At 72.9% G+C, this 55,128-nt stretch carries 51 protein-coding genes and 2 pseudogenes (2 of these 53 running past the window's edge); 26 read left to right on the top strand and 27 right to left on the bottom strand.

All coding sequences use genetic code 11. From position 1 onward, the window contains the following. Positions 1-417: the end of a DNA polymerase Y family protein gene (locus ACFPZJ_RS29010; RefSeq protein ID WP_381027550.1), read on the top strand. 558 nt of this gene lie to the left of the window's left edge; only the last 417 of its 975 coding nucleotides appear in the window; its start codon lies beyond the left edge, outside the window; its stop codon occupies positions 415-417. A 42-nt stretch (positions 418-459) separates the two neighbouring features. Here ACFPZJ_RS29010 and ACFPZJ_RS29005 read toward each other — a convergent pair whose 3' ends face one another. Then, the gene (locus tag ACFPZJ_RS29005; RefSeq protein WP_381027713.1) at positions 460-834 is read right to left on the bottom strand and encodes a cupin domain-containing protein; all 375 of its coding nucleotides are present in this window, start codon (positions 832-834) and stop codon (positions 460-462) included. An 80-nt stretch (positions 835-914) separates the two neighbouring features. Here ACFPZJ_RS29005 and ACFPZJ_RS29000 point away from each other — a divergent pair, with 80 nt between their 5' ends. Then, on the top strand, positions 915-1,361 hold the full coding sequence (locus ACFPZJ_RS29000; protein WP_381027548.1) for a MarR family winged helix-turn-helix transcriptional regulator: 447 nt from the start codon (positions 915-917) through the stop codon (positions 1,359-1,361). Between the two features lie 102 nt (positions 1,362-1,463). Here ACFPZJ_RS29000 and ACFPZJ_RS28995 read toward each other — a convergent pair whose 3' ends face one another. Beyond that, on the bottom strand, positions 1,464-2,519 hold the full coding sequence (locus tag ACFPZJ_RS28995) for a lytic polysaccharide monooxygenase auxiliary activity family 9 protein (protein WP_381027545.1): 1,056 nt from the start codon (positions 2,517-2,519) through the stop codon (positions 1,464-1,466). A 256-nt stretch (positions 2,520-2,775) separates the two neighbouring features. Here ACFPZJ_RS28995 and ACFPZJ_RS28990 point away from each other — a divergent pair, with 256 nt between their 5' ends. Then, complete coding sequence (locus tag ACFPZJ_RS28990; RefSeq protein ID WP_381027542.1) at positions 2,776-3,225, top strand: GNAT family N-acetyltransferase; 450 nt, start codon at positions 2,776-2,778, stop codon at positions 3,223-3,225. 14 nt (positions 3,226-3,239) lie between these two features. Here ACFPZJ_RS28990 and ACFPZJ_RS28985 read toward each other — a convergent pair whose 3' ends face one another. Beyond that, positions 3,240-3,374: a hypothetical protein gene (locus ACFPZJ_RS28985; RefSeq protein WP_381027540.1), complete on the bottom strand. Its 135-nt coding sequence runs from the start codon at positions 3,372-3,374 to the stop codon at positions 3,240-3,242. Between the two features lie 138 nt (positions 3,375-3,512). Here ACFPZJ_RS28985 and ACFPZJ_RS28980 point away from each other — a divergent pair, with 138 nt between their 5' ends. Beyond that, positions 3,513-4,121, top strand: a complete 609-nt coding sequence (locus ACFPZJ_RS28980) for a class I SAM-dependent methyltransferase (RefSeq protein ID WP_381027537.1) — start codon at positions 3,513-3,515, stop codon at positions 4,119-4,121. Here the strand turns inward: ACFPZJ_RS28980 and ACFPZJ_RS28975 are convergent. Both ACFPZJ_RS28975 and ACFPZJ_RS28970 read right to left on the bottom strand, forming a co-directional pair. Beyond that, positions 4,118-4,474: a ribonuclease FAU-1 family protein gene (locus tag ACFPZJ_RS28975; RefSeq protein ID WP_381027710.1), complete on the bottom strand. Its 357-nt coding sequence runs from the start codon at positions 4,472-4,474 to the stop codon at positions 4,118-4,120. The genes ACFPZJ_RS28980 and ACFPZJ_RS28975 overlap by 4 nt on opposite strands. Before the next feature lie 129 nt (positions 4,475-4,603). Then, a pseudogene (locus tag ACFPZJ_RS28970) lies at positions 4,604-5,521 on the bottom strand (GNAT family N-acetyltransferase); the annotation flags it as partial. 71 nt (positions 5,522-5,592) lie between these two features. Between ACFPZJ_RS28970 and ACFPZJ_RS28965 the strand changes: the two are divergent. Then, positions 5,593-5,961, top strand: coding sequence for a GntR family transcriptional regulator (locus ACFPZJ_RS28965; RefSeq protein WP_381027534.1), 369 nt, complete (start codon positions 5,593-5,595; stop codon positions 5,959-5,961). A gap of 538 nt (positions 5,962-6,499) precedes the next feature. Here the strand turns inward: ACFPZJ_RS28965 and ACFPZJ_RS28960 are convergent. From ACFPZJ_RS28960 to ACFPZJ_RS28935, 6 genes are all read right to left on the bottom strand, one after another. Beyond that, a complete protein-coding gene (locus ACFPZJ_RS28960) occupies positions 6,500-7,270 on the bottom strand; it encodes a DUF72 domain-containing protein (protein WP_381027532.1) in 771 nt (256 codons plus the stop codon). A gap of 29 nt (positions 7,271-7,299) precedes the next feature. Then, positions 7,300-8,394 carry a DUF5925 domain-containing protein gene (locus ACFPZJ_RS28955; RefSeq protein WP_381027530.1) on the bottom strand — a complete coding sequence of 365 codons (1,095 nt, stop codon included), beginning with the start codon at positions 8,392-8,394 and terminating at the stop codon, positions 7,300-7,302. Positions 8,395-8,461: 67 nt separating this feature from the next. Then, entirely contained in the window at positions 8,462-9,259 is a 798-nt protein-coding gene (locus ACFPZJ_RS28950; protein WP_381027528.1) for a polysaccharide deacetylase family protein, read from the bottom strand. Continuing rightward, positions 9,252-10,439 (bottom strand): glycosyltransferase family 2 protein, encoded by a 1,188-nt coding sequence (locus tag ACFPZJ_RS28945; protein ID WP_381027525.1) that lies wholly within the window; start codon positions 10,437-10,439, stop codon positions 9,252-9,254. Before ACFPZJ_RS28945 ends, ACFPZJ_RS28950 begins: the two co-directional genes overlap by 8 nt. Continuing rightward, entirely contained in the window at positions 10,436-11,272 is an 837-nt protein-coding gene (locus ACFPZJ_RS28940) for a glycosyltransferase family 2 protein (protein WP_381027522.1), read from the bottom strand. The genes ACFPZJ_RS28945 and ACFPZJ_RS28940 overlap by 4 nt, the downstream gene beginning before the upstream one ends. A gap of 625 nt (positions 11,273-11,897) precedes the next feature. Continuing rightward, positions 11,898-13,103, bottom strand: coding sequence for a S8 family peptidase (locus tag ACFPZJ_RS28935; RefSeq protein WP_381027521.1), 1,206 nt, complete (start codon positions 13,101-13,103; stop codon positions 11,898-11,900). Positions 13,104-13,417: 314 nt separating this feature from the next. Between ACFPZJ_RS28935 and ACFPZJ_RS28930 the strand changes: the two genes are divergently transcribed. Further along, on the top strand, positions 13,418-14,224 hold the full coding sequence (locus ACFPZJ_RS28930; RefSeq protein ID WP_381027518.1) for an SGNH/GDSL hydrolase family protein: 807 nt from the start codon (positions 13,418-13,420) through the stop codon (positions 14,222-14,224). 4 nt (positions 14,225-14,228) lie between these two features. On the opposite strand, the pseudogene ACFPZJ_RS28925 reads toward ACFPZJ_RS28930, so the two are convergent. From ACFPZJ_RS28925 to ACFPZJ_RS28910, 4 genes and pseudogenes are all read right to left on the bottom strand, one after another. Then, positions 14,229-15,899: pseudogene (locus tag ACFPZJ_RS28925) on the bottom strand (serine/threonine-protein kinase). Between the two features lie 63 nt (positions 15,900-15,962). Next, the gene (locus ACFPZJ_RS28920; RefSeq protein WP_381027515.1) at positions 15,963-17,612 is read right to left on the bottom strand and encodes a nickel transporter; all 1,650 of its coding nucleotides are present in this window, start codon (positions 17,610-17,612) and stop codon (positions 15,963-15,965) included. After that, complete coding sequence (locus tag ACFPZJ_RS28915) at positions 17,609-19,354, bottom strand: tetratricopeptide repeat protein (protein WP_381027512.1); 1,746 nt, start codon at positions 19,352-19,354, stop codon at positions 17,609-17,611. The genes ACFPZJ_RS28920 and ACFPZJ_RS28915 overlap by 4 nt, the downstream gene beginning before the upstream one ends. 99 nt (positions 19,355-19,453) lie before the next feature. Continuing rightward, positions 19,454-20,986, bottom strand: a complete 1,533-nt coding sequence (locus tag ACFPZJ_RS28910; protein WP_381027510.1) for a DUF4331 domain-containing protein — start codon at positions 20,984-20,986, stop codon at positions 19,454-19,456. 221 nt (positions 20,987-21,207) lie between these two features. Between ACFPZJ_RS28910 and ACFPZJ_RS28905 the strand changes: the two genes are divergently transcribed. The 4 genes from ACFPZJ_RS28905 (at position 21,208) to ACFPZJ_RS28890 (ending at position 23,458) form a co-directional block, all read left to right on the top strand. Beyond that, on the top strand, positions 21,208-21,801 hold the full coding sequence (locus tag ACFPZJ_RS28905; RefSeq protein ID WP_381027508.1) for a sigma-70 family RNA polymerase sigma factor: 594 nt from the start codon (positions 21,208-21,210) through the stop codon (positions 21,799-21,801). Next, on the top strand, positions 21,798-22,610 hold the full coding sequence (locus ACFPZJ_RS28900) for an anti-sigma factor (protein WP_381027505.1): 813 nt from the start codon (positions 21,798-21,800) through the stop codon (positions 22,608-22,610). The genes ACFPZJ_RS28905 and ACFPZJ_RS28900 overlap by 4 nt, the downstream gene beginning before the upstream one ends. A gap of 126 nt (positions 22,611-22,736) precedes the next feature. Next, positions 22,737-23,006, top strand: a complete 270-nt coding sequence (locus ACFPZJ_RS28895; protein WP_381027502.1) for a hypothetical protein — start codon at positions 22,737-22,739, stop codon at positions 23,004-23,006. Positions 23,007-23,332: 326 nt separating this feature from the next. Beyond that, positions 23,333-23,458 (top strand): hypothetical protein, encoded by a 126-nt coding sequence (locus ACFPZJ_RS28890; protein WP_381027500.1) that lies wholly within the window; start codon positions 23,333-23,335, stop codon positions 23,456-23,458. Between the two features lie 38 nt (positions 23,459-23,496). Here the strand turns inward: ACFPZJ_RS28890 and ACFPZJ_RS28885 are convergent, their stop codons facing one another. From ACFPZJ_RS28885 to hmgA, 3 genes are read right to left on the bottom strand one after another with little or no spacing between them, the layout of a single operon-like run. After that, positions 23,497-24,651 carry a type ISP restriction/modification enzyme gene (locus ACFPZJ_RS28885; protein ID WP_381027498.1) on the bottom strand — a complete coding sequence of 385 codons (1,155 nt, stop codon included), beginning with the start codon at positions 24,649-24,651 and terminating at the stop codon, positions 23,497-23,499. Between the two features lie 26 nt (positions 24,652-24,677). Next, positions 24,678-25,427 (bottom strand): GntR family transcriptional regulator, encoded by a 750-nt coding sequence (locus tag ACFPZJ_RS28880; RefSeq protein WP_381027495.1) that lies wholly within the window; start codon positions 25,425-25,427, stop codon positions 24,678-24,680. Positions 25,428-25,455: 28 nt separating this feature from the next. Then, complete coding sequence (gene hmgA / locus ACFPZJ_RS28875; protein WP_381027493.1) at positions 25,456-26,784, bottom strand: homogentisate 1,2-dioxygenase; 1,329 nt, start codon at positions 26,782-26,784, stop codon at positions 25,456-25,458. A 149-nt stretch (positions 26,785-26,933) separates the two neighbouring features. On the opposite strand from hmgA, the gene ACFPZJ_RS28870 reads away from it, so the two are divergent. From ACFPZJ_RS28870 to ACFPZJ_RS28855, 4 genes are all read left to right on the top strand, one after another. Beyond that, positions 26,934-27,548, top strand: coding sequence for a TetR/AcrR family transcriptional regulator (locus tag ACFPZJ_RS28870; RefSeq protein ID WP_381027707.1), 615 nt, complete (start codon positions 26,934-26,936; stop codon positions 27,546-27,548). 127 nt (positions 27,549-27,675) lie between these two features. Further along, on the top strand, positions 27,676-29,928 hold the full coding sequence (locus ACFPZJ_RS28865; RefSeq protein ID WP_381027490.1) for a molybdopterin oxidoreductase family protein: 2,253 nt from the start codon (positions 27,676-27,678) through the stop codon (positions 29,926-29,928). A 99-nt stretch (positions 29,929-30,027) separates the two neighbouring features. Continuing rightward, a complete protein-coding gene (locus tag ACFPZJ_RS28860) occupies positions 30,028-31,497 on the top strand; it encodes a CitMHS family transporter (protein ID WP_381027488.1) in 1,470 nt (489 codons plus the stop codon). Between the two features lie 23 nt (positions 31,498-31,520). Then, complete coding sequence (locus ACFPZJ_RS28855; RefSeq protein ID WP_381027485.1) at positions 31,521-32,750, top strand: MFS transporter; 1,230 nt, start codon at positions 31,521-31,523, stop codon at positions 32,748-32,750. 38 nt (positions 32,751-32,788) lie between these two features. Here the strand turns inward: ACFPZJ_RS28855 and ACFPZJ_RS28850 are convergent, their stop codons facing one another. Then, a complete protein-coding gene (locus tag ACFPZJ_RS28850) occupies positions 32,789-33,232 on the bottom strand; it encodes a DUF7144 family membrane protein (protein WP_381027482.1) in 444 nt (147 codons plus the stop codon). Between the two features lie 172 nt (positions 33,233-33,404). On the opposite strand from ACFPZJ_RS28850, the gene ACFPZJ_RS28845 reads away from it, so the two are divergent. The 6 genes from ACFPZJ_RS28845 to ACFPZJ_RS28820 all read left to right on the top strand — a co-directional run bounded on the left by ACFPZJ_RS28845 (position 33,405) and on the right by ACFPZJ_RS28820 (position 40,666). Then, positions 33,405-33,926: a hypothetical protein gene (locus ACFPZJ_RS28845; RefSeq protein ID WP_381027480.1), complete on the top strand. Its 522-nt coding sequence runs from the start codon at positions 33,405-33,407 to the stop codon at positions 33,924-33,926. A 524-nt stretch (positions 33,927-34,450) separates the two neighbouring features. Next, on the top strand, positions 34,451-34,984 hold the full coding sequence (locus ACFPZJ_RS28840; protein WP_381027477.1) for a potassium channel family protein: 534 nt from the start codon (positions 34,451-34,453) through the stop codon (positions 34,982-34,984). A gap of 167 nt (positions 34,985-35,151) precedes the next feature. Next, complete coding sequence (locus ACFPZJ_RS28835) at positions 35,152-36,492, top strand: ABC transporter ATP-binding protein (RefSeq protein ID WP_381027474.1); 1,341 nt, start codon at positions 35,152-35,154, stop codon at positions 36,490-36,492. A gap of 136 nt (positions 36,493-36,628) precedes the next feature. Beyond that, positions 36,629-38,017, top strand: a complete 1,389-nt coding sequence (locus ACFPZJ_RS28830; RefSeq protein ID WP_381027471.1) for an aldehyde dehydrogenase family protein — start codon at positions 36,629-36,631, stop codon at positions 38,015-38,017. A gap of 17 nt (positions 38,018-38,034) precedes the next feature. Then, positions 38,035-39,120 (top strand): Zn-dependent alcohol dehydrogenase, encoded by a 1,086-nt coding sequence (locus tag ACFPZJ_RS28825; protein ID WP_381027468.1) that lies wholly within the window; start codon positions 38,035-38,037, stop codon positions 39,118-39,120. Positions 39,121-39,310: 190 nt separating this feature from the next. Beyond that, positions 39,311-40,666: an MFS transporter gene (locus tag ACFPZJ_RS28820; protein WP_381027466.1), complete on the top strand. Its 1,356-nt coding sequence runs from the start codon at positions 39,311-39,313 to the stop codon at positions 40,664-40,666. Here ACFPZJ_RS28820 and ACFPZJ_RS28815 read toward each other — a convergent pair. The 3 genes from ACFPZJ_RS28815 to ACFPZJ_RS28805 all read right to left on the bottom strand — a co-directional run bounded on the left by ACFPZJ_RS28815 (position 40,655) and on the right by ACFPZJ_RS28805 (position 43,281). Then, positions 40,655-41,605 carry a DMT family transporter gene (locus ACFPZJ_RS28815; protein WP_381027704.1) on the bottom strand — a complete coding sequence of 317 codons (951 nt, stop codon included), beginning with the start codon at positions 41,603-41,605 and terminating at the stop codon, positions 40,655-40,657. The genes ACFPZJ_RS28820 and ACFPZJ_RS28815 overlap by 12 nt on opposite strands. A gap of 172 nt (positions 41,606-41,777) precedes the next feature. Next, the gene (locus tag ACFPZJ_RS28810) at positions 41,778-42,500 is read right to left on the bottom strand and encodes an ArsR/SmtB family transcription factor (protein WP_381027702.1); all 723 of its coding nucleotides are present in this window, start codon (positions 42,498-42,500) and stop codon (positions 41,778-41,780) included. Between the two features lie 139 nt (positions 42,501-42,639). After that, positions 42,640-43,281, bottom strand: a complete 642-nt coding sequence (locus ACFPZJ_RS28805; protein WP_381027464.1) for a TetR/AcrR family transcriptional regulator — start codon at positions 43,279-43,281, stop codon at positions 42,640-42,642. A 75-nt stretch (positions 43,282-43,356) separates the two neighbouring features. Between ACFPZJ_RS28805 and ACFPZJ_RS28800 the strand changes: the two genes are divergently transcribed. The 3 genes from ACFPZJ_RS28800 (at position 43,357) to ACFPZJ_RS28790 (ending at position 45,616) form a co-directional block, all read left to right on the top strand. Then, a complete protein-coding gene (locus tag ACFPZJ_RS28800) occupies positions 43,357-44,508 on the top strand; it encodes an acyl-CoA dehydrogenase family protein (RefSeq protein ID WP_381027461.1) in 1,152 nt (383 codons plus the stop codon). An 87-nt stretch (positions 44,509-44,595) separates the two neighbouring features. Then, entirely contained in the window at positions 44,596-44,883 is a 288-nt protein-coding gene (locus ACFPZJ_RS28795; protein ID WP_381027459.1) for a YiaA/YiaB family inner membrane protein, read from the top strand. 88 nt (positions 44,884-44,971) lie between these two features. Beyond that, positions 44,972-45,616 (top strand): TetR/AcrR family transcriptional regulator, encoded by a 645-nt coding sequence (locus ACFPZJ_RS28790; RefSeq protein WP_381027457.1) that lies wholly within the window; start codon positions 44,972-44,974, stop codon positions 45,614-45,616. On the opposite strand, the gene ACFPZJ_RS28785 is transcribed toward ACFPZJ_RS28790, so the two are convergent. Then, positions 45,607-46,068 carry a MaoC family dehydratase gene (locus ACFPZJ_RS28785; RefSeq protein ID WP_381027454.1) on the bottom strand — a complete coding sequence of 154 codons (462 nt, stop codon included), beginning with the start codon at positions 46,066-46,068 and terminating at the stop codon, positions 45,607-45,609. The two genes, ACFPZJ_RS28790 and ACFPZJ_RS28785, sit on opposite strands and share 10 nt — an antisense overlap. A gap of 118 nt (positions 46,069-46,186) precedes the next feature. Between ACFPZJ_RS28785 and soxR the strand changes: the two genes are divergently transcribed. Continuing rightward, on the top strand, positions 46,187-46,702 hold the full coding sequence (soxR, locus tag ACFPZJ_RS28780) for a redox-sensitive transcriptional activator SoxR (protein ID WP_381027451.1): 516 nt from the start codon (positions 46,187-46,189) through the stop codon (positions 46,700-46,702). 391 nt (positions 46,703-47,093) lie between these two features. Here the strand turns inward: soxR and ACFPZJ_RS28775 are convergent, their stop codons facing one another. Both ACFPZJ_RS28775 and ACFPZJ_RS28770 read right to left on the bottom strand, forming a co-directional pair. Continuing rightward, positions 47,094-47,846: a 3-keto-5-aminohexanoate cleavage protein gene (locus ACFPZJ_RS28775; protein WP_381027448.1), complete on the bottom strand. Its 753-nt coding sequence runs from the start codon at positions 47,844-47,846 to the stop codon at positions 47,094-47,096. 98 nt (positions 47,847-47,944) lie between these two features. Next, positions 47,945-48,547: a hypothetical protein gene (locus ACFPZJ_RS28770; RefSeq protein WP_381027446.1), complete on the bottom strand. Its 603-nt coding sequence runs from the start codon at positions 48,545-48,547 to the stop codon at positions 47,945-47,947. A gap of 264 nt (positions 48,548-48,811) precedes the next feature. Between ACFPZJ_RS28770 and ACFPZJ_RS28765 the strand changes: the two genes are divergently transcribed. Next, on the top strand, positions 48,812-51,607 hold the full coding sequence (locus ACFPZJ_RS28765) for a penicillin acylase family protein (RefSeq protein ID WP_381027443.1): 2,796 nt from the start codon (positions 48,812-48,814) through the stop codon (positions 51,605-51,607). A gap of 389 nt (positions 51,608-51,996) precedes the next feature. Here ACFPZJ_RS28765 and ACFPZJ_RS28760 read toward each other — a convergent pair whose 3' ends face one another. Together ACFPZJ_RS28760 and ACFPZJ_RS28755 are read right to left on the bottom strand one after the other, a co-directional pair. Further along, positions 51,997-53,313, bottom strand: coding sequence for a serine-threonine protein kinase (locus ACFPZJ_RS28760; protein ID WP_381027440.1), 1,317 nt, complete (start codon positions 53,311-53,313; stop codon positions 51,997-51,999). Positions 53,314-53,439: 126 nt separating this feature from the next. Then, positions 53,440-54,690 (bottom strand): exo-beta-N-acetylmuramidase NamZ family protein, encoded by a 1,251-nt coding sequence (locus ACFPZJ_RS28755; protein WP_381027438.1) that lies wholly within the window; start codon positions 54,688-54,690, stop codon positions 53,440-53,442. Between the two features lie 174 nt (positions 54,691-54,864). Between ACFPZJ_RS28755 and ACFPZJ_RS28750 the strand changes: the two genes are divergently transcribed. Further along, positions 54,865-55,128 carry the 5' end (the start) of an SDR family oxidoreductase gene (locus tag ACFPZJ_RS28750; RefSeq protein WP_381027436.1) on the top strand. It continues 510 nt past the right edge of the window, so the window shows 264 of its 774 coding nt (coding positions 1-264); the start codon lies at positions 54,865-54,867; its stop codon lies off the right edge, out of view.

Raw genomic sequence — 55,128 nt, 5'->3', positions numbered from 1 at the left:
CGGTTCGACCGCGATGAACTGGACCCGGACCGGCACCGCCGCGCCCTGCTCTCCGGCACCGAGGAACTGGGCGCCCGGCTGCGCGCCCTGGACAAGGTCTGCCGCACGCTCACCCTCACCGTGCGCTACGCCGACCGCTCGGCCACCACCCGCAGCCGCACCCTGCGGGAGCCGACCGCGCACTCGGCGGACCTGACCAGGGCCGCGTACGGCATGTACGAGGCGCTCGGCCTGCAACGCGCCCGGGTCCGCGCGATCACCCTGCGCGCCGAGGGCCTCGCCCCGGCCGAACAGGCCTCACACCAGCTCACCTTGGACCCCGCCGACGAGAAGGCGCGTCGGGTCGAGGAGGTCGCGGACCGGGCGCGGGCTAAGTTCGGGCCGCGCGCGGTGATACCGGGGTCGCTGGCCGCGTGACCGCACTCCCGGCGGCGGGCCGTACTCGTGTCCTCCGGTTTGTCAGTTGGCCCACGGCGGAGCGATGCGCGTGCCGTCGGCCAGCGCCGCCTCCAGGCCGACGGAGGTGGTCACCCACGTCAGGGCGGTCCGGTCGGCCGGGTTCTCGACGGCCAGGGCGGCGCCGGCGCGGATGATCACGGTGTCGCCCGCGGTGACGCGGTGGGTGACACCGTCGAGCGTGACGAGCAGCTCGCCGTCGAGCAGATGGAGGATCTCCTCCTTGGTCACGGTGTGCGCGGGCGCCCGGGTGCCGGCGGGTATCTCGCCGCGCCAGGCGCACAGCTCCCTGCTGCCGGACAGCGGGGTGGCGTACGAGACGAAACGGACGCCGTGGATCTCGTGGACGACGGCTTCGGAGGGGCGGACGACGGGCATGACGGCCTCCAGGTAGTCAAGTAGCTTGACCATATGGTCAAGCTACTTGACCGTTCCGTCAAGGGTGTTTCAATGCAGGCGTGCAGAACTCCGAGGCCCTGTCCCTGTCCGCCGCCCTCCTCGCCGTCGCCGGCGAACTGACCCAGCGCATCCACGACGGGGTGACCGCCCGCGGTTTCGAGGGGCTGCGGCCCGCGCACGGTTTCGCCTTCGCCCGGCTCGCACCCCACGGCGCGACGGTCACCGACCTCGCCGCGCACCTCGGGGTGACCAAGCAGGCGGCCAGTCAGCTCGTCGACGAACTCGTCCGCAAGGGATACGCCGAGCGGCGACCGCACCCGCAGGACGCGCGGGCCCGGCTGGTCGTCCTGACCGAGCGGGGCCGGGCCTGCACCCGGGCCGCGGAGGAGGCGGCGGCGGAGGCCGTGGCGGCGTGGACCGGAGTGCTGGGGGAGGGGGACGTGCGCATGCTGCGCGAGCGGCTGCTGCGCATCGCTCCCCGGGGGCCCGTCCGTCCCAGCTGGTGACGGACCCCGACCACCACCGTCCGCCGACGCTGAGACGGTGGAGGGTTCGGTCGTGGTGCGGGGCCTGTCCGGCCTGAGCCGCCGGGCAGGCCCCGAGTCCGTTCAGCGGCCGTGTCGTGTGCCGCCGGCCGCGCGGCGCCGGACCGACAGGAACAGGGCCGCGGAGCCGAGCGCCAAGGCGGCCGCGCCGCCGACCGCGAGGTACGGCGTGCCGCTGTCACCGCCGGTCTCGGCGAGGTTCTGCGCGGCGCCGGCCGCCTTGGGCTGGCCGGCCTGCGGGCGGCTGGCACCCCCGGGCTCGGCGTCGCTCCGCGGTTCGGTGACGCTCTTCGGTTCGGCGGCGCCCTCCGGCCGGCCGGCGTCTCGGCCGGAGGACGCGACCGGCTTCGCCGACGTACGGGCGTCGTCGTCGCCGTGACCGTGGTGCTCGATCGTCGACTCGTCGCTGCCGTCCTCGATCTGCTCCTCGGTGGGCGCGGAGGCGGCCGGGGCGGGGGAAGCACCGCCTCCCGCGCTGTCACCGCCGCCGAACGTGACGTCCGAGCAGGAGTAGAACGCCTCGGGGCTGTCCGAGCGCTGCCAGACCGCGTACAGCAGGTGCCGGCCGGAACGCTCGGGCAGGGTGCCGGTGAAGGTGTAGAAGCCGCCCGACGCCGCCGGGTCGGTGGCCGTCGCCACCGGACGCGCCACATCCAGGTCGTCCCAGGCCGGCGGCTTGGCCGGGTCGTAGCCGGGCTTGGTGAGATACACCGTGAAGGTGCCCTTGTGCGGGGCCGTCACGCGGTACTTGAAGGTGTACGAGCCGCTCCGCACGCTCGTCGCCGGCCAGTCGGCGCGGGCCAGGTCGAGCCCCTTGAACTGCTCGTTGCCCGCGCTGCACAGCTTGCCGTCCGCAATGAGCTCCTGGTGGCGGCCGTTCGCGTCGCCGATGCGGATGCCGTTCCAGTCGTAGAGCGCCTGTGTGCCGCCGGTCGCGACCGCCGCCCGGCACGCGGCCGACCTCGGGCTCTCCGGGCCCTCGGCGTAGCACTGCGAGACCCGGCTGACCGGGTCGCCCATCGAGCCGTGCGCGGCCGCCGGCGCGGCGGTCAGCGCGGTGACGGCGAGCGGGGTGATGCCGAGGGCGGCGACGGCGGAGGCCTTGCGGCGTGCGGGCATGCGGGAACTCCTCGAGACGGTTCGTGAAGCGGGTGTCCGGCGACGGACTCCGGGGCACCGGCCACGGACACCGGAATCCCTGGGACGGGCACCGGCGACGGGCACCGGGACCGGCACCGGGCGCGGATCCCGTGGGGTGATCCGAAGCTAGCCCCAAGAAACCGTGGAATCGCCTGCCGGCGGCGGGTCGGGGAGATCCTTAGGGTCGTCTTAAGGGAGTGCTCAGGCTGCGCTCAGGTAGGTACCGTGCGGGGGCATGACGGACCAGGAGATCAGGCCGGCGCTCTCCGCGGAGGTGCCGGTGGTCAGGGACGTGATCGACGCGGCCTTCCGGCCCTACGTCGAGCGCATCGGGCGGGTGCCGCAGCCGATGGAGGCCGACCACGCGGCCGACGTGGCCGCGGGCAAGGTGTTCGTGACGGGCGACCCCGTGATCGGTCTGGTCGTCGTCGAGGCGCGTGAGGACCATCTGTTCCTCGACACCGTCGCCGTCCACCCCCGTGCGCACGGCAGGGGAGTGGGGCGGCGGCTGCTGGAGTTCGTGGACGCACACGCGCGTGCGCTGGGGCTGCCCGAGATCAGGCTCTGCACGAACGCGCTGATGTGGGAGAACCAGAAGATCTATCCCAGGTTCGGCTACGAGGTCGTGGAGCGTCGCGTGGACGGCCCGTACGACCGTGTGCACTACCGCAAGCGGCTGGACTGAGCCACCGCACCGCGTCAGCTCTCCGGCCACCAGGTGCGCGCGATGTCCTCGCGGACCTCCGGGCGCCCGATGGGGCGCTCGTCGGCTTTCTCACGGACCCGGCGGGCATCCGTCTTCTTCAGGAGCTTCTGCACGGTGACTCGGCGCATGACTGCCTCCTCGCGGGTCCACCGGGTTCCGTGTTCTCACGGAGGTAGACCTTTCGCAGGAGAGTTCCTCATCGCCCCAGTGCTGTCAGTGGCGGCTGTCACGATTCGACTGTCAGTGGCGGCTGTCACCCTGGGGCCATGACGAACGACCGGGCACTCGACTGGGACGCGCAGGCCGCCGCCTTCGACGACGAGCCGGACCACGGGCTGCGTGACGCGGACGTGCGCCGGGCCTGGGCCGACCGGCTGCGCTCCTGGCTGCCGGCGCGGCCGGGCGACGTCCTCGACGTCGGCTGCGGCACCGGCAGCCTGTCGCTCCTGGCGGCCGAACAGGGACATCGTGTGACCGGCGTCGATCTCGCCCCGAACATGGTGGCCCGGGCCCGGGAGAAACTGGCTGGGCGTGACGCGGTGTTCCTGATCGGCGACGCCGCGGCGCCGCCGGTCGGCAAGGAGCGCTTCGACGTCGTCCTCGTGCGGCACGTCCTGTGGACGCTGCCCGACCCCGCCCGCGTCCTGCGGCACTGGCGCGGGCTGCTGCGTCCAGCAGGGCGGCTGGTGCTGGTCGAGGGCGTGTGGGGGACGGTCAGCCCCGTCGGCATACCGGCGGACCGGCTCACCGCCCTGCTCGCTCCGGTCGCCGGACGGCTGCGCGTGGAGCGGCTGTCCGACGACCCGCGGCTGTGGGGCAGGGAGGTGGACGACGAGCGGTACGCGGTGGTCCTGGTGCCGGAAGGCCCGGCCTAGGCCAGCAGCGCGCCGAAGCCGTTCTCGTGAGCCAGTGCCTCCAGTTCGTCGAGCGCCGCCACCGCGGCGGCCGCCGCGTCCGGCTCCGTCCGGGCCAGGCCGCTGGCGGCGAACTCGTCCTCGTCCAGGCGCCGTACGTCCGTGCCGTCCGCCGAGCGCCACAGGTCCAAATCAAGGTCCTCGACGGTCAGTCGGGCGCCGGAGCGCACGGCCGGGCGCGTGATGTCGCAGTACCAGCCCTTGACGGCGCCCGAGGCGGCGCGGACCTCCTTCACGGCGTACCAGCGGTCGCGCCAGTAGTACTCCGTGAAGACGTCCCCGGGCTCGAAGCGGACGAAGCCGAAGTCGCGCACGCCGTCACCCGCCCACGCCGCGCGCACGGCGATGCGGGTGCCGTCGTCGGCGAGCAGCCGGGCCGGGTAACAGATCTTCGTCCGGCCCGCCTTGACGAGGACGACGTCCAGGAGGTCCCTCTGGTCAGGGAGTTCGCGGACATAGCGCACCTCCGTCCCGCAGACCTCGTACCCGAACCACTTGTTGACGGCGATCATCGGTTCGTTGCCGGTGTCGTTTCCCGTGAACGCCTCCGTGTACCCCGCGGCGCGGGCCCGGTGCAGGGAGTCGTTCTTGGCGAGCTTGGCCAGGCCCCGGCCGCGGTGGGCGCGGGCCGTGCCGGTCATGGCGGTGGCGTACCGGGCGCCGTCCGTGTGGGCCGCGCTGAAGGCGGCCGGGCGGCCGTCGACCACCGCGACCGAGGTCAGGCCGAGGTCGAGAAGAGGGTGCTTCCAGGTCTCCTCGATCCACGCCTCGTAGTCGGTGAACTCGGCCGCGATGTCGCTCGGTTCGTCCGACGAGGCCTCCGCGTCCAGCTCGAACATCGGGCGCGGATCGTCCGCGAAGTCGGCAGCCGTCCGCAGTTCGACGCCGGGCGGCGGGTCCTGGCGGGGCGGCAGGCCGCCGGCCAGGTCCAGGCGCTGGAAGTAAGCGGAGCGGCTGGCCCGGTAGCCGTGCCGCTCGGCGAAGGCGCGGTTGTCCGGCTCGTCCATGACCCAGGCGAACAGCTTGGTGGCACCCAGCCCCGCCAGCCGCTCCTCGGCGGTGCGCACCAGCAGCGAACCGGCGCCGCGCCGCATCCGGTCCGGGCGTACGTAGATGTTGAGGAAGCCCTGGCCGGGCTCGGGGCTGTCGTGGGCGAGGCCGATCTGCGCCGTGCCGACGATCTCGCCGTCCTCCTCGACGAGGAGCTGCGCGAAGTGGGAGTCCGGGTGGGCGTGCGTGAGGTGGTGCAGCACCGACTCGGGGGTGGACAGCACGAAGGGAACGGCGAGGCGGCGCACATGGGAGAAGCCCTCTGCGTCGGCTGGGACGTCGGGACGCAGGTCGCGCACGATCATGGTCATGGAGTCCCACGCTACGCGGGGCATGCCTTTGGTTGCCTCCCATTTTCCGGCGGGTACGGGACAATCGCCCCGTGACCTTGAAGATCCACATCGACGACAGCGCACCGCCGTACGAGCAGGTGCGGGCACAGATCTCCGAGCAGGCTCGGGCGGGGACGCTGCCGGTGGGGTACCGGCTGCCGACCGTGCGGGGGCTGGCCGAGTCGCTGGGCCTTGCCGCGAACACCGTCGCCAAGGCGTACCGGGCGCTGGAGGCGGACGGGGTGATCGAGACGCGGGGGCGCAACGGGACGTTCGTGGCCGCCGCCGGCTCGGCGGCGGAGCGGGAGCTGGCGTCGGCCGCGCAGGTCTACGCCGAGCGGGCTCGTCGGCTGGGACTCACCCAGGACGACGCGCTGGCGGCGGCGCGGGATGCCCTGCGGGCGGCCTACGGGGAGTAGTCCGGCCGCGCCGGGCTGGGTGAGCGCCGTCGGGCGGCCTGGGGAGGGAGCCGTCCGACGGTGCCGGGAGGACACGTCAGAGGGCCTGGCCTGCCGGACGGATGGGCCCGGCCGCGTGGGAAGTCGTGTCGGACGCGGGAGCTGCGGTCGGACGGGTTCCGGTGGTGTGGGAAGTGCCTGGCGGGGAGCGAGTGTCTGTGGGCCCGGCCCGTTGGACGGATGCGCCCGGTGGATGTGGGAAGTGCGTGGCGCTGAGCGAGTGTCAGTGGGCCCGACCTGCCCGACGGACGGGCCCGGTGGTGTGGGAACGGAGAGTGAGCCGGCCGCACACGGGGTCGGACGTGCCCGGCGATGTGGAAAGTGCGTGACGCCGAGCGAGCGTCAGTGGGCCCGCCCCGGCCGACGGATGCGCCCGGCCGCGCGGGAACGGCGTGTCAGCGGGTCGGGCATCTGGAGGGACTCGCCCGGCGGTGCGGAAAGGGAGCGTCGGCGGGTGTGCGCACGGTCGGACCGAGCCTGGCCGCGTGGGACCGCGGGGTCAGACGGGTGCCGGGTGGTCCGGTGTCCGGGTGGCCTGGAGGCCGGCTGTCCTCGCCAGCCTCGCGAACGCCACCGCGTCCCTCACCGCCGCCCCGCCCGGGTCGTTGTTGAAGTACGTGTACACGTCCTCGCCGGCGGACCAGGTGGCGGCGATGCGGCGGAGCCACGACTCCAGCGACCGCCGGCCGTAGCGCGGCCACGGCTGGGCGCGGCCCTGGTGGAAGCGGACGTAGCCCCAGTCGGTGGTGCGCCACAGCGGGGTCACGGGGCGGGCCAGGACGTCGGCCCAGCACAGGGCGGCGCCCCGGGAGACGAGGACCGCGCGGACCTCGGACGTCCACCAGGAGTCGTGGCGCGGCTCGACCGCGACCCGGACCGACGGCGGGAAGCAGGCCAGGCAGGCGTCCAGCAGAGCCGGGTCGGCGCGGAGGGTGGGCGGGAGCTGGAGGAGGACGGGGCCCAGCCGTTCGCCGAGGCCCGCCGCGTGGCTCATCAGGCGGTGCACCGGCTCCTCAGGCTCCCGCAGCCGCTTGATGTGGGTCAGGTAGCGGCTCGCCTTCACCGCGACCACGAAGTCGGCGGGCACGCGCTCCCGCCAGGCCTCGAAGGTCTCCCGGGCCGGCAGCCGGTAGAAGGCGTTGTTGATCTCCACCGTGGCGAAGCCCGCCGCGTACCGCTGCAGCCAGAGCCGCGTCGGCAGCCCGGACGGGTACAGGACGTCGCGCCAGTCCTTGTACTGCCACCCGGACGTCCCGACGAACAGGGTCATACGACCATCAAAGCACCGCTGCCGGGCTCCTACAGGTACAGCCCCGCGTCCGTACCGCCCCGCGGCTCCGGCAGTGCCGTCGGCGACGTGCCCCGGCGCAGCGCGTACAGCTCGGCGAGCGTGGCCCCGTCCCGGCCGATGCCGTCCTCCCGGCCCAGCCAGTTCACCGCCTCCGTACGGGTGAGCGGCCCCACCTCGATGCGGGCCAGGCAGCGGCCGGGGCGGACGACGGCCGGGTGCAGGCGCTCCAGGTCCTCGTTGGTGGTGACCCCGACCAGGACGTTGCGGCCCTGGCCGAGCAGGCCGTCGGTCAGGTTCAGCAGTCGCGACAGCGCCTGGCCCGCCGTGTGCTTGGCCTCGCCGCGGATCAGCTCGTCGCAGTCCTCCAGCAGCAGCAGCCGCCAGCGGCCCTTGCCGGTCGGGTCGTCCTCGCCGATCGCGATGTCCATCAGGTACCCGACGTCGGAGAACAGCCGCTCGGGGTCCAGGACGCAGTCCACCTGGCACCAGTCGCGCCAGGAGCGGGCCAGGGTGCGCAGCGCCGATGTCTTGCCGGTGCCGGGCGGGCCGTGCAGCAGGAGCAGCCGGCCCGCGATGTCCTCCGGGGTCGTCTTCATCAGACGGCCCATCGCGTCCGCCACCGGCGCGGTGTAGTTGGCCCGCACCTCGTCCCAGGTGCCCGCCGCGATCTGGCGGGTCGTGCGGTGCGGGCCCCGCCGCGGCGACACGTACCAGAAGCCCATCGTCACGTTCTCCGGCTGCGGCTCGGGCTCGTCCGCCGCGCCGTCCGTCGCCTGGTCGAGGACCTTCTTGGCCAGTTCGGCGCTGGTCGCGGTCACCGTGACGTCGGCGCCCCGGTTCCAGCGGGAGACCAGCAGGGTCCAGTCGTCGCCCTCCGCCAGGGTGGCGCTGCGGTCGTCGTCCCGGGCCACGCGCAGCACGCGGGCGCCGGGCGGCAGCAGCGTCGCCCCCGACCGGACGCGGTCGATGTTGACAGCGTGCGAGTACGGCTGCTCGCCCGTCGCGAAGCGGCCGAGGAACAGCGCGTCGACGACGTCGGACGGGGAGTCGCTGTCGTCGACGTGGAGCCGGATCGGCAGAGCGTCGTGTGGGTTCGCAGACATGCCGCCCATGATCCGGCACGCGGGCGCCGCGTGCACCCCGTTTCCGAGGGTGCGCGCGGCGCCCGGCTCACAGCGCGCCGACCGCCGTCCGGGCGGCCTGCCGGGCCCTGCGCACGACCGCGTATCCCTTGGTCAGGGCACGGTCCCGGGCGAAGGTCCGGGCGAGCGCACGGCCCTGCACCACCCGCTCGAACTCGTCGATGCCGGTGCCCCGCCGCACGGTGACGCGCCGCAGGGCGTACGGTCCCTGCCGGCGCCGCGCCAGGCCGTTGCCGACGGCGAGCGCCTGGGCGTACCCGGTCTCGCGCACCGCCTGCCGCACCCGGCGGCTGGAGTAGCCGTACGGGTAGGCGAAGGAGGCGGGTACGGTGCCCAGTTGGTCGCCGAGGATCTCCTTGCAGTGGATCAGCTCGGACCTCAGCGCCGCGTCGGACAGCTGGTCGAGCTGCGGGTGGCTGTGGCTGTGCCCGCCGATCTCGACGCCGGAGTCCGCCAGTTCGCGGACCTGGTCCCAGTCCAGCATGGTGTCCGGGGCGCCCCCGGTGTCGTACGGGCCCCGGAGCCAGCCGGTGGTGACGAAGAGCGTGGCCGGGAAGCCGTACTTGGCGAGGGCGGTCAGGGCGTGCCGGTGCACACCCTCGTACCCGTCGTCGAAGGTGATCAGCACGGGCCGTTCGGGCAGTGTCCGACCGGACCGCCAGCCCGCCGCCAGCGCGGCGGTGTCGACCGGTGTGAACCCCAGCTCCGCGAGCACCGCCATCTGCTCGACGAACGCCTCCGGTGTCACGGACAGGGGCCGGGTGGCGTCGTTGGGATCGACCGCGACGGCGTGGTACATGAGGATCGGCACGGCGGCGTCAACCACGGCTGCCCTCCTCGCTCCCCTCCGCGGAGCTCCTCACCGTGGCGCTCCCCACAGCATCGCTCCGCGCCCGGCCCGCCGCCGGGGAGCCCCGTCCCTCGGGCGGTGGGGCGCAGCCGTGCTCCGTGGCCGCCGCAGCGGAGCCCCGTCCCTCGATCCCCGCCACGGTGAACGTCGCGCCGCCGCGGCGGGCCCGTGCGCTGCCCACCACATAGCCGCCCGCCGCCGTGAGCACCCCGGCGACGATCGCGGCCGCGCGGGCCGCGCCGCCCGGCCGGGCGAGCAGGGCGTCGCGCAGGCCGCGCGCCACCCCGGCCGGCAGGACGCGGGTGGTGTAGCGGCGCTCGGACTCCAGGCCCTTGTCGGCGCCGACACTCCTGGCCACCAGCGCCTTCGACAGACCCTCCGCGTACGTCCGCGTGCGGAAGTACCGGAAGTGCTCGCGCACCTCGGGCACCCGGTGGTGGATCACCGCACGGTCGTCGATCAGCAGCACCGCGTCGGGCCGGGCACGGCTGAGGCGGATGCACAGCTCCGTCTCCTCGCAGCCCAGCGGGCGTTTGTCGCCGTCCCGTCCGATGCCGGTGGCGAAGCCGCCCGCCGCGTCGAAGGCGCTGCGACGGAACGAAGCGTTCCCGCCGAGCACGTTGCGGACCCGCACCCGGCCGCGCGGCAGACCCCGGTACGTGCAGCCCACCACCCAGTCGAACTCCTCCGGGAACCAGGCGGGCCGGCGGCCCGACGCCCAGACCGGCTCCGTACGGCCGCCGACCGCCATGACGCGAGGGTCGGCGTACGCCTCGGCGAAGTGCCGCAGCCAGTCGCGCTCGGCCACCGCGTCGTCGTCGAGGAAGGCGACGACCTCGCCGCGCGCGGCCGCGATCCCGGTGTTGCGGCCGGCGGACAGACCGCGCGGGCCCGCGTTGGCGAGCACCCGCACGCGCCCCGCCGCCGCGCGTTCCCCGTGCTCCTTGGGTTCCCCGTACTCCTTGTACTCCTTGTACTCCTTGGTCAGACGGTCCAGGAGGGGCTCGTTGTGGTCGACGACCAGCAGCGTCTCCAGGGCCGGCCGCGACTGCGCCCGCACCGAGGAGACCGCCGCGAGGATGTCCTCCCAGCGGTCCTCGGTGTACACGCAGATCACGACGGAGATCTCCGGAGCGGAGCTCGCGGCGTCGCTCAAGACACTTCTCCCCGGACCGTGTCCAGCATCGGCGAGTGGTGCGCGCGGCGGCGCAGCGCGCGCCGGTTGGAGCGCTCCTTGAGGATCACGTTGAGCACCCGGAACCCGTCCCGCACGGCCCGCAGATTGCTGGTGCCGTGGATGCGGAGGTACTCGTGGCTCGGGATCTCCTGCACCTTCAGCCCGGCCTTGACCACCCGGATGTTCATCAGCGTCTCGACCTCGAAGCCGGTGCAGTCGAGGTCGATCTTGTCCAGGCAGTGCCGCCAGAAGGCGTTGTACCCGTAGCACAGGTCGGTGTAGCGGGCGCCGAACTTGCGGTTGACGACCGTGCACAGGGCCCAGTTGCCGAGCTTGCGGATGAAAGTCATGTCGTCCGTGCCGCCGCCGTTGGCGAAGCGGGAGCCCTTGGCGAAGTCCGCGCCGGAGACCAGGGCGGAGACGTACGACACGATCTCGTTGCCGTCCGCCGAGCCGTCCGCGTCGACCATCACGATGATGTCGCCGGTGCACGCCTGGAACCCGGTGATCAGGGCGTCGCCCTTGCCCTTGCCGCGCTGCTCGACGACCTTGACGTCGGGCCACAGCTCACGGGCCACCTGGACGGTGTCGTCGGTGGAGTTGCCGTCGACCAGGACCACTTCGTGGATCCAGTCGGGCAGGGTCTTGAAGACGTACGGAAGGTTCTCCGCCTCGTTCATGGCCGGGATGACCACGCTCACCGGCGGCGCGATGGCCAGGTGTGAGGAGACGGGCCGGTATGTTCCGGCGGTGGACGGACCGGCGGGCGACGGACCCCGGTCCGTGGTCGCCGGCTGCAGAACTGAGCTCATGAGTCTGGTCCCTCTCGTCCGGTGGACCGCCCGCCCCTGGGCGGCCCGGCTCTTCGTCCGGTTCGAAAGGGGGGTTGTTCTCGCCCGGGCACGCCGACGGGAACGTCGGACGGGCCGGGTGAGCTGGCAAAGCTGGCCGGGCCGCGAAAGAACGGCAGCCGACCGCGCGGCACGGCTCGGTCACGGTTGCTGTCACCGAGCACGGCACCCCCCTACCGCGCCCCGCGCCGGTTCGTCGCGGTCCTTGAGCCCTCCCCTAGAGCCGCGTACTGACGGACCGATGCGGGTGAGATGTATGACGGTATTGACGATTGAACCCGTATGGCAAGACCTGGAACGAGTCTCACGTTTTTGTTGGTTTGGCCGTTGCGTGCACCTCTCGGGTCACCGGCACGGCGTGGAAGACGGGCCCGGGAACACGTCCGGTTCCGGAAGCCCTGACACGGATGGCATGCATGGCCGACTTTGCCCCCCGAAGCGCCGGATGCCGGGCTTCAATGTCGCGCAGCGGGCCGGGGGCGTCAAGGGCCGGACGGCCCCGGCACCGGAAGTCGTCCGGAATTAAACAGGTGTTCCCCGGAGGTGAACACACCTCCGGGGAACGGGAGTTGGAACGTGGAAGCGACTACGGAACGAGCTTCAGCAGCCGGTTCGGGGAACCGGTGCCCGCGCTGGTGACCTTGCCGGTGGTGGCGCCGTTCACCAGGGCCGAGGCGACCTGGGCCGGGGTCGACGAGGTGTGGCCCGCGAGGTAGACCGCCGCCGCGCCGGCGACGTGCGGGGTCGCCATCGACGTGCCGGAGATGGTGTTGGTCGCGGTGTCGCTGGTGTGCCAGCCCGCCGTGATGGAGGAGCCGGGCGCGAAGATGTCCAGGGCCGAGCCGTAGTTCGAGTAGCTCGCCTTGGCGTCCGTGCTGGTGGTCGCGCCGACCGTGATGGCCTCGGAGACCCGGGCCGGGGAGGACGAGGAGGCGGTGGTGCTGCTGTTGCCCGCCGCGACGGCGTAGGTCACGCCGCTGGCTATGGAGTTGCGGACCGCCGTGTCGAGCGCGGTGGAGGCCCCGCCGCCGAGCGACATGTTGGCGACCGAGGGCCCGGAGTGGTTCTTGGTCACCCAGTCGATGCCGGCGATCACGCCCGCCGTGGTGCCGGAGCCGCTGTTGTTCAGCACCCGGACGGCCACGATCTTCGCCTTCTTGGCGACGCCGTACGTCGAGCCCGCGACCGTCGTGGCCACGTGGGTGCCGTGGCCGTTGCCGTCGGAGGCGGTGGTGTCGCCGTCGACGGCGTCGTAACCGTAGGTGGCCCGGCCGCTGATCTGCTGGTGCGTGATGCGGACGCCGGTGTCGATGACGTAGACCGTCACGCCGCTGCCCGCGCTGTCCGGGTAGGTGTAGGTGCCGGAGAGCGGGAGCGAGGTCTGGTCGATGCGGTCCAGACCCCAGGGGGCGTTGGACTGGGTCGCGGCGAGCTGGACGCGCTGGTTCTGCTCGACGGAGGCCACCGCCGGGTCGGCGGCGAGCCGCCTGGCCTCGGTGGCGGAGAGGATGGCGGAGTAGCCGTTCAGCGCCTTGCCGAACGTCTTCTTCACCGTGCCGCCGTACTCCTCGACGAGGTCCTTGCCCGCGGCTGAGGACGCCTTCAGGCCCGCGCTCTTCTTGAGCGTGACGATGTAGCTGTCCTTGACGGCCGTCGGGGAGTCCGCGGCGAGCACCTTGCCCTCGGCGGGGGCGGCCTGGGCGGGGAGAGCCGTGAGCCCGCCCACGAGGGCGGCGGTCGCGACGGAGGTGAGGGCGGCGAACCGCAGTCTCTTGCTACGCAGTTGTGCCATTACGAGGGAGTCCTCCTCTAGGCGGCGCACGCCTGGGTGGGGCGCGCGACTGTGGGGGATGTGCGCGGGCTCGCGCACACGACCGGGAGCGTCGCGTTCCGCTCCGGGCCGGAGTAAAGCGTGAGCCGACTACGGGCGTAGAGCAAGGGAGTTGAGCTGTTGTCAACAAATCTGTCATGCCCATGAAACAAAACGAGCGATGAACGAGGTGTGTCGATCCCGAAAAGGGCGAAGAGTCTTGGCATGGACACTTCCCGTCAACACGCGTAGTTGCTACGACGGTTGGAGCAGAGATCCTGCTAAAGGGAGGTTCCATGAGACGTTCCCGACTTGTCCTCTTCCTGAGCTCCCTGCTCCTCACCGCCGGTACCGCCCTCACCGGGGCAGCAACCGCGCAGGCATCCCAACTCACCGAAGCCGGCGGCTACGTGGCGCTCGGCGACTCCTACTCCTCCGGCGTCGGCGCCGGCAGCTACGACAGCTCCAGCGGCGACTGCAAGCGCAGCACGAAGGCCTTTCCGTACCTCTGGGCCGCCGCACACTCACCCTCGTCGTTCGCGTTCACCGCCTGCTCCGGCGCTCGAACGGGTGATGTTCTCGCCGGTCAGCTCGGTCCGCTCAACTCCACGACCGGCCTGGTCTCCGTCACCGTGGGCGGCAACGACGCGGGGTTCGCCGACGTCATGACGACCTGTGTGCTCCAGTCCGACAGCGCCTGCATCTCCCGGATCAACACGGCCAAGGCCTACGTCGACTCGACGCTGCCCGGCAAGCTCGACAGCGTCTACTCGGCGATCCGCTCCAAGGCACCGAACGCCCGCGTCGTCGTCCTCGGCTACCCCCGCTTCTACAAGCTCGGCACCAGCTGCCTCGGCCTGTCGGAGACCAAGCGGAAGGCCATCAATGACGCCGCCGACCACCTCGACACCGCCATCGCCAAACGCGCCGCCGGCCACGGCTTCACCTTCGGCGACGTGCGCTCCACCTTCACCGGCCACGAGATCTGCTCCGGCAGCTCCTGGCTGCACAGCGTCAACTGGCTCAACGTCGGCGAGTCCTACCACCCGACGGCAGCGGGTCAGTCGGGCGGCTATCTGCCGGTCCTGAACAGCAACGCCTGATCGCTCAGCCGGAGTCCGTACCGGAACCCGAGCCGGTACCGGAACCAGAACCGGCACCGGAATCCGTTCCGGCGTCCGTACCGGACTCCGTTCCGGAGGGAGAAGGGGAGACCCCGCCCGGCGGGGTCTCCGTCTCGCACGTCACCGAGAACGGCACCGAGTCGGATGTGGTGCCCACCGGCTCCCGCACCTCCACACCGATCTCGTTCTCGAACGTCCCTGTCTCCGAGTACGTCGTCACGATCACCGTGTCCTGCTTCGTACGGCCGCCGCCCTCCGGGAAGTCGAGCGTCTTCCACTCCGGATCGGCCACCGAGCCGTCCTCCGCCACCCAGCGGTAGCTCACCGCGGCCGGCAGCCGCCCGACCGTGAACGTCGCCGTGAAGGCGGGGGCCTGCTCGCCCGGCGGCGGACAGGCGCCGGAGTACTCGGTGTGCGCGCCCGCCACCGTCACCCGGACCGACTGCGGCGGGGGAGTGCTCTTCCTGCTGCTCGGCGTCGGGGAGGGGGTGGGAGTGCCGCTGTCCCGGGTGGGCCTGCCGGTCTCGGTGGGCGAACTCACCCCGGCGCCCCGGTCGGTGTTCCCGGAACCGTCGCCGTCCCCTCGGTTCAGCAGCACGTACGTCAGCCCGCCCACCGCCAGGGCCAGGGCGGCCACGCCCGCCACCAGCACCACGGCGGCACGGCGGTCGCGGTCCGGCCGGGTGGCCGTCGTCGTCGCGGTGGGCCCGGGCGGCGTGGGCACTCCCGTGACCGGCATGGGCGCAGCGGACGACGGCCGCGGGTGCGGGTGTGCCGCGATGGTCGGCGGGTACGGCACCGCCCGCACGGTGTCCGCCCGGGGCGTGCCGCCCGCACCGATGATCCGCAGCTCCCGCTCGGCCCGCTCGGCGGGCAGCCGCTCGGCCGGATCCTTGCGCAGCAGCCCCTCGATGACCGGGGTGAGCGGTCAGGCCCGGCGCGGCGGCGGCAACTCCTCGTCCACGATCGCCCGCAGGGTGCTCAGCGGGGTGTCCTGACGGAAGGGGGAGCTGCCCTCCACCGCCGCGTACAGCAGCACCCCGAGCGACCACAGGTCCGACTCGGGGCCCGGTGTGCGGCCGAGCGCCCGCTCCGGGGCGAGGAACTCCGGCGACCCGACGACCTCCCCGGTCATGGTCAGCGCGGAACTGCCCTCGACCGTGGCGATCCCGAAGTCGGTGAGGACGATCCGGCCGTCGTTCGCGATGAGGACGTTGCCCGGCTTCACGTCCCGGTGCAGTACCCCGGCCGAGTGCGCGGCGCGCAGCGCGGCGAGCACCTCCGCGCCGATGTGCGCGGCGCGCTGCGGCGGCATCGGGCCCTCGGCCTCCAGAACCTCGGCCAGGGACAGGCCGCGCACCAGCTCCATGACGATCCAGGGCCGGCCGCCGTCGGTGGCGACGTCGTAGACCGTCACCACGTTGCGGTCGGCGACCCGGGCCGCCGCCCACGCCTCCCGTTGCAGACGGGCGTACAACCGCTCCACGTCGGAGGCGGGCAGACCGGCCGGGGCACGTACCTCCTTGACGGCGACCTCGCGGTGCAGCAGCTCGTCGCGGGCGCGCCACACCGTTCCCATGCCGCCCTCGCCCAGTGGGGACAGCAGTCGGTAGCGGCCGACGATCACACGCTCACGGCCCGGATCTTCGGACACGGGCGTCCCCCCTTCGCGGCCGGGCGGAATCCTCTGTTTTCGCCGTTTCTTTACGAAAGTAGCTCAGCCGAGTGCGGATGCCGCCCCCTTGAACACCAATCCGGCCCCGAGTGCCACGACGACGAACGCCGAACCCAGCGGCGCGGTCCGGCGCACCAGCGCCGCCATCGGCCCGGCCGTCCAGCGGGGCCGCCGGTCCAGCAGCCGGCTTACGCCGCTGCCCGCCTTGACGACGGCGTATCCGGCCGCGGTGAGCGTCAGGGCCAGCCCGGCGCCGTACGCGACGACGAGCAGCAGACCGAACCACGCCTGGCCGAGCGCCGCGGCCCCGACGAGCACCACCACGGCGGAGGGGCTGGGCACCAGCCCTCCGGCGAAGCCGAGCAGGATCGTGCCGCGGACGGTGGGGGCGGTGGGGTGGGTGTGGGTGAAGCCGCCGTGGGTGTGCTCGACGGCGTGCGGGTGGGGATGGGGGTGGGAGTGGTGGTTTTCGTGACCGCGGTCGTGATCGTGGTCGTGGTTATGCGTTCTGCCCTGGTCGCTGTCGCTGTCGCTGTGGCTGTGGCTGTGGCTGTGGTCGGGCGCGGGGGCGTGGTCATGGCCGTGCGGGTGGTCGTGGCCGGGGGCGTGATCGTGCGGGTGGCCGTGATGGTGGCCGTGATCGTGCGTGTGTCCCCTGTTGCGCAGGGCCCGTCGTACGAGGCTCGCGCCCGCCAGTGTCACCAGGACGCCGCTCGTGATCCCGAGCCAGGAGATCACCGAGGGGGCCGCCGCCGAACCCGCCGTCACCAGGAGGCCGAGCGCGATCACGCCCAAGGTGTGGGTGACCGTCACCGACGCGGCCAGCGGCAGGACGTCCTTCATCCGGGCCCTGCCGCCCCGGGCGGCGGCCGTCGCGGCCATGATGGTCTTGCCGTGGCCCGGGGCGAGCGCGTGCATCGCGCCGAGGACGACGGCGATGAGCAGGGCGAGCGCGGCGAATCCGGCGGTCAGGTCGTGCCGTGCCACCAGGTCGTCCAGCGCCCGCGTCCAGCGGTCGGCGGCGCGCGGCAGGACGGAGGCGGCGGGAGCGTCGGTCTCCTCCTCGTCGCCGGCCAGGGCCGGGCCGCCGGGCCGCACGCGCAGGGAGGCGCTCGCGGTGTCGGCCGGGGAGGAGAGCAACTCCTCCGGGTAGCGGGTCAGTTGGGCCGAGGCGGACTCCTCCGGCACATCGGACGCGGTGAGCGTCGTACGGTCGCCGCGCGCGGTGATCTCCCGCCAGCCGGGCCCGGAGGAGGCGCCCGCGCTGCGGAACTCCAGGGCCACGGTGTCCCGGGCGGGCAGGGGAGCGGTCAGCCGGCACTCCACGCGAAGGGTGTCGAGCCCGGCCTGACCGGGCCGCACGCGCGCGTGGCCGCGTGTTGCGGTCAGGGTGACGGTCCGTCCGTCGACGGTGACCTCGCTGTCCTGGGCGGCCCGTGCGCACCGCTGCCGGGCCCACACCGCGATGCCCAGCCGCTCGATGTCCGGCCCGGCCTGGGTCGCGGGGACCTCGGCGAGGTCCTCGACATGGTGGACGCGGAGCTCACCGGGAGCGGCGACGAGGCCGTCGTAACGGTTGACGGTGAAGTTGCCGAGCGGATGCGCGCTCGCGCTCGCGACGGGCAGGACGGTGAGCGCGCAGGCGGCCGTGAGGACGGCCGCGCCAAAGCCGAGGAGACGGCGGGGGATCACCGGGAGGCCTCCAGGTCCTGCAGGGCCGCTCGGGCGTCACGGGCGCCGAGGGGCGAGAAGCCGGGGTTGAGTCTCAGCGCGGCCCGCAGATGGTCGCGGGCCTCGCGCTCCTGACCGGCGGCGCGCTCGATCATGCCCCGGTGGTAGAGGAAGACGGCGTTGCGGTAGCCGGTGGCGGTGGCCCGGCGGGCGTACGGCAGGGCCTCCTCGCTGCGGCCGTTGACGTGCAGCGCCCAGGCCAGGGCGTCCGCGGTGTGCACGCTGTGGCGGCGCTGCCATTCGGCGCGGGCCGCCCGCAGGGCCTCCTTCACGTCGCCGTGGTCGGCAGCGGCGAGCGCGGTGTCGAGGTCGGCGTTGACGCCGCCCGCGCGGGCCAGGGCCGTCCAGGCGTCGACGAGGGCGTACTGGTCGCGGGCCCTCGCCCGGTCGCCCTCGGCGTCACGTGCCTCGTACAGCTCGCCGAGGGCGACGAGCGGGCCGGGCAGCGGGGAACGGGTGACGACATGCTCCAGCGCCTCGATGGCGGCCGCGCGGTCGCCGCTCGCGGCCTGGGCGCGGGCCCGGCCCTCCAGGGCGGGCAGGTGGTCCTCGTCGGCGGCGAGGGCGCGCGCGTAGTGCCGGAGCGCCGTGTCGTAGTCGCCCTGGTTCCAGGCGAGTTGACCGAGCGCGGTGGCGACGTACGCCACGTCGGCGGGCGAGGCGGCGCCGGCGAGCGCCTGTTCGAGCACGCGGCGCGCGGTCCGCACGTCCCCGCGCAGTTCCCGCACGTAGGCGTACCGCGTGAAGACCGGCACGCCCGGCCGCCTGCTGTCGGCGGTGTCGGCGGCCTCGGCCGCCTCCTCGTACCGGCCGAGTTCGACGAGGGCGTCGACACGGGAGGACAGGGCGCGCTCGTTGTACGGGTTCTGCTTCAGGGCCCGGTCGGCGTGGGTGAGGGCGCCGGTGAAGTCGTGCCGGGCCGCGGCGAGGGCGGCACGGCCGGCGAGGGCCTGGTCGTTGCCGGGTCGCAGGGTGAGGGAGCGCCGCAGAGCCCGCTGCGCCTGCGGGTACCGCGAGGGGTCGCCCTTGGTGCGGGCCTGCTCGACATAGGCGAGCCCGAGGGTGGCCCAGCCGCTGAAGTCCCGTGGCTGGGCACGGAGATGGGCCTGGAGCGAGCGGATCCCCGCGTCGAGGTCCCCGCCGGCCAGCGTGCCGGGAGCCAGGGCACCGCCCGCGGGCGAGGCGGCCACCGTGGCCCCACGGCTGTCCCGGAGACCGCCGGCCGCGACGGCCCCGGCGGTCAGCGCCACCGCGAGCAGCGCGGCACACCCGGCGAGACGACCCGCCCGCCACCGTCGCCCGGCAGCGGCGACCCGCCGCACGGCGGCGACCCGCTGGTCGCCGTCCGGCGCGCCACCGCCGACGGCCTCGGCCTCGGCGTCCGCGTCGGCGCCGGTACCCGACTCGGGCGTACGCGGCGTCGGGGTGCCCTGCACTGAAGTCTCCGACTCCGGAGCGCCTGACTCGGGAGCGCCGGACTCCGGTGCCGGGGTGCCATGCTGGGAGGTTTGCGACTTGGGAGCGCCGGCCTCCGGCGCCGGCGTGCCCTGCTCCGAAGTGACCGGCGCGGGAGCGTCCGACCCCGAAGCTCCCGACCCCGAAGCTCCCGACCCCGGGCTGCTCCCGGCTTCGGGTCCCGGTCCGGCGGCCGGCTCCTCGCCGTGTCGTCGCTCCGAAGCGCTGTCGTTCGTACGCGGAGGCATGCCTCTCCTCGGTCGGCTTTCTCTGAAGGGGGGTCGGCGGCGCGGCCCGTGCCGTGGGGACGGGTGGAAACGGACCGCGCCTGTCGGTGGGGGCGCGGGTCAGTACGCCCGGTTCCGCATACGGCGCCACCACAGCAGACCGCTGCCGACCAGCAGGACGCCGGCGGCGCCCGCGCCCGCGGACATGGCGATCAGGCCGGTGTCGTCGGAGCCCGTCGCGCCGGCCGGCCGCAGGGCGTCGCCCAGCTGGCTGCGGACGTCGTTGCCGCTGTCGACGCCCTTGGCGAGCGGACCGCGCGACCCCTCCGTCGGGTTGGCCAGGTACGGGAAGGAGTGGCCGAACTTCTTGTCGTTCTTGTCGACCGCGTCCCCGAGGTCGTTCTTCGCGCCGAGCAGTTCACCCTCGACGACCTGGAGCGAGGCGTCGATGACGTCGTCGGTGAGGCGACGGCCGTTCGGGAAGCCCGCGGTGTCGCCGTCCAGCACACCGAGCCGCTTCGGCTTGGCGGCCGGCTTGATGGAGGTGTTGAGGCGGAGCTGCTCCGACGGCGTCACGTGGGGCGGCTGGTTGAGGTCCTTCACACCCTTGAGGAACACGTCGACCAGGTCGTTGCGCGGCTCGGCGGGCGCCTTGATCTTGTAGATCGCCTCGATGAGCTTGGGCAGCTCGGGGTTGGTGACGTTCTGCAGGAACTGGGCGTCGTCCTTCGGCGCGGACGCGTTGAACGTGTCCTTGTCCTTCAGCGGGTTGACGACCTCGTTCACCAGCGGGTTGCCCAGCCGCGACACCTGCCGGAACTGGCCCCGCGCGTTCTTGCGCTGCGTCGTGGACCAGATGCCGACGACCGGCTGGTCCGCCGACTCGGTGATCAGGTGGTTCGGGACCTGCAGGGCGATGGAGTTGACGTTGTAGCCCTTGAGGGTGTCGTTGCCGACCTCGGAGAGGTTCCCGCCGTACAGCAGGTCGAAGACCCGCAGGTCCAGGAAGAACGGGTCGTCGGCCTGCCCCGCGAACGTCGCAGCGCCGCCCGCGAGTTGGTGGATGGCCTGCTTGCGCAGCGTGCCGTAGTCCGGCATGGACGCCTTGCCGACGTTCGACGGCGCCACCGGCACGTCGTCCGCGACCTTCGTCCTCGACACCGGGTACTGGTTCTTCAGCTTCAGCAGCTCGATGTCGTACGTCTGTGTGATGTTGAGGTCGGGGTCGTCCAGGCTGGTGACCGGGCCCGTGTTGTACAGGAACGTCTTGTCGTTCTTGACGTGCGTCCTGAACGTGTAGCGGAACAGCAGGTCTTCCTGGGCGTCACCGTTGTTGTCGACGCGCAGGTCGTACTGGGCGTCCTCGGCGAACGTGAAGAAGTTCGGTCCGCCGGCCGGTTCCTCGAACGGTATCCAGTTCGCGATGATGGTCGTCGTGTCCGGCTTGTCCGGGCTGACGAACGCGTACACGTCCGTGTTGTCGTACTGCGGGGTCCCCGAGATCAGCGGGGCCTCCCGGTGGCTGGAGGCGGAGGCCGCCTTGGGTTCCAGCGCGGTCACACCGGCGGCTGCGAGCCCTCCGGCGGCCAGCGCCCCACAGATCAGGGTCGCGATGCCGCCATGTCCCGCACCGGTCCTGGAGAAAGGTGTCATGCCGTCCGTCCTCAGTGCCAACTTGCCTGACGCACCGGGATTCGGAGCCGGTGCCGGGGCGGATTGGTCGAGTCCGAGAACTCGTTGCTCCGCGACCGTCCTTACGCGTCCCGCACCGGCATTTCTCACCGCTCGACCCGCGTTTTCGGTCGGCTGATCCGTAATGCCATCCGGAGACGCGTGCGCTGCGAATGCCTCGTGTGTGAGAGGGGACGGTGTGGATGCCTCGGGTGAGGGGACGGCTCGCGTGCGGCCGGAGAGAGGGGGACCGAGTGGAGGCGGACGAGCTGCTGCTGCTCGTGGCAGGCGGTGACCAGAACGCGTTCGAGCAGCTGTACGGCCTGGTGTCCGGGCCCGTGTTCGGGCTCGTGCGGCGCGTGGTGCGCGACCCGGCCCAGTCCGAGGAGGTGACCCAGGAGGTGCTGCTCGAACTCTGGCGTTCGGCCGCCCGGTTCGACCCCGGCCGGGGCAGCGCGCTCTCCTGGATCCTCACCCTCGCCCACCGCCGCGCGGTCGACCGGGTCCGCAGCGCCCGCGCGGCCGGCGAACGCGAGCAGCGCGAGGCCCAGCGCGCCCACCATCCCGCCTTCGACCAGGTCTCCGAGGAGGTGGAGGCCGGCCTGGAACGCGAGTGGGTGCGCCGCTGCCTGGACCGGCTCACCGCCCTGCAACGCCAGTCGGTCACCCTCGCCTACTACGAGGGCTACACCTACCGTGAGGTGGCCGAGCGGCTCTCCCTGCCGCTGGGCACGGTCAAGACCCGGATGCGCGACGGACTGACCCGGCTGCGCGAGTGCCTGGGAGGCGCGGCATGAGCCTGCTCGACCGACTGCTGCGCCGCGAGGACCCCCACTCGCTCACCGCGCCCTACGCGCTCGACGCGCTGGATCCTCCGGAGCGGATCCGCTTCGAGAAGCACCTGAGCAGCTGCGACCGCTGCGCCGCCGAGGTGCGGGCGCTGTCCGAGGACGCCGTCCGGCTCGCCTGGTCGACGGCCGCCCCGCCGCCCGCCGCCCTGCGTGACCGGGTGCTGGCCGCCGTACGGACGACACCGCAGGAACCGGCACCGGCCCGTGGGCACACCCCCACGCTGCCGCCCCACGTGTGGGGCGTCCAGCCGCCGCCGGCGCGCTCCCGTACGCGCCGGCCGCGCCCGCTGTTCGTGCCGTTCGCCACGGCGACGGCCGCCGCGGCCCTCGTCGTCGCCTCGCTGTTCGCCGTCCAGGCGAACCGCACGCAGGACCAGCTGAACGCCGAACGCGCCCAGGCGCGTGAGATCGCCCACGTTCTCGCGGCTCCGGACGCGCGCGCGAGCAGCGGCCGGGACGGCCGGGGCGGCACACTCGGAGTGATCGCTTCCGCATCGGAGGGGCGTGCGGTCGTCACCCTCGGCGGCCACGACGGCCTGCCGGACGACCGTGTGCATCAACTCTGGCTGATGCGCCCCGGCGCGCAACCGCGCTCCCTGGGCCTCTTCGAGGGCGACACGCCCTTGGTCGCCGCCGGCCTCGACAAGTCGGCGACATCACTCGCCGTGACCGTGGAACCCGACGGGGGATCGCCGCAGCCCACCAGCCAGCCCATTGTCCAACTCGCCCTGAATTCGCTTGGATTCGGAGGGTAATCGGTCGGACATCGTCAACCCCCTTATGGGGAAGGTGAATCCTGTGACCGCGATACACGCGTGCCTAACCGGGGCGATAGGGTTAACCTGCCCGGGCCGGGTGGACTCGTACGGGTGGGGAGTGACATGGAACAGATAACAGTGCGCAGCAGGGCCAGGGTCCCTGCGATCACCTGCGGGAGCAGCGCGAGCAGTTCGCGCCTCGACCGCCATCTGTCGATCCTGGCGGGACCGGCCGTCCCGCAGCGGGAGACGGTCGAGGCGACCTCACTGATGCGTGAACTCACGGCGCGTGACAGCACGCGCGACCGCAGCGGCAGGGGCGCGCGCGTGCGCCGCGTCTCGCTGTTCGCACCGCTGCGCCGACTGCGCCGTTCGCTGTTCGGCGGCGAGTAGGGCCCGCGACCGGGCGGCCGAACCGCCCCGGCGCTGCGCTGCGACACCGCCGTCCGTCATTCCCGCGGCACGCAGCGACGCCCGGTGCGCTCCCGGTCGCGGCACATCTCTCCCCTCCGCACCGCCACCCCGCCCGGCGGTGACGGAGGCGGGCCCCGCCCGCCCGTCGGCCTGTTGCTGCTGTTCCGCTTCGCGGCCACCTGAGTCGGCATCCTGCTCGGCCTCACGTCGCCAACGAGCAGGTCGTCGCCGAACGCACCCGCTCCGTGCCCTGGTCGGCGGAGCAGGAGCAGGCGGTGCGCGGCGCCTGCATGATGAGCCGGGTCATGACCGGCGACTATCCGCACCTGGCCGCCCTCTTCGCGCGGGGCGTCGCACCGCCGGACGACCCGGAAAGAGCGTTCGACCGGATGATGACGAGGCTGCTGGACTCCTTCACGCCCAGGGAGTAGGCCGCTTGCCGAGGGCGGCCTGGGTTGAAGGCCGGCGGCTAGATCAGCGCGAGTTGCCCCTCCGGCCCCTCCTCGGTGCCGTTCAGCACCGAAGCCGGCCTGCGGGCCCCGTCCGCAACCGGGAGCACGCCCGCCTTCCGCAGCTCCGCCGCCGTGACCGGGTCCGGCACCGTCAACTCCTCCTGCCGCGGGCGCAGTTCGGCGAGCAGGGCCAGGACGGTGATCAGCTCCAGCAGCTCCGACGTCCAGGTCTGCGGCCAGGTCGCCGGGCCGATCGCCGCCAGTGTTCCCGGTTCGGCCCGCGCCGTGCGGGCCGTGAACCACTGTTCCAGGACGCGGACCCCGGCCACCTCGAAGTCCCAGGCCTCCGGCGGCACCGGCGAGATCCGGCCCTCGTCCAGGAACAGGGACTCCTCGTCGCGGTCGTAGCGCACGGTCAGGGGCCGGGAGGGCAGCGGCGCGCGGACGTACGGGCGGCGGCCGCCCGGCAGTTTGGGGCGCTCGCCGTCACGGCGCATCAGCCACAGCATCCGGTGGCCCACCTCCACGCCCCGCGCCCACGCGGCGGCGTCCCCGGTGAGCGGGACGGTGAGGCCGGGGCGGGCCGTCGCCGTGACCCAGGCCAGCACGTCCAGCGGGCTGGGCTCGGTGCCGAGCCGGGAGCCCAGGTGCTCCAGCAGGCCCGGCGCGAGGTTCGGTTCCGTGCCGCCCGGTCGCCGGTACAGCGGGCGGACCCGGCCGGGGCGGAGCAGCGGCAGCAGGGAGGTCGCCAGCAGCGCGAGGCCGGGGGCGTCGGTCTCCACGGCGAAGACCTGCCGCTCGTCCGCCACCCGCCACAGCTCCGGGCGGGCCGCGTCGATGAGGCGGTGGTCGGGGATCAGCCACTGCTCGTCGAAGGGGGCGTGCAGCACGCGCACCGGCTCCGGGCAGGGGCCCGAGGCGCGGACCAGCTTCTCCGTGCCGGTGGCCTGGCCCGGCAGCTGACCGACCGCCGAGTGCGGTGTGCGCGAGCGCGTCGGCTGGAACAGCGCCTCGCGGTCCGGCCCCTCGGCCTTCACCAGCGCGTCCCAACGGGCCTTCAGGGACGCCGCGTCGGGGGCCGTCGGCCAGCCCCGGCCGAGCCGCGGCGGTGCGACGGACCACGGCATGAGGTCCGCCAGCGGCGGAGCGTCGTCGTGCGTCACGCTGGGCATCGTACGGCCTGCCGGAGACAGGGGTGTCAGGTGGCGTCCAGGGTCACGGTGAAGGAGAAGCGGTCGCCCCGGTAGTGGATGACGGCCACGTCCAGGGGCCGCCCGCCGGCGTCGTACGTGATGCCGGTGTAGTGCAGGATCGGGCTGAGCAGCGGGACGTCGAGCAGCCGCGCCGTCTCCGGGTCGGCCAGGCGCGCCTCCACCGTGTCCGTGATGCGGCTGATGTCCGCCCCGACGACGTCCCGCAGCACCTTGGTCATCGGCCAGCGGACCAGGTCGTCCAGGTCGATGCGGGCGGCGAGTTCGGAGCGGACGTAGTTGCGGGCGTGGTTGGTCGGCTCACCCGTCTTCTCGTCGCTGCGCAGCCGGTGGTACGTCGCCACCTCGGCCAGGTCCGGGAAGAACTCGGCGAGTTCGGCGGGCACGGGGGCGCTGCCGTGCTCCAGCAGCCGCGTCGTCATGCCGGACTGCTGGGCCACGATGGCGTCCACCGAGCCCAGCAGGCGCACCGGGGCGCCCCTGCGGGCGTCGGGCTCGATGAACGTGCCGCGCCGGCGGTGACGGCTGATCAGCCCCTCGTCCTCCAGCTCCTTCAGCGCCTGCCGCATGGTCAGCACGCTCACCCCGTAGTGCCCGGCCAGCTGTTCCTCGGTGGGCAGGCGCAGCGGGTCCTGGGGCGAGCGGCCGAGGATCGAGGCGCGCAGCGACTGCGACACCTGGTACCAGAGCGGCAGCTTGCGGTTCAGGACGATCGAGTCCGGGGCGAAGGAGGTCACGGCTGATATCCGTACCGGTCGGAACCGTTCAGTGCAACGTGCCGTCCGACGGGCGGAAGTGCCGCTCCAGGCCCCGCCACACATCGTCGTACCGCTGCTGCAGATGCTCCGCCCGCGCCGCCTGCGGGGTGAGGGTGACCGGCCAGCGGGTCTCGAACATGAACGCCAGCCCGTCGTCGATCTTCTGCGGCCGCAGCTCTGCGGTGCTCGCCCGGTCGAACGTCTCCCGGTCCGGCCCGTGCGCCGACATCATGTTGTGCAGCGAGCCGCCGCCCGGCACGAAACCCTCCGCCTTGGCGTCGTACGCGCCCTCGATCAGGCCCATGTACTCGCTCATCACGTTCCGGTGGAAGTACGGCGGCCGGAAGGTGTCCTCGCCCACCAGCCAGCGCGGCGCGAAGACGACGAAGTCGACGGCGGCCAGCCCCGGGGTGTCGGAGGGCGAGGTGAGGACCGTGAAGATCGACGGGTCGGGGTGGTCGTACGAGATCGTCCCGATGACGTTGAAGCGGCGCAGGTCGTAGACGTACGGCACATGGTTGCCGTGCCAGGCGACCACGTCGAGCGGTGAGTGGTCGTACGTGGCCGTCCAGAGGTTGCCGCAGAACTTGTTGACCACCTCCACCGGGCCGTCGACGTCCTCGTACGCGGCGACCGGTGCCCGGAAGTCCCGGGCGTTGGCGAGCCCGTTGGCGCCGATCGGGCCGAGGTCGGGGAGGCGGAAGGGGGCGCCGTAGTTCTCGCACACATAGCCGCGGGCAGTGTCCTCCAAAAGCTCCACACGGAAGCGGACCCCACGAGGGATGAGCGCGATATGGCCCGGCTCCACATGCAGCATCCCGAACTCGGTGCGCAGCAGCAGTCCGCCGCGCTCCGGGACGATCAGCAGTTCGCCGTCGGCGTCGCTGAAGACACGGTCCATCGAGGCGTTGGCGTGGTAGAGGTGCACGGCCATGCCGCTGCGCTGCGTCACGTCGCCGTTGCCGCCGAGGGTCCACAGGCCCTTGAGGAAGTCGGTCCCCGGCTCGGGTGCGGGCAGCGGATTCCAGCGCAGCCGGTTGGGGTCGGGCACCGTCTGCGTGAAGGGCGCGGTGCGGATCGCGCCGTTGCCGGTGCGGGTGAACGCCGGGTGCGCGGCCGACGGGCGGATCCGGTAGAGCCAGGAGCGGCGGTTGTGCGCCCGCGGCTCGGTGAACGCCGTACCGCTCAGCTGCTCCGCGTACAGCCCGAGCGGAGCGCGCTGCGGCGCGTTGCGGCCCTCGGGCAAGGCGCCCGGGACGGCCTCGGAGCTGTGCTCGTTGCCGAAGCCGGAGAGATAGGTCAGGCCCTCGGCGGTCTTCCGCGCGTCCCCGCTCATGATCGCTGCTCCCTCGCAGTTCTGATTCCTATGGGACACCGTAGGATTGCGTTTTCGTCGGCGCAAGAGGGCCGGGCGCGGATGAGTGGAACGCGCACGCGATTCCGTACGGGGGGTGGAGGTTCACCGGACCTTCCCGGAAAGGCATGATGATGCCCGTGCCCCACGCGACATCGCTCCGCCGTGCGCCCGTGCAGCGGCGCAGTGCCGAACGGCTGACCAGGATCCTCGACGCCTGCGCCGACCTGCTCGACGAGGTCGGCTACGACGCGCTGAGCACCCGCGCCGTCGCCCAGCGTGCCGGCGTCCCCATCGGCTCCGTCTACCGCTTCTTCGGCAACAAGCGGCAGATGGCCGACGCCCTGGCCCAGCGCAACCTGGAGCGGTACTCCGAGCGCGTCACCGAGCGCCTCGGCGCGACCGGCGACGGGGGCTGGCGCGCGGCCCTGGACGCCGTGCTCGACGAGTACCTGGACATGAAGCGCACCGCGCCCGGCTTCTCGCTCGTCGACTTCGGCAACCAGATCCCGGTCGGCTCCCGCCACGAGCCGAACCACCGCGTCGCCGACCGACTGACGGATCTGCTCTCCGGGTACCTCGCCCGCCAGGTGGACGAGGAGCTGCGCCGTACCTTCCTCGTCGCCGTGGAGACCGCCGACACCCTGGTCCACCTGGCCTTCCGGGTGGCGCCGGAGGGCGACGAGAAGATCATCGAAGAGATGCGGCAGATGTTGCGGGCCTATCTGGCGCGGGTGCTGGACTGACGCTGCCCGGCGTGGCGCCGGGGAGTTTCCGGCCCCGTCCACGCACGGCCCTCCCCGGCATGCATACCGGTCGGTATGCTCGACGGAGTCCGCGCCCCATCGGCGCCGCCACCGTCCGGGAGGTCCCGTGTCCCGCACCGCCCTGCGTGTCTGTCCCCTGTGCGAGGCCACCTGTGGCCTGACCCTGACCATCGACGGAACCCGCGTCACCCACGCCCGCGGCGACCGCGACGACGTGTTCAGCAAGGGCTTCGTCTGCCCCAAGGGCGCCGCCTTCGGGGCCGTCGACTCCGACCCCGACCGGCTGCGCGGCCCGCTCGTGCGCAAGGACGGAGAGCTGCGCGAGGCCGGCTGGGAGGAGGCCTTCGACGCCGTCGCGGCCGGCCTCCGCCCCGTCGTCGAGCGGTACGGCCCGCACTCCGTCGGTGTCGTCCTCGGCAACCCCAACGTCCACACCGTCGCGGGCGCCCTCTACCCGCCCTTGCTCGTCGCCGGGCTCGGCACGCGCAGCCTCTTCACCGCCTCCACGGTCGACCAGATGCCCAAGCACGTCTCCAGCGGACTGCTCTACGGCGACGCCCTCGCGATCCCCGTCCCCGACCTCGACCGCACCGACCATCTGCTCCTCATCGGCGCCAACCCGCTGGAGTCCAACGGCAGTCTGTGCACCGCCCCCGACTTCCCGGGCCGGCTCAAGGCGCTGAAGGCCCGCGGCGGCACCCTCACCGTCATCGACCCGCGCCGCACCCGCACCGCCCGGCTCGCCGACCGGCACATCGCGATCCGGCCCGGCACGGACGCCCTGCTGCTCGCGGCGATGGCGTACGTGCTGTTCGACGAGGGCCTCGTGGACCTCGGCGCGTCGGCCCCGCACGTCCAGGGCGTCGACGAACTCGCCGGCGCGCTGCGGGACTTCACCCCCGAGGCCGTCGCCGCGGCCTGCGACGTGGACGCCTCGGTGACCCGTACGCTCGCCCGCGAGCTCGCCGCCGCCCCCACCGCCGCCGTCTACGGCCGCATCGGCAGCTGCACCGTCCCGCACGGCACCCTCGCCAGCTGGCTCGTCGACGTGCTGAACATCCTCACCGGAAACCTCGACCGCCCCGGCGGCGCCCTCTTCCCGCAGGCCGCCACCGACAGGTCCCCGCGTCCGGCCGGTCCCGGCCGCGGTTTCGCGCTCGGCCGCTGGCACTCACGGGTGAGCCGACACCCGGAGGCCAAGGGCGAGTTGCCGCTCGCCGCCCTCGCCGAGGAGATCGACACCGCCACCGACGAGGGCGAGCCGATCCGCGCCCTCGTCGCCGTCGCGGCCAACCCGGTGCTGTCCGCACCCGACGGCGACCGCCTCGACAAGGCGCTCGCCTCCCTCGACTTCATGGTCAGCGTCGACCCGTACCTCAACGAGACCTCGCGCCACGCCCACGTCGTCCTGCCGCCGCCCCCGCCCGCGCAGAGCCCGCACCACGACTTCGCCTTCAACGCCCTCGCGGTGCGCAACCAGGTCCGCTACAGCCGCCCCGCCGTTCCGCTGGAGCCCGGCCGCATGGCCGAGACCGAGATCCTGGCGCGGCTCGTCCTCGCCGCGACGGGCATGCACGGCGCCGATCCGGCCGCCGTCGACCGACTGGTCATCGACCAGACCCTCGGCAAGGCGGTGCAGGAGCCGCACTCCCCGGTGCACGGCCACGACCCCCGGGAGCTCGCCGCACGGCTCACCGGTGACACCGGACCCGAACGGCGGCTGGACATGATGCTGCGCCTCGGCCCCTACGGCGACGGCTTCGGCGTACGACCGGACGGGCTCACCCTGGAGAAGCTGCTCGCGCACCCGCACGGCATCGACCTCGGGCCGCTCCGGCCCCGACTGCCGCAACCGCTCAAAACCAGGAGCGGCAAGGTGGAACTGCTGCCGCAGCCCATCGCCGACGACCTGCCGAGGCTGCGGGACGCGCTGCGGCAGCTCCCCGCCGGGCTCGTCCTGGTCGGCCGCCGGCACCTGCGGTCCAACAACAGCTGGATGCACAACGTGCCCGCCCTCACCGGCGGCTCGAACCGCTGCACCGTGCACATCCACCCCGCGGATGCCGAGCGGCTCGGGGTGCGCGACGGGGAGCCGGTGCGGCTCAAGGGCGCCGGGGGAGAGGTCACCGCCCCCGCCGAGGTCACGGACGGTGTACGGCCGGGCGTGGTGAGCCTGCCGCACGGCTGGGGCCACGACCGGCCCGGCACCCGGCTCAGCCATGCCGCCACCGACCCCGGCGTCAACGTCAACCAGCTCCTCGACGGCCGCCTGCTCGACCCGCTGTCGGGCAACGCGGTCCTCAACGGTGTGCCCGTCGAGGTCGCCCCAGCGGCCGAAAAGCTCACCCCGCTGACCTGAGCAAAGCTGTGACCAGCAGTTTTGCGCTTATTGCTCGCACGTCAACGTCTTGTTAACGCCGCTTGAAGCGACCTAACGTCTCGGACACCGCCGGCCCTGGTGGGATGTTCAAGGGCGAACGTTAGGTATCCACTCATGCTGACCCTCCTCGGCTTCGCCATGATCGCGACCTTCCTGGTCCTGATCATGATGAAGAAGATGTCGCCGATCGCGGCGCTCGTGCTGATTCCCGCGCTGTTCTGCGTGTTCGTCGGCCAGGGCGCCAAGCTCGGCGACTACGTCATCGACGGCGTGACCAGCCTCGCCCCCACCGCGGCGATGCTCATGTTCGCGATCGTCTACTTCGGCGTGATGATCGACGTCGGTCTCTTCGACCCGGTCGTCCGCGGGATCCTCAGGTTCTGCAAAGCCGACCCGATGCGGATCGTCGTCGGCACTGCCGTGCTCGCCGCGATCGTCTCGCTCGACGGCGACGGATCCACCACCTTCATGATCACCGTCTCGGCGATGTACCCGCTGTACAAGCGCCTCAAGATGAGCCTGGTCGTGATGACCGGTGTCGCCGCCATGGCCAACGGCGTGATGAACACCCTTCCGTGGGGCGGCCCCACCGCCCGCGCCGCCACCGCGCTGAAGCTGGACGCCAGCGACATCTTCGTCCCGATGATCCCCGCCCTCGGCGTGGGCCTGCTCTTCGTCTTCGGCCTGTCCTACGTGCTCGGTCTGCGCGAGCGGCGGCGGCTGGGCGTGCTGACGCTGGACGAGGTGCTGGAGGAGGAGAAGGAGGCGGAGCAGGAGTCCGAGACGGTCCTGGTGGGCGCCGGCGGCTCCGGCGACGGCAAGGTCTCCATGCGCAAGGGCGTCCCCACGGGCGGCGCGGGCTCCGGCACCGACGCAGACGAGGCGGACGGCGGGCCCGAGGAGGGCATGCAGGTTCTCGACCCGAACCGCCCCACGCTGCGCCCCAAGCTGTACTGGTTCAACGCGCTGCTCACGGTCGCCCTGCTCACCGCCATGATCATGGAGTGGCTGCCGATCCCGGTGCTGTTCCTGCTCGGCGCCGCGCTAGCGCTCACCGTCAACTTCCCGCACATGCCGGACCAGAAAGCCCGCATCGGTGCGCACGCCGAGAACGTCCTCAACGTCTCCGGCATGGTCTTCGCCGCAGCCGTCTTCACGGGTGTGCTCCAGGGCACCGGCATGGTGGACCACATGGCCAAGTGGGTCGTCGGCAACATCCCCGACGGCATGGGCCCGCACATGGCGCTCATGACCGGCCTGCTGAGCATCCCGTTCACGTACTTCATGTCCAACGACGGTTTCTACTTCGGCATCCTCCCGGTCCTCGCCGAGGCGGGCCACGCGCACGGCGTCTCGTCCCTGGAGATCGCCCGCGCCTCGCTCATCGGCCAGCCGCTGCACATGTCCAGCCCGCTCGTCCCGGCCGTGTACGTCCTGGTCGGCATGGCCAAGGTCGAGTTCGGCGACCACACCAGGTTCGTGGTGAAGTGGGCCGTGCTCACCTCGCTCGTGGTACTCGGCGCCGGGATCCTGTTCGGCATCATCTGATCACTCGCAGGAGGTCGTTCCCCATGGGGCCCGGTGGGAACCGCGGTTGGCTGCTCCGCCTCGTCATCGCCTTCAGCTTCGCGCAGGGGGCGGTGTCGATGGCCCGGCCCGCCGTCTCCTACCGGGCCCTGGCGCTGGGCGCGGACGAGCGGGCCGTCGGCGTCATCGCGGGCGTGTACGCGCTGCTGCCGCTGTTCGCCGCCGTGCCGCTGGGCCGCCGCACCGACCAGGGCCGCTGCGCGCCGCTGCTGCCCGTCGGTGTGGTGCTGATATCCGGCGGCTGCGTGCTGAGCGGCGTCGCCGGCTCCCTGTGGGCGATGGCGGTCTGGAGCGGTGTGATGGGCCTCGGCCACCTCTGCTTCGTCATCGGCGCCCAGTCGCTGGTCGCCCGCCAGTCCGCGCCACACGAACAGGACCGCAACTTCGGCCACTTCACCATCGGCGCCTCCCTCGGCCAGCTGGCCGGGCCCGTCGCGGCGGGCGCGCTGATCGGCGGCCGTGACATGGCGGGCACCAGCGCGCTCGCCCTGCTGGTCGCGGGCGCGGGCGCGGCGGTGGCCCTCACCTCGCTGTGGCGCATCGAGCACCGCCGTACGGCGTCCACGTCCCCCGCGGCGTCGGGCGACCGCGTCCCCGTGCACCGCATCCTGCGCGCCCGGGGCGTACCCGCGGGCATCCTCATCAGCCTCTCCGTGCTCTCCGCGACCGACATCCTCACCGCGTACCTGCCGGTGGTCGGCGAGCGCCGGGGCATCGCTCCGTCGGTCATCGGGCTCCTGCTCAGCCTGCGGGCGGCGGCCACCATCGCCTGCCGCCTGGTCCTCACGCCCCTGCTGCGGCTGCTCGGCCGCACCCTGCTGCTCACCGTGACCTGTGTGCTGGCGGCCCTGCTCTGCGCGGGCATCGCGTTCCCGGTGCCGGTGTGGGCGCTGGCCCTGATCCTCGCCGTGCTGGGCTTCTGCCTCGGCGTGGGCCAGCCGCTGTCCATGACGACGGTCGTGCAGGCCGCCCCCGACGGCGCCCGCTCCACGGCCCTGGCCCTGCGCCTGACCGGCAACCGCCTCGGCCAGGTCACCGCGCCCGCCGCGGCGGGTCTGGTCGCCGGAGTCGCGGGCGTCGCGGCGCCGTTCGTGATGCTCGGCGTCCTGTTGCTGCTGTCGGCGGCGACGGGCCTGCGCGCAGGGGGTTCCTCGGCCGAGCCCGCGGCGGACAGGGAGCCGTCCCCGAAGCCGCGAGCCGGCGCCGGTCACTGAGCCGGGACCACGGCCCCGCCGGGTCAGGGGCCGTCGTCCTACGCCGGAGCGCTGGAACGGGGCATGCACAGGGCCCAGATGATGAAGCCGTGGATGACGATCAGCACGACGGCCCACACCGGGGCGTGCGGCAGCCACACGAAGTTGGCCACCATGCCGAGGCCGGCCAGGACGATGCCGACGACGCGGGCCCACAGCGCACCCGTGAACAGCGCGAAACCGGCCAGGGCCACCACGATGCCGAGGATCAGGTGGATCCAGCCCCAGCCGGTGAGGCTGAACTGGTAGGTGAAGTTCGGCGTGGCCACGAACACGTCGTCCTTGGCGAGGGCGGAGATGCCCTGGAAGACCGCCATGATCCCACCGAAGATCATCAAGGTCGCGGCGGCGGCGGTCCAACCCGTGGCCCAGGGGCTCTTCGCTTCCCACGGGGTGGTGGCGCGGCGAGTGGTGTGGCCCGTTTCGGTCGCGTGACCGGTCATACGGCGCTCCTTCGCTGCAATGGTCGCATCGTCGTGTCGGCGGTCCTGGCGCGACCTCCGACCCTGCACCGAGGCTCGCACCGCACCGGCGACTCGGCATCTCGAGCGACCGCCGCGTTCACCCACCCGGTTGCGCAGGCGATGACCCGACCCTTGTGACGACCATAGGAACATGACGGAGCGGACCAACTTGAGCGAACCGGACGCCGGGGCGTCGCCCGGCTCGGTCCGCACCCCGTACACGGGCGCGGTCTACGGCTCGCTGGTGGCCGCCTCCGTGGTCGCCGGAGCCAGCGCGGCCGGGCCGTACGCGCGTCTGGAGCTGGTGCTGCTCCTGCTGTGCACCGGAGTCGTCTTCTGGGCCGCGCACGCCTACGCCACGCTCGTCGGCGACCTGCTCCCGCACCGGCCGTTGACGTGGTCCGGGGTCGGCCGGGTGTGCGCGCACGAGTGGCCGATCGTGCAGGCGGCCGTGGCCCCGGCCGCCGCCGTCGCGATCAGTCCGGTGCTCGGTCTGGGCGTCGAGGGCGCGGCCTGGCTGGCGCTCGGCGTCGCCGTCGTCCAGCAGGTCGCCTGGGCGACCGCCGCGGTGCTCAGGGCCGGCGCGTCCCGCCGCGCGGTGGTGTCGGCCGCTGCGGTCAACCTGGCGCTCGGCCTGGTGATCGTCGCGGCCAAGGTGGCGGTCCAGGACTGATGCCGGACGACTGGCGTCCGGTGTCGGCGTCCGACGACTGGAGTCCGGCGTTCGCGCCCGGCGGCGTGTGGTGCCCCGTGGGCCTGCGCACCGGGCGCGTGGGGGTGTGCCGGTGCGCACCCGGGTCGGGGGCTGGGCACCTGCCGACGTGCTGGTGGTGTTGGGACGTTGCGGGGCGCCTGCCGGCGTGTTGTCGGCTGGGGGCTGGATGCCGCGTGGGTGGGGGTGTGCTGGTGCGCGCCCGGGCCTGGGCTGGGCACGTGCCGACGTGCTGGGGGTGCACACCGGGCGCGCGTGGGGGTGCCGGTGTCGCCCGAGTCGGCCACCGGGCGTCATGTCGGCGTGCCGGTGCGCACCCGGGCCTGGAGACTGGGCGCATGCCGAGGCGCGCCGAGGACCGCCCGCGCAGGGCCGCCGGAGTGGTCGCGTCCGCGTGGGAGGCCTGCCGCGCCCGCCGCCGCTGCCGCGTCTGCGGCGGACGCGCCCGTCGCCGTCGGCGGCGGCCCGAGACGTAAGGAGTGGCCGTGCTGCCGGGATTCCTGACCAGGGCGATCGATATGCTGCTCGGCCGGGAAGGCCGCTCGTTGCATCTGAAGGCCGTGGGCGCCGCGACGGTCGTGCTCGGGGTGACGGCCCTGGTCGGCTCCCAGGCCGTGGTGGTCGCCGAGCACGGCGCGCCGCACGCGAATCTGACGACGTACCCCAGAGCGCTGTGGTGGTCGGTCGAGACGGCGACCACCGTCGGCTACGGCGACTTCTACCCGGTGACGCTGTGGGGCCGGATCATCGGCGCGGTGGTGATGGTCGTCGGCATCACCACGTACGGCATCGTCACCGCCGCTCTCGCGACCTGGTTCGTCGGCCGGGAGGACAGACGGCGCCGGCACCTGGCCCGCACTGCCGAACAGGCGGCGCACCGGCTCGGCGACGAGACCGTCCACGCGCTGCACGAACGCTTCGACCGCCTGGAGCGGCTGCTCGCCGCGAACAGCGGTCCCCAGGGCGGGCCGGACCGACCGGCTCCGCCTGGCCGAGTGGACCGCTCCGGCCCTGAATGATGTCGTCCGCTTTCTCACCTGCTGGACCTGAGAGCCCGATCCCGCCGCATCTCTTCCCCCGGCCGCACACAGTCCGTTAACTTCCGTGACCCACAGCCCCGTACGACCCGCACGGGACATCGGACCGCGGAGCACCAGCGCCCTAGTGAGCCCCCGGGGGCACCCTCATGACACGCGCCATCTCCCTGCACGACGTGAGCAAGTCCTACGCGCGAGGCGTCCGCGTGGTGGACCGGCTGTCGCTGGACATCGCGCCGGGCGAGTTCCTCGTCCTGCTCGGTCCCTCCGGCTGCGGCAAGTCCACCGTGCTGCGGATGATCGCAGGCCTGGAGGAGATCGACGAGGGCGACCTGCTGCTCGACGGCGAGTACGCCAACGACTGGCCGCCGTCCGCCCGGGACATGGCGATGGTCTTCCAGAACTTCGCCCTCTACCCGAGCATGACCAGCCGCGACAACATCGGCTTCCCATTGCGGATCGAGGCCCCGGGTGCCGACCCGCGGCCCCGCGTGGACGCCACCGCCCGGATGCTCGGCATCGAGGACCTCCTGGACCGCTATCCCGCCCAGCTCTCCGGCGGCGAACGCCAGCGCGTCGCCATGGGCCGGGCGATCGCCCGCCATCCCTCCGCCTTCCTGATGGACGAGCCGCTGTCCAACCTCGACGCCAAGCTCCGCAACCACCTCCGGGCCGAAATCGCCGGGCTGACCAGGGAGTTGGGTGTCACCACGGTCTACGTGACCCACGACCAGGCCGAGGCCATGTCGCTCGGCGACCGTGTCGCCGTGCTGCGCGGCGGCGTGCTCCAGCAGGTCGGCAGCCCGCGCGAGGTGTACGCGCTGCCGCGCAACGTCTTCGTCGCCGCCTTCATCGGCACCCCGCGCATCAACCTGCTGCGCGGCCTGGTCCGCGCCCCGCTCGACGGTGCGATGACCATCAGCCTCGGCAAGCAGTTCCTGCGGCTGCCCGAACCGCTCTCGCTCGACCACCGGTTGCTGCGCGTCCAGCAGGGCCGCGAGGTCATCGTCGGACTGCGCTCCGAGGCCGTCCGCATCGCGAAGCACTCCGCCGCCCGCCCCGGCGAGGTGCCCCTCACCGGCCTGGTGGAGCACGTCGAGTTCCAGGGCCACGAGATCCTCGTCCACTTCAACACCGGCTCCAGCCCCGCCGTCGTCCCCGAACTGGAGGCGCCGCGGCCCCGCCCCGGCCGCCAGGCCCGGCGCCGCCGCCGCGAGGGCACGGTCCTGAGCCGGCTGCGGGAACGAGCGGGCGCCCTGCGCGCCGGGCCGGTCGTGGTCCTCGACCAGCCGGCGGACGCCGACCCCGGCCCCACGTCCACCGAGCCGCGTCTGCCCGGCGACCTCATCGTCCGCACCACCCCGGACCTCGACCTGCGGCACGGCATGCAGGTGCCGCTCCTCGTCGACCTCGCCCACCTCTTCGTCTTCGACCAGCACGGCGAGCGCATCTGCCCGAACCCGGCGCGGCTGCCCGACCTGGAGGAGTGAGCAGCGGCACAACCGGCCCGTGCGGTGCCTGTGCTGTGATGGCCGGGACGGTCCGGCGCAGCGCTCTGGCGCACTAAAACTAACGCCGCTAGTTTATGTGTCGGACGACGCCGCAGCCCGCCCCGGAGGAAGCACGATGAAGGCACACGACGGCATGTACATCGACGGCGCCTGGCGCCCCGCCGCCGGCCAGGACGTGATCGAGGTCGTGAACCCGGCCGACGAGCAGGTCATCGCCACGGTCCCGGCGGGCACGGCCGAGGACGTCGACGCCGCCGTACGCGCCGCCCGGGCCGCCCTCCCGGCCTGGGCTGCGACCCCGCCCGCCGAGCGGGCCGCACGCCTGGCCGCCCTGCGCGACGTGCTGGCGTCCCGCGCGGAGGAGATCGCCGAGACCGTGACCGCCGAACTCGGCTCGCCCCTGAAGTTCTCCCAGGCCGTCCACGCGGGCGTGCCCGTCGCGGTGGCCGGCTCCTACGCCGAGCTCGCGGCGACGTACGCCTTCGAGGAGAAGGTCGGCAACTCGACCGTCCTGCACGAGCCGATCGGCGTGGTCGCCGCGATCACGCCCTGGAACTACCCCCTCCACCAGATCGTCGCCAAGGTCGCCCCCGCGCTGGCCGCCGGCTGCACGGTCGTCGTCAAGCCCGCCGAGGACACCCCGCTGGTCGCCCGCCTCTTCGCCGAGGCGGTGCACGAGGCCGGCGTCCCGGCGGGCGTGTTCAACCTGGTCACCGGCCTGGGCCCGGTCGCTGGCCAGGCGCTCGCCGAGCACCCGGACGTCGACCTGGTCTCCTTCACCGGCTCCACCGCCGTCGGCCGCCGCATCGGCGCGATCGCCGCGGGCGCGGTCAAGAAGGTCGCCCTCGAACTGGGCGGCAAGTCCGCCAACGTCATCCTGCCGAGCGCCGACCTCGCCAAGGCGGTCAACGTCGGCGTCGCCAACGTGATGTCCAACTCCGGCCAGACGTGCAGCGCCTGGACCCGGATGCTGGTCCACCGCGACCGGTACGAGGAGGCGGTGGAGCTGGCCGCGGCCGCCGCGGCGAAGTACGGCGACCGGATCGGCCCCGTCGTCAACGCCGAGCAGCAGGCCCGCGTACGCGGCTACATCGACAAGGGGCTCGCCGAGGGCGCCCGCCTGGTCGCGGGCGGCCCCGAGGCCCCGCGTGAGAAGGGCTACTACGTCAGCCCGACCGTCTTCGCCGACGTCACGCCCGACATGACCATCGCCCAGGAGGAGATCTTCGGCCCGGTCCTGTCGATCCTGCGCTACGAGGACGAGGAGGACGCCCTGCGCATCGCCAACGGTACGGTCTACGGCCTCGCCGGCGCGGTCTGGGCCGGTGACGAGGCCGAGGCGGTGGCCTTCGCCCGCCGCATGGAGACCGGGCAGGTGGACATCAACGGCGGCCGCTTCAACCCCCTCGCCCCGTTCGGCGGCTACAAGCAGTCGGGCGTCGGCCGGGAGCTCGGCGCGCACGGGCTGTCCGAGTACCTCCAGACCAAGTCCCTCCAGTTCTAAGGGAGTTCGTTTCTGTCATGGCTGTCCGCGCCGCCGTCCTGCCCGCCATCGGCTCCCCACTGGAGATCACCGGCATCGAGCTGCCCGACCCCGGCCCCGGCCAGGTCCGCGTCCGGCTCGCCGCCGCCGGGGTCTGCCACTCCGACCTGTCCCTGTCCAACGGCACCATGCGGGTACCGGTCCCCGCCGTCCTCGGCCACGAGGGCGCCGGCACGGTCCTCGCCGTCGGTGAGGGCGTCACCCACGTCGCGCCCGGCGACGGTGTCGTCCTCAACTGGGCCCCGTCCTGCGGCAGCTGTTCCGCCTGCGCCCGCGGCGAGGTCTGGCTGTGCGCCAACGCCCTGAACGGCGCGGCCGCCGTCCACGCCCGCCGCGCCGACGACGGCACCGACCTCCACCCCGGCCTCAACGTCGCCGCCTTCGCCGAGGAGACGGTGGTCTCCGCCTCTTGCGTCCTGCCCCTCCCGGACGGCATCCCGCTCGCCGACGCCGCCCTCCTCGGCTGCGCCGTCCTGACCGGCTACGGAGCCGTCCACCACTCGGCCGCCGTCCGCCCCGGCGAGACGGTGGCGGTGTTCGGCGCCGGGGGAGTCGGTCTGGCCGCGCTCCAGGCGGCCCGTATCGCGGGCGCGTCGACGATCGTGGCGGTCGACGTCTCCCCGCAGAAGGAGGAACTCGCCCGGGCCGCCGGAGCCACCGACTACCTCGTCGCCTCCGAGCAGACTCCCCGCGAGATCCGTGCCCTGACCGGCAAGGAGGGCGCCGACGTCGCCGTCGAGTGCGTCGGGCGCGCGAGCACCATCCGCGCCGCCTGGGACTCCACCCGGCGCGGCGGCCGGACCACGGTCGTCGGCATCGGCGGCAAGGACCAGCAGGTCACCTTCCACGCTCTGGAGATCTTCCACTGGGGCAGGACCCTGTCCGGCTGCGTGTACGGCAACACCGACCCCGCACGGGACCTCCCCGTGCTCGCCGGGCACGTCCGCGCGGGCCGCCTGGACCTGGCCGCCCTGGTGACGGAGCGGATCGCCCTGGACGGCATCCCGGCCGCCTTCGACACCATGCTGGCGGGCACGGGCGGACGCGCACTGGTCGTCTTCTAGCCCGTCGGCAGCCACGCCCGGCCCCCTGCGGGCGGCCGGGACACCGGCATGCCCCCGCCCCCGTTGTGTGCCAAGTACAGGCAAAACTGCCCGTGCATGACCCGTTGACGGCCATACCGTCCGGTCAGTACGTTCCCGGAACGCGAGCCACCCCCCGGTTCCGTCCCCGCACCCCCGGAGCGTGCACCACATGGACACGGCACCTTCCGCTCAACCGGTCAGCACCGTGGCACCCGCCGCGGGCAACCGCCGCCGCGTCGCCACCGCGGCCGCCCTCGCCTCGGCCGTCGAGTGGTACGACTACTTCGTCTTCGGTATCGCCGCCGCGCTCGTCCTCGGCGACCTGTACTTCCCGGCCGGCAGCCCAACTGCCGGGGTCCTGGCCTCCTTCGCCACCTTCGCCGTCGGCTTCCTCGCCCGCCCACTCGGCGGCATCGTCGCCGGCCACCTCGGCGACAAGCGCGGCCGCAAGCCGATGCTGGTCCTCGCACTCACCCTGATGGGCCTGGCCACCACCGGCATCGGCCTGCTGCCGACGTACGAGACGATCGGCGTCGCCGCCCCGATCCTGCTCGTCCTCTTCCGCGTCGCGCAGGGCGTCGCGGTCGGCGCCCAGTGGGGCGGTGCGATGCTGCTCGCCACCGAGTACGCCCCCGAGGGCAAGCGCGGCGTCTACGGCAGCGTCGTCCAACTCGGCGTCCCCATCGGCGTGGTGACCGCCAACACGGTCTTCCTGCTGGCCGGTGCCCTGACCACGGACTCCCAGTTCGCGGCCTGGGGCTGGCGCGTACCGTTCCTGGTCGGCCTGTTCGTGCTCGCCCTCGCCTGGTACATCCACACACGGGTCGAGGAGACCCCCGAGTTCCGGGCGGCCGAGCGGGCGCTGGCGGAGAAGGAGAAGAGCGAGCAGAGCTCGCCGCTGCGCACGATCCTGCGCGGCCACCTCGGCACGGTGCTCCTGGCCGGCGGCTCCTTCGCCGTGAACACCGCGACGTTCTACATCCTCATCACCGGCGTCCTCGACTACACGACCCGCGAACTCGGCATGGAGAAGGGCGCGGTGCTCACCGTCTCCCTCTGCGTCAGCCTCACCCAGCTGGTGCTGATCCCGGCCGCCGCCGCGCTGTCCGACACGATGGGCCGCATCCGGATCTACACCTTCGGCGCGGTCGGCATCGCGCTGTGGGCCGTGCCGATGTTCCTGCTGATCGACACCGGATCGCTGCTGTGGCTGGCGGTCGGCACGTTCGTCGCCAGTTGCTTCCTGAGCATCATGTACGGCCCCCAGGCCGCCCTGTTCGCCGAGCTGTTCACGCCCGAGATGCGCTACACCGGCGCCTCCCTCGGCTACCAGATCGCGGCCGTGTGCGGCGGCGGCCTCGCGCCGTTCCTCATGGTGCTGCTGCTGGAGGCCACGGGCACCTCGATGGCCGTCTCCGGGTACATCATCGTGCTCTCGGTGGTCGCCCTGGGCTCGATCAAGGTCCTCGCGGACCGGGCCCGCGCACAGCAGCCGGCGACGTCGCCGGCGGAGTCAGACGGCTGAGTCCGGGGTCCGCTCGGGCCGTGGCTCCGGGACCGCTCCCCGAGCCACGGTCCGGGCGGCCGTCCGCGACCGGGACACCGCCACGCCCGCCAGACACAGGGCGCCGCCCAGCAGGGTCAGCGGCCCCGGTATCTCGCCGAGCGCCAGCCACGACATCACGACGACCAGCGCGGGCACCGCGTACGTGGTCGCGCCCATGCGGCTGGCGGTCGTCCGCGCCAGGGCGTACGCCCAGGTGGTGAAGGCGAGCGCGGTCGGGAACACCCCCAGGTAGACCATGTTCAGCGTGGCGGAGGCCGGGGCGTCGGCGGCCTCCCGGACGAGCTGCCCGGCGAACGGCAGACACACCACCGCCCCGGCCAGGCACCCGAACGTCGTCACCTGCAGGGCGCTCGCCCGCCCCAGCGCCGGCTTCTGCGCGACGACCCCGCCCGCGTATCCCACCGCCGCCAGCAGGCACAGCACCACCCCGAGCACCGAGGCACCGCCCTCGCCCGACATGGACAGCCCCACGGTGACCGCGCCGGCGAACGACACCGCCATCCCCGCCAGCAGCCGCGGCGGCATGGGGTCCCCGAGCAGCCGCGCGCCGAGCAGGGCGATGAGGATCGGCCCGATGTTCACCACCAGGGCGGCCGTCCCGGCGTCCACCTGCTGCTCGCCCCAGTTGAGGACGACCATGTAGAAGCCGAACCACAGCACCCCGGACACCGCGATCCCGGGCCACGCCGACCGCGGCGGCCAGCCCTCCCGGCGTACCAGACAGATCACCCCCAGCGTCAGCACCCCGGCCAGCAGCCGCCCGAGCGCCAGCGCGCCCGGCGAGTACGCGGCGCCCGCGCTGCGGATGGAGACGAAGGCGGAGGCCCACAGCACGACGGTGACCGTGGCGGCACCGGCCGCGAGCAGCTCGGTACGACGGGGCGGTGAGGTGCGCATCATGCTCCAGAGGCTAGGTGCGGAAGGAGGGTGAGGGCTCGCGGATTTCCGACGCCGGGGACATGGGCGACGGGGACACGGGCGCCGGGGACCTGGGCGCCGGGGACAGGGGCGCCGGGGACCTGGGCGACGCGGCGGCCGGACCTCGCAGGCCCGGAGCGGCACAGGACGTTCAGCGCAGTGCCGCCGCCTCGATGCCGAGCAGGTCGGCCAGCGCGCGCTCGCCCGCCGCCGTCACCTTCACCGCCCGCTGGGAGCCGACGCGTACGCACCACCCCGTGTCCAGCGCGTGCCGGCACAGGGCCTCGCCCGCCACGCCCGCGAGGTGGGGCCGTCGCTCGGTCCAGTCCAGGCAGGCGCGGGCCAGCGGCCGGCGGCCGCGGCGGTCCAGACCGATACCGGCCGCCGCGAACCACGCCAGGCCCGCGTCGGTGAGCGCGAACCCGGTGTCCTGCCGCAGCAGCCCGCGCGCCGTCAGTGCGTCGGTCACCGCGATGCCGAGCCGCCCGGCGAGATGGTCGTAGCAGGTGCGGCCGCGGGCCATCGCCGAACCGGCGCTCGCGACCCGCAAGGACCGCGGACTCACGGCCGCGTCCGGAGCGACCTGCGCGGCCAGGTCCTCCACCAGCTGGGCGACCAGGGCACCGGCCAGCCGCACGTACCGGTGCCGGCCCTGGCGTTCCTTGGCGAGCAGTCCGCCCGCCACCAGCTTGCCCAGGTGCTCGCTCACGGTGGAGGCGGCGACGCCCGCGTGCCGGGCCAGCTCGCCCGCGGTCCAGGCGCGCCCGTCGAGCAGCGCCAGCAGACACGCGGCCCGGGTCTCGTCGGCGATCAGCCCGGCGAGCCGCGCCAGCCCCGCCGTCCGGGGATCCCTCGTGGTCATGCCTCCCAGCATGGGGCACGCACGCTTCGGCACCGGCCGAAGTGTCCCGGGCGGTGTGCCACCCAGGCCGTGCACCCCGGGCCGTGTGGACCCCGCACCGTGTGCCCCCCGACCCGCGTGCCCCTCGGGCCGTCTGGCGCCCGGGCAGGGGCTAGGAGACCCCGCGCACCTGCTCGTACTGCCGTGCCAGGCCGTCCAGCAGCGCCGTCAGGCCGGTCTCGAAGGCCCGCTCGTCGATCTTCTCCTGCTGCTCGGCCAGGAGGTGGGCCTGGCCGAGGTGCGGATAGTCGGCGGGGTCGTAGGCGCTGGCGTCGTCCACGAACCCCCCGGCGAAGGAGCCGAGCGCCGAGCCCATGATGAAGTACCGCATCAGCGCGCCGATGGAGGTGGCCTGCGCCGGCGGCCAGCCCGCGTCGACCATCGCGCCGTAGACGGCGTCCGCGAGGCGCAGCGCGGCCGGGCGGCGGCCGGGGCCCCGGGCCAGGACCGGCACGATGTTCGGGTGGTCGCGCAGGGCCGCCCGGTAGGAGACGGCCCAGTCGTGCAGCGCGGTGCGCCAGTCCCGCCCGTCCTCGAACATCGACAGGTCGACCTGCGCGCTCACCGAGTCGGCGACCGCCTCCAGGATCTCGTCCTTGGTGCGGAAGTGGTTGTACAACGAGGGCCCGCTGACCCCCAGTTCGGCGGCGAGCCGGCGCGTGGAGACGGCCGCGAGGCCCTCCGCGTCCACGAGCGCGCGGGCCGTCTCGACGATGCGGTCGGTGCTCAGGAGGGGCTTGCGCGGTCGGGCCATGGCGCTCATAGTAGGGCTGCGACTAGAAACTAGCAGTGCTAATTAAATGGACGGCTTTCCCTGGGGTGGCGTGTGGTGAACCTGGAACTCAGCGAGGAGCAGACGGCTGTCCGGCAGCTCGCCCGGGACTTCGTGGCGCGCGAGATCGCCCCTCATGCCGCCGCCTGGGACCGCGCCGAGGAGGTCGACCGCTCGATCGTGAAGAAGCTGGGCGAGGTCGGCTTCCTGGGCCTGACCGTCGACGAGGAGTACGGCGGCTCGGGCGGCGACCACCTGGCGTACTGCCTGGTCACCGAGGAACTCGGCCGGGGTGACTCGTCGGTGCGCGGCATCGTCTCGGTGTCGCTGGGCCTGGTCGCCAAGACCGTCGCCGCCTGGGGGAGCGAGGAGCACAAGCGCCGGTGGCTGCCGGGGCTGACCTCCGGCGCGTACGTCGGCTGCTTCGGCCTGACAGAGCCCGGCACCGGCTCCGACGCGGGCAACCTCGCCACCCGGGCCGTGCGGGACGGCGACGACTACGTCCTCAACGGCACCAAGACGTTCATCACCAACGGCACCTGGGCCGATGTCGTCCTGCTCTTCGCCCGCTCGACCGACGCCCCCGGCCACCGGGGCGTCTCCGCCTTCCTCGTCCCGACGGACACCCCCGGTCTGACCCGCCGCACCATCCACGGCAAGCTCGGCCTGCGCGGGCAGGCCACCGCCGAGCTGGTCCTGGAGGACGTGCGGGTGCCGGCGTCCGCGCTGCTGGGGGAGGAGGGCAAGGGCTTGTCGGTCGCCATGTCCGCCCTCGCCAAGGGCCGGATGTCGGTCGCGGCGGGCTGCGTCGGCATAGCCCAGGCGGCTCTCGACGCCGCGGTGCGCTACGCCGGCGAGCGGGAGCAGTTCGGCAGGACCATCGCCCACCACCAACTGGTGCAGGAGCTGATCAGCGACATCGCCGTGGACGTCGACGCCGCCCGGCTGCTGACCTGGCGGGTCGCCGACCTGATCGACCGCGGGCAGCCCTTCGCCGTCGAGTCCTCCAAGGCCAAGCTCTTCGCCTCTGAGGCGGCCGTCCGCGCCGCGAACAACGCCCTCCAGGTGTTCGGCGGCTACGGCTACATCGACGAGTACCCGGCGGGCAAGCTGCTGCGCGACGCCCGCGTGATGACGCTGTACGAGGGCACCAGCCAGATCCAGAAGCTGGTCATCGGCCGGGCGCTGACGGGGGTTTCGGCGTTCTGAGCACGGGGACGGGGGCCGGGGCTCTGAGTAGGAGAGCTGAGTACGTCGGCGGATGCGGCCCCGCTCCCGTCCGGCGACGCTTGCCGCATGAGTGACACACCGGTCAAGCAGCAGAACACGGCCGCCTTCTACGGGCAGGCCGTGGCCTCCTTCGCGGTGGCCCTGGCCGCCACCGCGATCGGCATCTTCAACCTCCGGGCCGACGCCTGGGTGCGCGGCTTCCTCGGCATCGCCGTCCTCTATCTCGTGACGGCGGCCTTCACGCTCGCCAAGGTGATCCGGGACCGGCAGGAGGCCGGGCAGCTCGTGAGCCGGGTGGACCAGGCGCGCCTGGAGAAGCTGCTGGCGGAGCACGACCCCTTCGAGAAGCTCTGACCGCGTCCGGCGCTCCGAGCGGGCACGCTAAGCGCTCGCTCACCCTCGGCGGTATGGTGGTACTCCTGCCAGCGACAAGGGGTGAGCGATGAGTACGGCGGAGGAGACGGCCGGCGGTGAGGCGCAGCCGTGGGGTGAGGTCACGCCCGACGCGGCCCGACGGCTGCTGATCGCCGCCGTGGAGGCCTTCGCGGAGCGCGGCTACCACGCCACGACGACCCGTGACATCGCGGGCCGTGCCGGGATGAGCCCGGCCGCGCTCTACATCCACTACAAGACCAAGGAAGAGCTGCTCCACCGCATCAGCCGGATCGGCCACGAGAAGGCCCTGGACATCCTGCGCACCGCGGCCCGGGGCGAGGGCGGCGCGACCGAGCGGCTCGCCGATGCCGTGAGCTCCTTCGTCCGCTGGCACGCGGGCGGGCGCACCACCGCGCGGGTCGTGCAGTACGAGCTGGACTCGCTCGGGCCCGAGGCGCGCGCGGAGATCGTGGCGCTGCGCCGGCAGTGCGACGCCGAGGTGCGCGGGATCATCGAGGACGGCGCGGCGGCCGGCGAGTTCGAGGTCCTGGACGTCCAGGGCACGACCCTCGCCGTGCTCTCCTTGTGCATCGACGTGGCCCGCTGGTTCAGCGTCGACGGTCCGTGGACGCCCGACGAGGTCGGCGCGCTGTACGCCGACCTCGTGCTGCGCATGGTGGGAGCGAAGGCCTCCCCGGCGTCTCAGAGGTAGTAGCGCGCCACCGACTCGGCCACGCACACCGGCTTGTCGCCGCCCTCGCGCTCCACGGTGAAGGCGACGGTGACCTGGACGCCGCCGGTCACGTCCTCGACGCCGGTGATCCTCGCGGTGGCGCGCAGCCGGGAGCCGACGGGGACGGGGGCGGGGAAACGCACCTTGTTCGTCCCGTAGTTGACGCCCATCTTCACACCGTCGACCTGGATCAGCTGCGGGCCGAAGAGGGGGAGCAGCGACAGGGTCAGGTACCCGTGCGCGACGGTGGTCCCGAACGGCCCCGACGCGGCCTTCCCGGGATCGACGTGGATCCACTGGTGGTCACCGGTGGCCTCCGCGAACAGGTCGATCCGCTTCTGGTCGATCTCCAGCCAGTCGGTGTGTCCCAGCTGTTCGCCCACCGCCGCCTTCAAGTCGTCGACGGACGTGAAGATCCTCGGCTCTGCCATGTCCCGGCCTCCTGTCTGCGCAAGCCTAAGCGACTGCTTAGCATGCTAGGGAGCGCGGTTCGTGTCAACGCACCGGGTGCGGGCGGGGCCGGGGAGGCGGGTCGGTAGGGTTCGAGGAGTGCCCCAGATTCCAGAGAAGATCCATGAGCTCACGGTCGGCCAGCTCGCCGCGCGCAGTGGCGCCGCCGTCTCCGCCCTGCACTTCTACGAGTCCAAGGGCCTGATCCACAGCCGTCGCACATCCGGCAACCAGCGCAGGTACACCCGTGACACGCTGCGCCGGGTCGCCTTCATCCGGGCCGCGCAACGGGTCGGCATCCCCCTGGCGACGATCCGCGAGGCGCTCGCCCGGCTCCCCGAGGAACGGACCCCCACCCGCGAGGACTGGAGCCGGCTCTCGGAAGCGTGGCGGGCGGAGCTGGACGAACGCATCCAGCAGCTGAACCGCCTCCGCGACCACCTCACCGACTGCATCGGCTGCGGCTGTCTCTCCCTGGACACCTGTGTCCTGTCCAACCCGGACGACGTGTTCGGCGAGCGTCTGACGGGTTCACGCCTGATGGTCGGCAACGGGAGGACACGCCAGAGCCCGAAGGGCGGCACACACCGGCGCGAGCGGGAACGCAGCGTCTGAACGCCCGCGCGGCGACCCGCCGCCCGGCCCGAGCCGGTCGCGCACCGCCCCGGCTCAGCTGCGGCACCGGGGACCTCGCCAGCCCGGTGCCGCGCACGCCCGTCCCCTCACTCGTACTCGGTTCCGCCCTTCCGCGTCGGACACGCCGGACTGACCGCCTCGGCGACGGCCCGCCCCCGAGCACCGCGCTGTACCGCTCGGCGACCGGCCGGATCACCACCCTCCCGCAGGTCAGCTCCCGCCCGGACACCGTCTCGCGCCCACGGGCGACTCCAGCACCCGACCGGTGTCGTAGCGGACTCCTCAGCCTTCTCGGACGGGTTTCACGATGCGTCTCATCGCCCCCGACTGTCCGTCCCGAAAGGGGATGGAGCGAGTGGTTCCGCAGCTGTTACCGTCGCCGCTCCGGGGCCGCCGAGCCGGTCCGCCGTGCCCGCTCGTACTCGGCCAGCCCCGCGGCCACCAGCTGCGCGTTGGACCGGGCCGGCCGGCCGTCCGGCAGGAGCAGCGTGTCCTCCAGACCGATGCGGGTCGCCAGGCCCAGCCGTCCCGCCAGCCGCAGCACCGGCCAGGCCCCGCCGTCCTCGCCGTGCAGCAGAACCGGGCGGGTGTGCGCCCCACCGAGGGCCGACAGCAGCGCTCGGGCGGAGTCCCGCGCGCTGTCCGCGACCGTGTCCGTCACCTCCGCGAGGACGCGCAGCACCTTCGGCGCGAGGGGTGAGGCGGTGAAGCGGGCCGCGCCGTCCGTGCCGGACCAGATGCCGGCCTCGACGCCCACGCCGAGGCCGATCAGCGTGGCGGCCAGTTCCTCGGCGCCCGGCTCGTGCCAGTTGACCGAGGCGTGGTCGGGCAGGACGGTCCAGCCGCGGATCCGCTCCAGGCGGGTCGCCGGGTCCGGTTCGGCCCAGGCGCCCGTGGTCACGCCGACCGGGACGGACACGCGGGCTCGTACGGCGCGCAGCGTGGCCGCGAGCACGCGCGGCGACAACGTGTCCTGCCCGCACGGCGTCTTGGGATGGACGTGGATGTCCGTGGCTCCGGCCGCGACGGCCTCGGCCGCCGCGTCGGCCATCGCCTCGGGCGACAGCGGTACCGCGGCCCCGTCGGCGGCTCCCCGGGGCCCGTTCAGACACACCTGCACCATGAGCCCGATGGTGCCAGGCGCCACGGACGACACGGCCTCGGCAGGGGGGTGCGGCATCCCCGGCGCACCCCCGCCGTACTCGCTCAGGCCGAACTCCCTCAGGCCGACACCAGCATCCTCGCCCGCCTGGCGTCCGCCAGGGCCTCCGGTGTGAGTACCGGACGCGGCACCAGGATTCCGCAGTCCGTGCAGACCGGACCCGCCGAGGGCTCGTGGTCCAGGTCGTACCTCCACACGAGCCGCTCCCCACGGCACACGGGGCAGGCCGAGCCCGGCTCGCACTCCAGCGCGGCGATCAGCCGCCGCAGCACGTCGGCCAGCGGTTCACGGGGATGGACCGCCGGATCGTCGCACCACGCCACACCGAAACCGCCCCAGGTCAGCCGGTGCCAGTCGTCCACGCTGCCCGGCCTGCGCAGCCCGTCGTGCTTCTCCTTCTTGCGGCGCTCGGCGAACTCGACCTCGTACGCCAGCCAGACGGCCCGCGCCTCCTCCAACTCCTCCAGTGCGGCCACGAGCCGCGCTGGGTCCGGAGAGCGGTCCTCGGGACCGAACCCCGCCCTGGAACACAAATGGTCCCAGGTCGCCCTGTGCCCGTAAGGGGCGAACCGCTCAAGGCACTTGCGCAGCGAGTAGCGCCGCAGCGCCAGATCGCACCGTGGATCGCGGACCTGTCTCGCCAGACTCCGGAAACCGGCCATCGTCCTGCACCTCCGTCACACCTGCACCTGTCATCCGGTCACTTCGGCGTCGTCGTACGGACGTCGCCGAATAGACGTATCGACACGCGAATCGGCTCCATCCTTTTTCCGATGGCCCCCATAAGCGGGCTGTGAGGTCGCATGAGCCAACTCCCGTTGTCCGTGTGCCGGCTGTGGTGACTCCTGAAAGTGACGCTTGTTCATCTTCAAACAAGGGGATACCGGCGGTAACATCCCGCCCACCCCGTCCGGGAGGAGCCCCCCATGCCCTGGCGCACTCCGCGCACCGTCCCAGACACACTGAGAACTCCCCGCCGAATCCCCGGGTTCCTGAAGACCGCGTCCGTATGCGCTTTGATGGCAGGTCTTTTGTCGCCGCTGTCCCCGGCGACGGCCGCCGAACCCGCGCGGGCCGGGGCCACGGCGGCCGCCGACCACTGCGGCGGCCAGTGCTCCGACATCCTGCCGCCCGGCCAGAACGGCAACGCCACCCTCGCCCAGATCCTCCTCAACCAGGCCTTCGGCACCCAGCCCGAGCACGCCTCCGACCAGCTCGGCCCGTACGCCGACCTGGCCACCGCCTACTCCGGACTGACGAACGACAAGATCAACACCTTCTTCAACGACGCGTCGTTCGGGGTCCCCGCCGACCAGGTGGCCTCCACGCTCAGGCCCGCCGGCCGCACCGATGTGACGATCGTCCGCGACAAGAAGACGGGCGTCCCGCACATCACCGGTACCACCCGATACGGCACGGAGTTCGGCGCCGGCTACGCGGCGGCCCAGGACCGGCTGTGGCTGATGGACGTCTTCCGCCACGTCGGGCGCGGCCAGTTGACCTCCTTCGCCGGAGGCGCCCCCTCCAACCAGGGCCTGGAACAGCAGTTCTGGCGCCACGCGCCCTACACCGAGGCCGATCTGCAGGCCCAGATCGACAACGCCGTCGCCACGAACGGCGAGCGCGGCAAGCTGGCCCTCGCCGACGCCAAGGCCTACCTCGACGGCATCAACGCCTACATCGACGCCTCCGACAACGGCCGCTACTTTCCCGGCGAGTACGTCCTGACCGGCCACAAGGACTCGGTCACCAACGCCGGGAAGATCGAGCACTTCAAGATCACCGACCTGGTCGCGCTGGGCTCGGTCATCGGCGCCCTGTTCGGTTCGGGCGGCGGCGGCGAGGTCGACAACGCGCTGTCACTGCTGGCCGCCCAGGAGAAGTACGGCGTTGCCGAGGGAACCAGGGTCTGGGAGTCCTTCCGCGAACGCAACGACCCCGAGGCCGTCCTCACCGTCCACGACGGCAGCTTCCCGTACGCCACCCGGCCCGAGAACCCCCAGGGACTCGCCCTGCCCGACGCCGGCTCGGTCACGCGGGAACCGCTGGTGTACGACCGCACCGGCAGCGCGTCCGCGTCGAGCGCGACCCGCGCCTCCAGCACGGCGGCCAGGGCCGCGGTGACCTCGGCCAAGCGCGGCATGTCCAACGCGCTCGTGGTCGGCGGCAAGCACACCGCCAGTGGCCACCCGATCGCCGTCTTCGGCCCGCAGACCGGCTACTTCGCCCCCCAGCTGCTCCTGCTCCAGGAGCTCCAGGGCCCGGGCATCAGCGCCCGCGGCGCCTCCTTCGCCGGCCTGAGCATGTACGTCGAACTCGGCCGAGGCCAGGACTACGCGTGGAGCGCCACCACCTCCGGCCAGGACATCATCGACACGTACGCCGTCGAACTGTGCCAGGACGACTACCACTACCTGTACCGCGGCACCTGCACGCCCATGGAGAAGGTCGAGCAGAAGAACGCCTGGAAGCCGACCACCGCGGACGGCACCCCGGCCGGCTCGTACACCATGCGGGTCTGGCGCACCAAGTACGGGCCCGTGGAGTACCGCGCGACCGTCGGCGGCAAGAAGGTCGCCTACACCACGCTGCGCTCCTCCTACCTGCACGAGGCCGACTCCATCATCGGCTTCCAGATGCTGAACGACCCCGACTACGTCAAGGGACCGCAGGACTTCCAGAAGGCGGTGCAGCACATCAACTACACCTTCAACTGGTTCTACGCCGACTCCGAGCACACCGCGTACTACAACAGCGGCGACAACCCGGTGCGCGCGACCGGCGTCGACGCCGAGTTCCCGGTCTGGGCGCGGCCCGCGTACGAGTGGCGCGACTGGAGCCCGGGCACCAACACCGCCGCGTACACCCCGCCCTCCGCCCACCCCAACTCCATCGACCAGGACTACTACATCTCCTGGAACAACAAGCAGGCCAAGGACTACACGACCGCGCCCTGGGGCAACGGCTCGGTGCACCGCGGCAATCTGCTGGACGACCGGGTGAAGAAGCTGGTCGCGGCCGGCGGGGTGACCCGGGCGTCGCTGGTGCGGGCGATGGCCGACGCGGGCATCGCCGACCTGCGCGCGGAGGACGTGCTGCCCAAGCTGCTCAAGGTGGTCAGGAGCGCGCCGGTCACGGACTCCGCCGCAGCGGCGGCCGTCTCCAGGCTGGAGGCATGGGTGGCGGCGGGCGCCCAGCGCACGGAGACCTCGGCCGGGTCGAAGAAGTACGCCCACGCCGACGCCATCCGGATCCTGGACGCATGGTGGCCCCTGCTGGTGAAGGCCCAGTTCGAGCCGGGCCTCGGCAGCGAGCTGTACGGCGCCTTCACCCGCAACCTGCCGATCGACGAGTCCCCGTCGGCCTCGCACGGACCCACCGGTTCACACGCCGGAAGCGCCTTCCAGTACGGCTGGTGGAGCTACGTCGACAAGGACATCCGCGCGGTCCTCGGCGAGTCCGTGCGGGGGCCGCTGGCCCGTAAGTACTGCGGCGACGGCAGCCTCGGCGCCTGCCGGAACACCCTTCTCGGCACGCTGAAGGAGGCGGCAGGCAAGACCGCGGCCCAGGTGTACCCGGGGGACGACCAGTGCGCGGCGGGCGACCAGTGGTGCGCCGACTCGGTCATCCACCGGACGCTCGGCGGCATCAAGCACGGCAGGATCAGCTGGCAGAACCGTCCGACCTACCAGCAGGTCGTGGAGTTCACGTCACACCGATGACGCACCGACGGCGGGTCGCACGGTGTGGGTCGGCCGTCGGCCCGCATGCGCCGGTTCGCGGGCGGTGGCGTCTGGGTGTTTCCGGCGTCGCCGACGGGAACGGTTGGGCCCGGCGGCGGGTCAGTGGTGAGTTGGGTGGCGGCGGGTTCCCGGCACCGCCGTCCGGTCCGGGCGGGTCTGGCGGCTGGCCCGGTGATGCGTGGGCGGCGGGTTGCACGGTGCGGCCCGCCGTCCGGCCCGGCTGCGCCAGCTGTCTCCGGCACCGCCGTAGGGTCCGGCCGGGTCTGGCGGCGGGCCGGGTGTTGAGTGGGCGGCGGCGGGTCGCACGGGGCGGGCCGCCGCCGGCCGGGCCTACCGGCAGGCCCGGGTGACACGCGGGTGGCGGCGGGTCACAGGACGCGCCCCGCCGTCAGCACCAACTGCGCCAGTTCTCTGTGCAGGATGTCGCTGTGTGCGCCGGACGGCGGGCCGCCGCGTCTGACCACCGCCGCGGCGTCGACGTTCACGCACCCCGAAGCGGGCAGGGGTGTCCTCAGCGCCTGGGCGAGGGTGAGCGTCCGGGTGCCCGGCACCGCCTGGACTCCGTCGTACCCCAGCGCACCCCACTTGGCGCCGAGCATCCGTCCGATGCCGGCCGGAGCGGCCGACCGGCTGTCGCCCGCGATGCGCGAGGCCAGCGGATACAGCGTGCCGAGGGCCGAGTCGTGACGGGAGTGGCAGCACACGAGCGGGCCGTCGATCCGGTTCTGCTGCCCCTGCAGGACGCCACCGGCCCGCGTGTCGTGCGGCAGGCGGGACGCGAAGGCGTAGTGCGAGAACGCCGCTTGGAGCAGTGTCACGCACTTCACCGTCCGCACCCCCTTGGGCAGCCCGCGCAGCGCGAACGACACCAGCCGCGCACCGAAGCTGTGCCCGACGAGATGCACCCGCACCTGCGGCGCCGCCGCCGCGAGCTGCCCGATCACCCGGCCCAGCCCCCGCTCGCCGACGGTTCCCGCGCGCCGCTTCATGGCGTAGTACGTCGCCTGCCGCAGCAGTTCGTGCGCCCCCTCCCAGGGGTTGGGCAGCGCCAAGCCCCGGGCAGTGCCCGGTGACTCCAGCTCCGCCAGCGCCCGCGCGAACTCCTCGCAGACCGCCGCCGCCTGCCCCGCGAACATCTCGGGCTCGCTCTGCGGCACGCCCTCGGCCACCGTGTCCGCCGTGAACAGCGCCTGCGGCCCGGGCGCCACCACCTCCACCAGCAGCCGCACAAGACGCGCGAACTCCTCCAACTCGGCTTCCTCGGAAGGCTGTTGCTCCAGCAGCCGGGCGAGCTGCTCGACGATGACCGCCCGGCCGGGGAAGGTCTCCAGCAGCGCGTGCCGCGTGTCCTTGCCGAGCACCGGGCGCCGGGGCGGCTCGGCCGCCACGGCCCGGGGGAAGTCGGGGATCGGTTCGTCCGAGAACCGCATCGCCGGCCACAACACGCCCACGTACCCGATCCGGGCCGTTGGGGCGAGCCCGGGCATCGGCGCGAAGAAGCGGTCGTAGATCCGCGTCGCGCCCGAACGGTCGTTGTTCCAGCCGTGCGCGAAGACGACCAGCTCCCGCACGCCCCGCCGGACCACCCCGGCGAACAACCGGTCCCGGGCGGACGCGGCCGGGTCCCCGTCCGCGTCGAAGGTCAGCTCCCAGTACGGAGTCACACTCATCGCCGGATCCGCCATGCCAGGCTCCTTCGTCCCCCGTTCACCGCGCCACGTGGGCGCATCGTCCTGCGCACGGCCGGAGTTGGCCAGATGTCACGGCTCACCGGTCCGGCGGACCCTAGGCATCGGCGTGGCGCGGCCCCGTCACCGGTACAGCAGATAGCGCTCCCGCACCCTGCGGAACGCCGCCAGTTCCTCCCGCCAGCCCGCCACCACCTCGTCCGTGCTCGCGCCCGTGTCGATCATCGTGCGCACGCGCGCGGAGCCCGTGAGCTTGTCGATCCAGTGGTCGGACCGCCACGCGAACCCGGGCCAGACCCGCCGGGCGGTCACCAGCAGGCCGATCCCGGTGCGCACGGGGTCGAAGGCGGCCCGGTCGTGCACATGGATCTGCACGCCCCCGACCGTCTTCCCCTGGAACTTGGAGAAGGTGGGCGCGAAGTACGCCTCCCTGAAGCGCACGCCCGGCAACCCGAGGTCGTTCGCGGCGGCGGCCCAGCGCCCGTCGAGGCCCTCCGCGCCCAGCAGTTCGAAGGGCCGGGTCGTGCCGCGCCCCTCCGACAGGTTCGTGCCCTCGAAGAGACACGTTCCCGAGTAGACCAGCGCCGTGTCGGGCGTCGGCATGTTCGGGCTGGGCGGCACCCAGGGCAGCCCGGAGGCGTCGTAGAAGTCCGACCGCTTCCAACCCGACATCCGCACGGTCTCCAGCGGCACCGGTGCGGTCAGGAACTCCCCGTTGAACAGCCGCGCCAGCTCCGCGACCGTCATCCCGTGCGCCTGCGCGACGGGCTGCCGCCCGACGAAGCTCGCGAACTCCCTGTGCAGGACGGGGCCGAGGGCCGCCCGCCCGGTCACCGGGTTCGGACGGTCCAGGACCACGAACCGCTTGCCCGCGAGCCGCGCGGCCTCCATGCAGTCGTAAAGCGTCCAGATGTACGTGTAGAAACGGGCGCCCACGTCCTGGATGTCGAAGACGACCGTGTCCACCCCGGACGCGCTGAAGACGTCGGCGAGCGGCCGGCCGCTCTTCAGGTACGTGTCGTAGACGGGCAGTCCGGTCGCCGGGTCGTCGTAGCGCCCTTCGGAGCCGCCGGCCTGCGCGGTGCCCCGGAAGCCGTGCTCGGGGCCGAAGACGGCGATCAGGTCCACGCGGTCGTCGGCGTGCATCACGTCCACGATGTGGCGGACGTCCCTGGTGACGCCGGTCGGGTTGGTGACGACGCCGACCCGCCGGCCGTCCAGGAGGGCGTAACCGTCGGCGGCGAGGCGCTCGAACCCGGTGCGCAGCCGACGGCCTCCCGGCGGGGCCGCCTTGGCCGGTGCGGCGGACGCGGGTGCGGCGGACGCCGCCGCCGCGGCCGTGGTGGCGAGCAGGCTCCGTCTCGACAGCTTCATGCGGTGACCTCCGTGATCCCGGCGGCGAATGGCATGCTCTCGCACGCTAGCGTGCACCCGGTGCACGGGGAACGAAACGGACCGGTCCCGCTTGCGGGCGGCCCTTCCGCCCGCACATACCGACCGGTTAGTCTGACGCTGCAGAGCCGAGTCGCGTCGCGTCGAAGGAGACCGATGGTGGGAGCCGTGCAGGGTGCGGGAGTGGTCGTGACCGGGGCGGGCGGCGGTATCGGGGCCGCGCTGGCCCGCCGTTTCGCCGCGGAGGGAGCCAGGGTCGTCGTCAACGACCTGGCCGCCGACCGGGCCAAGACGGTCGCCGAGGAGATCGGCGGCCTCGCGGTGCCGGGCGACGCCTCCGCGATCGTCGCCGAGGCCCGGGAAGCCCTCGGCGGCACGGTGGACGTCTACTGCGCCAACGCGGGCGTGGCCTTCGAGGGC

Origin of the sequence: Streptomyces bullii (genome assembly GCF_042657145.1) — a bacterium.
GTDB lineage: Bacteria > Actinomycetota > Actinomycetes > Streptomycetales > Streptomycetaceae > Streptomyces > Streptomyces bullii.
Note: the sequence above shows the minus strand (reverse complement) of the source record. Positions and strands in the feature narration are given on the sequence as shown.

Excerpts from the sequence above, each read along its gene's own strand:
- ACFPZJ_RS28790 (WP_381027457.1), top strand. The coding sequence starts at position 44,972 with ATGAGTACGGCGGAGGAGACGGCCGGCGGTGAGGCGCAGCCGTGGGGT.
- ACFPZJ_RS28870 (WP_381027707.1), top strand. The coding sequence starts at position 26,934 with ATGATGCCCGTGCCCCACGCGACATCGCTCCGCCGTGCGCCCGTGCAG.
- ACFPZJ_RS28805 (WP_381027464.1), bottom strand. The coding sequence starts at position 43,281 with ATGGCCCGACCGCGCAAGCCCCTCCTGAGCACCGACCGCATCGTCGAG.
- ACFPZJ_RS28795 (WP_381027459.1), top strand. The coding sequence starts at position 44,596 with ATGAGTGACACACCGGTCAAGCAGCAGAACACGGCCGCCTTCTACGGG.
- ACFPZJ_RS28885 (WP_381027498.1), bottom strand. The coding sequence starts at position 24,651 with ATGCCCAGCGTGACGCACGACGACGCTCCGCCGCTGGCGGACCTCATG.
- ACFPZJ_RS28990 (WP_381027542.1), top strand. The coding sequence starts at position 2,776 with ATGACGGACCAGGAGATCAGGCCGGCGCTCTCCGCGGAGGTGCCGGTG.
- ACFPZJ_RS28915 (WP_381027512.1), bottom strand. The coding sequence starts at position 19,354 with ATGCCTCCGCGTACGAACGACAGCGCTTCGGAGCGACGACACGGCGAG.
- ACFPZJ_RS28890 (WP_381027500.1), top strand. The coding sequence starts at position 23,333 with ATGACCGGCGACTATCCGCACCTGGCCGCCCTCTTCGCGCGGGGCGTC.
- ACFPZJ_RS28760 (WP_381027440.1), bottom strand. The coding sequence starts at position 53,313 with ATGGCGGATCCGGCGATGAGTGTGACTCCGTACTGGGAGCTGACCTTC.
- ACFPZJ_RS28845 (WP_381027480.1), top strand. The coding sequence starts at position 33,405 with ATGACGGAGCGGACCAACTTGAGCGAACCGGACGCCGGGGCGTCGCCC.
- ACFPZJ_RS28930 (WP_381027518.1), top strand. The coding sequence starts at position 13,418 with ATGAGACGTTCCCGACTTGTCCTCTTCCTGAGCTCCCTGCTCCTCACC.
- ACFPZJ_RS28850 (WP_381027482.1), bottom strand. The coding sequence starts at position 33,232 with ATGACCGGTCACGCGACCGAAACGGGCCACACCACTCGCCGCGCCACC.
- ACFPZJ_RS28995 (WP_381027545.1), bottom strand. The coding sequence starts at position 2,519 with ATGCCCGCACGCCGCAAGGCCTCCGCCGTCGCCGCCCTCGGCATCACC.
- hmgA (WP_381027493.1), bottom strand. The coding sequence starts at position 26,784 with ATGAGCGGGGACGCGCGGAAGACCGCCGAGGGCCTGACCTATCTCTCC.
- ACFPZJ_RS28905 (WP_381027508.1), top strand. The coding sequence starts at position 21,208 with ATGCCTCGGGTGAGGGGACGGCTCGCGTGCGGCCGGAGAGAGGGGGAC.
- ACFPZJ_RS28755 (WP_381027438.1), bottom strand. The coding sequence starts at position 54,690 with ATGAAGCTGTCGAGACGGAGCCTGCTCGCCACCACGGCCGCGGCGGCG.
- ACFPZJ_RS28855 (WP_381027485.1), top strand. The coding sequence starts at position 31,521 with ATGGGGCCCGGTGGGAACCGCGGTTGGCTGCTCCGCCTCGTCATCGCC.
- ACFPZJ_RS28770 (WP_381027446.1), bottom strand. The coding sequence starts at position 48,547 with ATGGCCGGTTTCCGGAGTCTGGCGAGACAGGTCCGCGATCCACGGTGC.
- ACFPZJ_RS28935 (WP_381027521.1), bottom strand. The coding sequence starts at position 13,103 with ATGGCACAACTGCGTAGCAAGAGACTGCGGTTCGCCGCCCTCACCTCC.
- ACFPZJ_RS28830 (WP_381027471.1), top strand. The coding sequence starts at position 36,629 with ATGAAGGCACACGACGGCATGTACATCGACGGCGCCTGGCGCCCCGCC.
- ACFPZJ_RS28895 (WP_381027502.1), top strand. The coding sequence starts at position 22,737 with ATGGAACAGATAACAGTGCGCAGCAGGGCCAGGGTCCCTGCGATCACC.
- ACFPZJ_RS28955 (WP_381027530.1), bottom strand. The coding sequence starts at position 8,394 with ATGTCTGCGAACCCACACGACGCTCTGCCGATCCGGCTCCACGTCGAC.
- ACFPZJ_RS28900 (WP_381027505.1), top strand. The coding sequence starts at position 21,798 with ATGAGCCTGCTCGACCGACTGCTGCGCCGCGAGGACCCCCACTCGCTC.
- ACFPZJ_RS28985 (WP_381027540.1), bottom strand. The coding sequence starts at position 3,374 with ATGCGCCGAGTCACCGTGCAGAAGCTCCTGAAGAAGACGGATGCCCGC.
- ACFPZJ_RS29005 (WP_381027713.1), bottom strand. The coding sequence starts at position 834 with ATGCCCGTCGTCCGCCCCTCCGAAGCCGTCGTCCACGAGATCCACGGC.
- ACFPZJ_RS28835 (WP_381027474.1), top strand. The coding sequence starts at position 35,152 with ATGACACGCGCCATCTCCCTGCACGACGTGAGCAAGTCCTACGCGCGA.
- ACFPZJ_RS28785 (WP_381027454.1), bottom strand. The coding sequence starts at position 46,068 with ATGGCAGAGCCGAGGATCTTCACGTCCGTCGACGACTTGAAGGCGGCG.
- ACFPZJ_RS28940 (WP_381027522.1), bottom strand. The coding sequence starts at position 11,272 with ATGAGCTCAGTTCTGCAGCCGGCGACCACGGACCGGGGTCCGTCGCCC.
- ACFPZJ_RS28910 (WP_381027510.1), bottom strand. The coding sequence starts at position 20,986 with ATGACACCTTTCTCCAGGACCGGTGCGGGACATGGCGGCATCGCGACC.
- ACFPZJ_RS28980 (WP_381027537.1), top strand. The coding sequence starts at position 3,513 with ATGACGAACGACCGGGCACTCGACTGGGACGCGCAGGCCGCCGCCTTC.
- ACFPZJ_RS28960 (WP_381027532.1), bottom strand. The coding sequence starts at position 7,270 with ATGACCCTGTTCGTCGGGACGTCCGGGTGGCAGTACAAGGACTGGCGC.
- ACFPZJ_RS28765 (WP_381027443.1), top strand. The coding sequence starts at position 48,812 with ATGCCCTGGCGCACTCCGCGCACCGTCCCAGACACACTGAGAACTCCC.
- ACFPZJ_RS28815 (WP_381027704.1), bottom strand. The coding sequence starts at position 41,605 with ATGCGCACCTCACCGCCCCGTCGTACCGAGCTGCTCGCGGCCGGTGCC.
- ACFPZJ_RS28775 (WP_381027448.1), bottom strand. The coding sequence starts at position 47,846 with ATGGTGCAGGTGTGTCTGAACGGGCCCCGGGGAGCCGCCGACGGGGCC.
- ACFPZJ_RS28820 (WP_381027466.1), top strand. The coding sequence starts at position 39,311 with ATGGACACGGCACCTTCCGCTCAACCGGTCAGCACCGTGGCACCCGCC.
- ACFPZJ_RS28810 (WP_381027702.1), bottom strand. The coding sequence starts at position 42,500 with ATGCTGGGAGGCATGACCACGAGGGATCCCCGGACGGCGGGGCTGGCG.
- ACFPZJ_RS28825 (WP_381027468.1), top strand. The coding sequence starts at position 38,035 with ATGGCTGTCCGCGCCGCCGTCCTGCCCGCCATCGGCTCCCCACTGGAG.